General features: G+C 72.4%; 58 protein-coding genes and 1 riboswitch (2 of these 59 cut by a window edge). Of the genes, 27 read left to right on the forward strand and 31 right to left on the reverse strand.

The genetic code is table 11. The features are described from left to right. On the forward strand, positions 1–378 hold the 3' portion of the coding sequence (locus AAH991_RS11230) for an Nramp family divalent metal transporter (protein WP_346225702.1). 906 nt of this gene lie to the left of the window's left edge; the window shows 378 of its 1,284 coding nt (coding positions 907–1,284); its start codon lies beyond the left edge, outside the window; it ends in the stop codon at positions 376–378. Between the two features lie 9 nt (positions 379–387). Here the strand turns inward: AAH991_RS11230 and AAH991_RS11235 are convergent, their stop codons facing one another. From AAH991_RS11235 to AAH991_RS11255, 5 genes are all read right to left on the reverse strand, one after another. Beyond that, positions 388–1,497, reverse strand: coding sequence for a glycosyltransferase family 4 protein (locus AAH991_RS11235; protein ID WP_346225703.1), 1,110 nt, complete (start codon positions 1,495–1,497; stop codon positions 388–390). An 88-nt stretch (positions 1,498–1,585) separates the two neighbouring features. After that, positions 1,586–2,500 carry a gluzincin family metallopeptidase gene (locus AAH991_RS11240; protein WP_346225704.1) on the reverse strand — a complete coding sequence of 305 codons (915 nt, stop codon included), beginning with the start codon at positions 2,498–2,500 and terminating at the stop codon, positions 1,586–1,588. A gap of 103 nt (positions 2,501–2,603) precedes the next feature. Beyond that, positions 2,604–3,179 carry a C40 family peptidase gene (locus AAH991_RS11245; protein ID WP_346225705.1) on the reverse strand — a complete coding sequence of 192 codons (576 nt, stop codon included), beginning with the start codon at positions 3,177–3,179 and terminating at the stop codon, positions 2,604–2,606. A 70-nt stretch (positions 3,180–3,249) separates the two neighbouring features. Continuing rightward, a riboswitch (cyclic di-AMP (ydaO/yuaA leader) is annotated at positions 3,250–3,408 on the reverse strand. A gap of 303 nt (positions 3,409–3,711) precedes the next feature. Beyond that, positions 3,712–4,674 (reverse strand): C40 family peptidase, encoded by a 963-nt coding sequence (locus AAH991_RS11250; RefSeq protein WP_346225706.1) that lies wholly within the window; start codon positions 4,672–4,674, stop codon positions 3,712–3,714. Between the two features lie 137 nt (positions 4,675–4,811). Beyond that, the gene (locus tag AAH991_RS11255) at positions 4,812–6,128 is read right to left on the reverse strand and encodes an NYN domain-containing protein (protein ID WP_346225707.1); all 1,317 of its coding nucleotides are present in this window, start codon (positions 6,126–6,128) and stop codon (positions 4,812–4,814) included. Between the two features lie 348 nt (positions 6,129–6,476). Between AAH991_RS11255 and AAH991_RS11260 the strand changes: the two genes are divergently transcribed. From AAH991_RS11260 to AAH991_RS11270, 3 genes are all read left to right on the forward strand, one after another. After that, positions 6,477–7,046 (forward strand): GNAT family N-acetyltransferase, encoded by a 570-nt coding sequence (locus tag AAH991_RS11260; RefSeq protein WP_346225708.1) that lies wholly within the window; start codon positions 6,477–6,479, stop codon positions 7,044–7,046. Positions 7,047–7,124: 78 nt separating this feature from the next. Further along, complete coding sequence (locus tag AAH991_RS11265; RefSeq protein ID WP_346225709.1) at positions 7,125–8,846, forward strand: DEDD exonuclease domain-containing protein; 1,722 nt, start codon at positions 7,125–7,127, stop codon at positions 8,844–8,846. Positions 8,847–8,898: 52 nt separating this feature from the next. After that, complete coding sequence (locus AAH991_RS11270; protein WP_346225710.1) at positions 8,899–9,186, forward strand: Lrp/AsnC family transcriptional regulator; 288 nt, start codon at positions 8,899–8,901, stop codon at positions 9,184–9,186. A 102-nt stretch (positions 9,187–9,288) separates the two neighbouring features. Here AAH991_RS11270 and AAH991_RS11275 read toward each other — a convergent pair whose 3' ends face one another. The 3 genes from AAH991_RS11275 to AAH991_RS11285 form a co-directional block, all read right to left on the reverse strand. Further along, positions 9,289–10,089: a sensor histidine kinase gene (locus AAH991_RS11275; protein ID WP_346225711.1), complete on the reverse strand. Its 801-nt coding sequence runs from the start codon at positions 10,087–10,089 to the stop codon at positions 9,289–9,291. Between the two features lie 98 nt (positions 10,090–10,187). Continuing rightward, positions 10,188–11,237 carry an anthranilate phosphoribosyltransferase gene (gene trpD / locus AAH991_RS11280; RefSeq protein ID WP_346225712.1) on the reverse strand — a complete coding sequence of 350 codons (1,050 nt, stop codon included), beginning with the start codon at positions 11,235–11,237 and terminating at the stop codon, positions 10,188–10,190. Positions 11,238–11,623: 386 nt separating this feature from the next. Further along, positions 11,624–12,019 (reverse strand): hypothetical protein, encoded by a 396-nt coding sequence (locus tag AAH991_RS11285; protein ID WP_346225713.1) that lies wholly within the window; start codon positions 12,017–12,019, stop codon positions 11,624–11,626. A 162-nt stretch (positions 12,020–12,181) separates the two neighbouring features. Between AAH991_RS11285 and ctaE the strand changes: the two genes are divergently transcribed. Genes ctaE through qcrB form a run of 4 tightly spaced genes read left to right on the forward strand, consistent with a single transcriptional unit; the run spans position 12,182 to position 16,330 of the window. Further along, positions 12,182–12,799 (forward strand): aa3-type cytochrome oxidase subunit III, encoded by a 618-nt coding sequence (gene ctaE / locus AAH991_RS11290; RefSeq protein ID WP_169978711.1) that lies wholly within the window; start codon positions 12,182–12,184, stop codon positions 12,797–12,799. Positions 12,800–12,816: 17 nt separating this feature from the next. After that, positions 12,817–13,626 carry a cytochrome bc1 complex diheme cytochrome c subunit gene (gene qcrC / locus AAH991_RS11295; protein WP_346225714.1) on the forward strand — a complete coding sequence of 270 codons (810 nt, stop codon included), beginning with the start codon at positions 12,817–12,819 and terminating at the stop codon, positions 13,624–13,626. Next, positions 13,623–14,702, forward strand: coding sequence for a cytochrome bc1 complex Rieske iron-sulfur subunit (qcrA, locus tag AAH991_RS11300; protein ID WP_346225715.1), 1,080 nt, complete (start codon positions 13,623–13,625; stop codon positions 14,700–14,702). The genes qcrC and qcrA overlap by 4 nt, the downstream gene beginning before the upstream one ends. Further along, complete coding sequence (gene qcrB, locus AAH991_RS11305) at positions 14,699–16,330, forward strand: cytochrome bc1 complex cytochrome b subunit (protein ID WP_346225716.1); 1,632 nt, start codon at positions 14,699–14,701, stop codon at positions 16,328–16,330. The genes qcrA and qcrB overlap by 4 nt, the downstream gene beginning before the upstream one ends. 72 nt (positions 16,331–16,402) lie before the next feature. Here qcrB and AAH991_RS11310 read toward each other — a convergent pair whose 3' ends face one another. Continuing rightward, positions 16,403–17,053, reverse strand: a complete 651-nt coding sequence (locus AAH991_RS11310) for a response regulator (protein WP_346225717.1) — start codon at positions 17,051–17,053, stop codon at positions 16,403–16,405. Further along, positions 17,050–18,291 carry a sensor histidine kinase gene (locus AAH991_RS11315; RefSeq protein WP_346225718.1) on the reverse strand — a complete coding sequence of 414 codons (1,242 nt, stop codon included), beginning with the start codon at positions 18,289–18,291 and terminating at the stop codon, positions 17,050–17,052. Before AAH991_RS11315 ends, AAH991_RS11310 begins: the two co-directional genes overlap by 4 nt. Positions 18,292–18,424: 133 nt before the next feature. Here AAH991_RS11315 and AAH991_RS11320 point away from each other — a divergent pair, with 133 nt between their 5' ends. Next, entirely contained in the window at positions 18,425–19,486 is a 1,062-nt protein-coding gene (locus tag AAH991_RS11320; protein WP_346225719.1) for an alpha/beta hydrolase, read from the forward strand. Next, positions 19,479–20,675, forward strand: a complete 1,197-nt coding sequence (locus AAH991_RS11325) for an acyltransferase family protein (RefSeq protein ID WP_346225720.1) — start codon at positions 19,479–19,481, stop codon at positions 20,673–20,675. Before AAH991_RS11320 ends, AAH991_RS11325 begins: the two co-directional genes overlap by 8 nt. A gap of 15 nt (positions 20,676–20,690) precedes the next feature. Here the strand turns inward: AAH991_RS11325 and AAH991_RS11330 are convergent, their stop codons facing one another. From AAH991_RS11330 to ctaC, 4 genes are all read right to left on the reverse strand, one after another. Next, entirely contained in the window at positions 20,691–21,860 is a 1,170-nt protein-coding gene (locus AAH991_RS11330) for a L,D-transpeptidase (protein WP_346225721.1), read from the reverse strand. 141 nt (positions 21,861–22,001) lie between these two features. Then, positions 22,002–22,397, reverse strand: coding sequence for a cytochrome c oxidase subunit 4 (locus AAH991_RS11335; protein ID WP_346225722.1), 396 nt, complete (start codon positions 22,395–22,397; stop codon positions 22,002–22,004). Next, a complete protein-coding gene (ctaD, locus tag AAH991_RS11340) occupies positions 22,394–24,058 on the reverse strand; it encodes an aa3-type cytochrome oxidase subunit I (protein ID WP_346225724.1) in 1,665 nt (554 codons plus the stop codon). The genes AAH991_RS11335 and ctaD overlap by 4 nt, the downstream gene beginning before the upstream one ends. Beyond that, the gene (ctaC, locus tag AAH991_RS11345; protein ID WP_428833973.1) at positions 24,055–24,885 is read right to left on the reverse strand and encodes an aa3-type cytochrome oxidase subunit II; all 831 of its coding nucleotides are present in this window, start codon (positions 24,883–24,885) and stop codon (positions 24,055–24,057) included. The genes ctaD and ctaC overlap by 4 nt, the downstream gene beginning before the upstream one ends. A 187-nt stretch (positions 24,886–25,072) precedes the next feature. Here ctaC and AAH991_RS11350 point away from each other — a divergent pair, with 187 nt between their 5' ends. Both AAH991_RS11350 and AAH991_RS11355 read left to right on the forward strand, forming a co-directional pair. Continuing rightward, a complete protein-coding gene (locus AAH991_RS11350; protein WP_346225726.1) occupies positions 25,073–26,206 on the forward strand; it encodes a cysteine desulfurase family protein in 1,134 nt (377 codons plus the stop codon). Between the two features lie 107 nt (positions 26,207–26,313). Further along, the gene (locus tag AAH991_RS11355) at positions 26,314–26,535 is read left to right on the forward strand and encodes a sulfurtransferase TusA family protein (protein ID WP_225898452.1); all 222 of its coding nucleotides are present in this window, start codon (positions 26,314–26,316) and stop codon (positions 26,533–26,535) included. A gap of 25 nt (positions 26,536–26,560) precedes the next feature. Here the strand turns inward: AAH991_RS11355 and AAH991_RS11360 are convergent, their stop codons facing one another. After that, a complete protein-coding gene (locus AAH991_RS11360; protein ID WP_346225727.1) occupies positions 26,561–27,547 on the reverse strand; it encodes a carbohydrate kinase family protein in 987 nt (328 codons plus the stop codon). Positions 27,548–27,713: 166 nt separating this feature from the next. Next, positions 27,714–28,067: an iron-sulfur cluster insertion protein ErpA gene (erpA, locus tag AAH991_RS11365; protein WP_079313357.1), complete on the reverse strand. Its 354-nt coding sequence runs from the start codon at positions 28,065–28,067 to the stop codon at positions 27,714–27,716. A gap of 194 nt (positions 28,068–28,261) precedes the next feature. On the opposite strand from erpA, the gene nadA reads away from it, so the two are divergent. Beyond that, positions 28,262–29,416 (forward strand): quinolinate synthase NadA, encoded by a 1,155-nt coding sequence (gene nadA / locus AAH991_RS11370; RefSeq protein ID WP_346225728.1) that lies wholly within the window; start codon positions 28,262–28,264, stop codon positions 29,414–29,416. Positions 29,417–29,569: 153 nt separating this feature from the next. Here nadA and AAH991_RS11375 read toward each other — a convergent pair whose 3' ends face one another. From AAH991_RS11375 to AAH991_RS11395, 5 genes are read right to left on the reverse strand one after another with little or no spacing between them, the layout of a single operon-like run. Next, entirely contained in the window at positions 29,570–30,322 is a 753-nt protein-coding gene (locus AAH991_RS11375) for a maleylpyruvate isomerase family mycothiol-dependent enzyme (protein WP_346225729.1), read from the reverse strand. Between the two features lie 17 nt (positions 30,323–30,339). Beyond that, positions 30,340–30,888 carry a PspA-associated protein PspAB gene (pspAB, locus tag AAH991_RS11380; RefSeq protein WP_346225730.1) on the reverse strand — a complete coding sequence of 183 codons (549 nt, stop codon included), beginning with the start codon at positions 30,886–30,888 and terminating at the stop codon, positions 30,340–30,342. 10 nt (positions 30,889–30,898) lie between these two features. After that, positions 30,899–31,792, reverse strand: coding sequence for a zinc metalloprotease HtpX (htpX, locus tag AAH991_RS11385; RefSeq protein ID WP_346225731.1), 894 nt, complete (start codon positions 31,790–31,792; stop codon positions 30,899–30,901). Next, positions 31,792–32,070: a PspA-associated protein PspAA gene (gene pspAA, locus AAH991_RS11390; protein ID WP_346225732.1), complete on the reverse strand. Its 279-nt coding sequence runs from the start codon at positions 32,068–32,070 to the stop codon at positions 31,792–31,794. Before pspAA ends, htpX begins: the two co-directional genes overlap by 1 nt. After that, positions 32,067–32,843, reverse strand: a complete 777-nt coding sequence (locus tag AAH991_RS11395; RefSeq protein ID WP_428833974.1) for a PspA/IM30 family protein — start codon at positions 32,841–32,843, stop codon at positions 32,067–32,069. Before AAH991_RS11395 ends, pspAA begins: the two co-directional genes overlap by 4 nt. A 171-nt stretch (positions 32,844–33,014) precedes the next feature. Between AAH991_RS11395 and AAH991_RS11400 the strand changes: the two genes are divergently transcribed. Next, positions 33,015–33,650 (forward strand): DUF3043 domain-containing protein, encoded by a 636-nt coding sequence (locus AAH991_RS11400; RefSeq protein WP_346225734.1) that lies wholly within the window; start codon positions 33,015–33,017, stop codon positions 33,648–33,650. Positions 33,651–33,677: 27 nt separating this feature from the next. Here AAH991_RS11400 and AAH991_RS11405 read toward each other — a convergent pair whose 3' ends face one another. After that, the gene (locus AAH991_RS11405; RefSeq protein ID WP_346225735.1) at positions 33,678–34,829 is read right to left on the reverse strand and encodes an SMI1/KNR4 family protein; all 1,152 of its coding nucleotides are present in this window, start codon (positions 34,827–34,829) and stop codon (positions 33,678–33,680) included. Between the two features lie 65 nt (positions 34,830–34,894). Here AAH991_RS11405 and AAH991_RS11410 point away from each other — a divergent pair, with 65 nt between their 5' ends. Continuing rightward, positions 34,895–35,893, forward strand: a complete 999-nt coding sequence (locus AAH991_RS11410) for an aldo/keto reductase family protein (RefSeq protein WP_346225736.1) — start codon at positions 34,895–34,897, stop codon at positions 35,891–35,893. Between the two features lie 81 nt (positions 35,894–35,974). Here the strand turns inward: AAH991_RS11410 and AAH991_RS11415 are convergent, their stop codons facing one another. After that, positions 35,975–36,184, reverse strand: a complete 210-nt coding sequence (locus AAH991_RS11415) for a hypothetical protein (RefSeq protein WP_346225737.1) — start codon at positions 36,182–36,184, stop codon at positions 35,975–35,977. A 163-nt stretch (positions 36,185–36,347) separates the two neighbouring features. Here AAH991_RS11415 and AAH991_RS11420 point away from each other — a divergent pair, with 163 nt between their 5' ends. Continuing rightward, positions 36,348–37,430 (forward strand): bifunctional adenosylcobinamide kinase/adenosylcobinamide-phosphate guanylyltransferase, encoded by a 1,083-nt coding sequence (locus AAH991_RS11420; protein ID WP_346225738.1) that lies wholly within the window; start codon positions 36,348–36,350, stop codon positions 37,428–37,430. A 155-nt stretch (positions 37,431–37,585) separates the two neighbouring features. Next, complete coding sequence (locus AAH991_RS11425; RefSeq protein WP_346225739.1) at positions 37,586–38,545, forward strand: adenosylcobinamide-GDP ribazoletransferase; 960 nt, start codon at positions 37,586–37,588, stop codon at positions 38,543–38,545. Between the two features lie 43 nt (positions 38,546–38,588). Here the strand turns inward: AAH991_RS11425 and AAH991_RS11430 are convergent, their stop codons facing one another. From AAH991_RS11430 to AAH991_RS11440, 3 genes are read right to left on the reverse strand one after another with little or no spacing between them, the layout of a single operon-like run. Next, complete coding sequence (locus AAH991_RS11430) at positions 38,589–39,626, reverse strand: CPBP family intramembrane glutamic endopeptidase (RefSeq protein WP_346225871.1); 1,038 nt, start codon at positions 39,624–39,626, stop codon at positions 38,589–38,591. A gap of 8 nt (positions 39,627–39,634) precedes the next feature. Beyond that, positions 39,635–40,648, reverse strand: a complete 1,014-nt coding sequence (locus AAH991_RS11435) for a DUF1648 domain-containing protein (protein ID WP_346225740.1) — start codon at positions 40,646–40,648, stop codon at positions 39,635–39,637. After that, positions 40,645–41,064 carry a GntR family transcriptional regulator gene (locus AAH991_RS11440; RefSeq protein WP_346225741.1) on the reverse strand — a complete coding sequence of 140 codons (420 nt, stop codon included), beginning with the start codon at positions 41,062–41,064 and terminating at the stop codon, positions 40,645–40,647. Before AAH991_RS11440 ends, AAH991_RS11435 begins: the two co-directional genes overlap by 4 nt. Positions 41,065–41,188: 124 nt before the next feature. On the opposite strand from AAH991_RS11440, the gene AAH991_RS11445 reads away from it, so the two are divergent. The 6 genes from AAH991_RS11445 to lipB all read left to right on the forward strand — a co-directional run bounded on the left by AAH991_RS11445 (position 41,189) and on the right by lipB (position 48,255). After that, complete coding sequence (locus AAH991_RS11445; protein WP_346225742.1) at positions 41,189–42,697, forward strand: leucyl aminopeptidase; 1,509 nt, start codon at positions 41,189–41,191, stop codon at positions 42,695–42,697. Positions 42,698–42,836: 139 nt separating this feature from the next. Then, entirely contained in the window at positions 42,837–44,216 is a 1,380-nt protein-coding gene (gene lpdA, locus AAH991_RS11450; protein WP_193202740.1) for a dihydrolipoyl dehydrogenase, read from the forward strand. 33 nt (positions 44,217–44,249) lie between these two features. Then, positions 44,250–45,761 carry a 2-oxoglutarate dehydrogenase, E2 component, dihydrolipoamide succinyltransferase gene (gene sucB, locus AAH991_RS11455; protein ID WP_346225743.1) on the forward strand — a complete coding sequence of 504 codons (1,512 nt, stop codon included), beginning with the start codon at positions 44,250–44,252 and terminating at the stop codon, positions 45,759–45,761. A 154-nt stretch (positions 45,762–45,915) separates the two neighbouring features. Further along, complete coding sequence (locus AAH991_RS11460; protein WP_346225744.1) at positions 45,916–46,806, forward strand: TIGR01777 family oxidoreductase; 891 nt, start codon at positions 45,916–45,918, stop codon at positions 46,804–46,806. Positions 46,807–46,840: 34 nt separating this feature from the next. After that, positions 46,841–47,581, forward strand: a complete 741-nt coding sequence (locus AAH991_RS11465; RefSeq protein WP_346225745.1) for a Type 1 glutamine amidotransferase-like domain-containing protein — start codon at positions 46,841–46,843, stop codon at positions 47,579–47,581. A 2-nt stretch (positions 47,582–47,583) separates the two neighbouring features. After that, positions 47,584–48,255, forward strand: a complete 672-nt coding sequence (lipB, locus tag AAH991_RS11470) for a lipoyl(octanoyl) transferase LipB (protein ID WP_346225746.1) — start codon at positions 47,584–47,586, stop codon at positions 48,253–48,255. A gap of 3 nt (positions 48,256–48,258) precedes the next feature. Here the strand turns inward: lipB and AAH991_RS11475 are convergent, their stop codons facing one another. Next, positions 48,259–48,417: a hypothetical protein gene (locus tag AAH991_RS11475; protein WP_346225747.1), complete on the reverse strand. Its 159-nt coding sequence runs from the start codon at positions 48,415–48,417 to the stop codon at positions 48,259–48,261. 238 nt (positions 48,418–48,655) lie between these two features. Here AAH991_RS11475 and AAH991_RS11480 point away from each other — a divergent pair, with 238 nt between their 5' ends. The 4 genes from AAH991_RS11480 to AAH991_RS11495 all read left to right on the forward strand — a co-directional run bounded on the left by AAH991_RS11480 (position 48,656) and on the right by AAH991_RS11495 (position 52,409). After that, positions 48,656–49,828 (forward strand): hypothetical protein, encoded by a 1,173-nt coding sequence (locus AAH991_RS11480; RefSeq protein ID WP_346225748.1) that lies wholly within the window; start codon positions 48,656–48,658, stop codon positions 49,826–49,828. Positions 49,829–49,963: 135 nt separating this feature from the next. Next, positions 49,964–50,905, forward strand: coding sequence for a lipoyl synthase (gene lipA, locus AAH991_RS11485; RefSeq protein ID WP_346225749.1), 942 nt, complete (start codon positions 49,964–49,966; stop codon positions 50,903–50,905). A 29-nt stretch (positions 50,906–50,934) separates the two neighbouring features. After that, positions 50,935–51,606: a DUF4191 domain-containing protein gene (locus tag AAH991_RS11490; RefSeq protein ID WP_346225750.1), complete on the forward strand. Its 672-nt coding sequence runs from the start codon at positions 50,935–50,937 to the stop codon at positions 51,604–51,606. Positions 51,607–51,611: 5 nt separating this feature from the next. Continuing rightward, positions 51,612–52,409 (forward strand): class I SAM-dependent methyltransferase, encoded by a 798-nt coding sequence (locus AAH991_RS11495; RefSeq protein ID WP_346225751.1) that lies wholly within the window; start codon positions 51,612–51,614, stop codon positions 52,407–52,409. A 46-nt stretch (positions 52,410–52,455) separates the two neighbouring features. Here AAH991_RS11495 and AAH991_RS11500 read toward each other — a convergent pair whose 3' ends face one another. The 4 genes from AAH991_RS11500 to AAH991_RS11515 all read right to left on the reverse strand — a co-directional run. Then, positions 52,456–53,742: an ArsB/NhaD family transporter gene (locus tag AAH991_RS11500; protein ID WP_346225752.1), complete on the reverse strand. Its 1,287-nt coding sequence runs from the start codon at positions 53,740–53,742 to the stop codon at positions 52,456–52,458. Positions 53,743–54,005: 263 nt separating this feature from the next. Then, positions 54,006–54,464 carry a CBS domain-containing protein gene (locus AAH991_RS11505; protein ID WP_346225753.1) on the reverse strand — a complete coding sequence of 153 codons (459 nt, stop codon included), beginning with the start codon at positions 54,462–54,464 and terminating at the stop codon, positions 54,006–54,008. A gap of 44 nt (positions 54,465–54,508) precedes the next feature. Beyond that, the gene (locus tag AAH991_RS11510) at positions 54,509–54,784 is read right to left on the reverse strand and encodes a cation:proton antiporter regulatory subunit (RefSeq protein WP_346225754.1); all 276 of its coding nucleotides are present in this window, start codon (positions 54,782–54,784) and stop codon (positions 54,509–54,511) included. Positions 54,785–54,817: 33 nt separating this feature from the next. Next, on the reverse strand, positions 54,818–54,949 hold the 3' portion of the coding sequence (locus AAH991_RS11515; protein ID WP_346225755.1) for an SPFH domain-containing protein. Its footprint extends 555 nt past the window's final position; only the last 132 of its 687 coding nucleotides appear in the window; its start codon lies beyond the right edge, outside the window; the stop codon is at positions 54,818–54,820.

A 54,949-nucleotide genomic window follows, 5' to 3' on the forward strand; every position in this document is an offset into this window, starting at 1 on the left:
GCGGCCGTCGCGTTCGCGCTCGCCCTGCTCGCCTCCGGGCTGGCCTCCTCCAGTGTGGGCACCTACGCCGGGCAGATCATCATGGCGGGGTTCCTGCGCCGCCGCGTGCCAATCCTGGCGCGGCGCCTGGTCACGATCCTGCCGGCCATGGCCGTCCTGGCCGCCGGGGTGGACCCCACGCGGGCGCTCGTCCTGAGCCAGGTGGCGCTGTCCTTCGGCATCCCCTTCGCCCTGGTCCCGCTCGTGGCGTTCACCAGCAGCAGGAAGCTGATGGGCGACCTCGTCAACCGCCGCGTCACCACCGTCGCCGGCGTCGCCGTCGCCGCCGTGATCAGCGCGCTGAACGGCTTCCTGCTCGTGGAGGTGTTCACCGGCTGAGGCGGGCCGTCACAGCAGCGCGGCGAACCGGGCCGCGACGAGGTCCCAGCGCCACTCCTCCTCGATCCAGGCCCGGCCCCGCTCGCCCATCGCGCGGGCGCGGGCCGGGTCGGCCAGCAGGTCGCACAGCGCGCCGGCCACCGCCGTGTGCGACGTGCCGTCGACCACCAGGCCCGTCTCGCCGTGGCGTACGGCGTCGGGGGCGCCTCCGGAGGACCCGGCGACCACCGGCAGCCCGGTGGCCGACGCCTCCAGGTAGACGATGCCGAGGCCCTCCACGTCCAGGCCCCCGAACCTGCTGCGGCAGGGCATCGCGAAGACGTCGCCCGCGTCGTAGTAGGCCGGCAGGGACGCCCAGGGGACGGACCCGGTGACGACCACCGAGCCGCGCAGGCCGGCCCGGGCGGCGCCGCGCTCCAGCGACCGCCGTAAGGGGCCGCCGCCGACCAGCAGCAGGACCGCGCCGGGGACCCGCCGCAGGACGAGCGGCCAGGCCCGCAGCAGCACGTCCTGGCCCTTGCGCGGCACCAGCCGCGAGACGCACACGACCACCGGCCGGTCGCCGAGGCCGAGCGAGGCCCGGACCCGGTCGCCGCCCGCTCCGGGACGGAAGGCGTCGGTGTCCACGCCCGGCGCGAGCCGTACGAGCCGGGAGGCGGGGACGGCCCTCGCGATCCGGCGGCGGGTGTAGCCGCCGAGGTAGGTCACGACGTCGGCCCCCGCACCGATGCGGCGCAGCAGGGCGCGCGCGCCGGGCAGGCGGGCCCAGGACGCCTCGTGCCCGTGGGTGAGCATGACGATCCGCCCCGCGCCCGCGGCGCGCAGAGCGGGGGCGAGCAACCCCAGCGGCGCCGCCGCGCCGAATACGACGGTGGCGCCGTCCTCGACCAGGGCCGCCGCCCTCCTCGCCACCGAGCGCGTCGGCAGCATCAGCGAGGAGGGGTGACGGACCACCTCGTACGGCTGGCGGGCGTCGAAGTCCTCGCACCCCTTCCAGCGCGGGGCGTACACGACCACCGAACCGGGCGGCCTGCGTGAGGCGAGGCCGTGCACGAACGCCTGGATGCCGCCCGGTCTGGGCGGGAAGTCGTTCGTGACGATCAGCGTCCGCTTCGTCATCCTCACCCCCGGCGTGCCGCGCGCGGTCCGCCCGCGCCGCCCGAGAAGGCATTGTCGCAGCCGCGGCCGTCCCGCCGCCGTACGCCGATCAGGACCGGGCGAGCTGCCCGCGCGCGTACGCCCGCCATTCGAGGGTCAGGCGGCCGGGGGTCAGCCCGAGCACCTCCCGCAGGGCGGCGCCGATCTCCTCGCGCCGCGCGGCGCGGTAGAGGGCCACCAGCCTCCGCTCGCCGAACCGGTCGGCGATGTAGCGGCAGGCCAGCCACGCCTCCTCGTACGCCTGGGCGGGCCTGGCCGCGAAGTCGCCGGGCCCCGGCAGCTCCCGCAGCGCCGGCCTGCCGGCGGCCACGTCCGCGGCCAGCTCGGCGGCCACCGTCCGGACCGGCAGCCCGCTGTCCAGGTAGCCCACGTAGTCGGCGAAGCCCTCCAGGAGCCACATCGGGACGGCGCGGGGACCGGCGGTCGCGACGTGCGTCAGCTCATGGGTCACGACGACCAGGCGGCCGGTCGCGGACAGGCGGGCGAACGCGGCCGGCTGCACGATCACCCGGCCGCCGGTGGCGACGGCCGCCAGGCCGTCCACCTTCGCCGGCGCGGCCAGCACGGCGGCCTGCTCCTCGCCGCGGGGCACGAGGACCACCGCGCCGCCGTACCCGCCCCAGATCCTCGTCACCGTACGGTCCGCGCGATCGGCCAGCGCGGCGATCTCGGCGACCAGCGGCCGGGGCGACCCGACGACGACCGCCCGCGCGCCGCGGGCGACGGAGGCGCCGGTCCACATGCCCGGATGCTCCCGCACGGCGGCGCGGGCGTCGAGCCGCAGGGCGAGCAGCGGATCGGGCGGGGCCGCGGCCGCCGGCCCGGCGAGCAGCGCGGCCAGCGCGACGGCCACGGCCGCGACACGGCGGGGACGGGCCCCGCGGGACGGATCCGCGGGCCGGCGCCGGCCGGCCGCGGCGCGCACGCCCGGCACACCCGCGGGCACGCCGCTCGTGACAGTCACGCCGTGCATGGTAGCCAGCACATGCCACGGCCCCGTCCACCTCGGCGAGGTGGACGGGGCCGCATGGACGGCGCCGGTCGAGGGGGCTTGGTGACCGGCGTCCTCAGACGCCCGGACGGACGGCACCCACGAAGGTGCTCCTCCGGTAGGCGTCCAGCTTGTCGATCCGCACCCGCGTGCCGCTGTGCGGAGCGTGGACCATCTTGCCGTGCCCGACGTACATGCCGACGTGGCCGCCGCCGCTGGTGAAGATCAGGTCACCGGGCTCGAAGTGCCCCCAGGACACCTTCTTCCTGACCGCGCCGCGGATGGACCACGTCGTGCGCGGCAGCCGTACGCCGGCCTTGCGCCAGGCGTACTGGACCAGGCCCGAGCAGTCGAACGCGCCCGGCCCGGTGGCCCCGTAGCGGTAGGGGTCACCGATCTGCTTCCTGGCGGTCTGCACCGCGCGCCGGGCCTTGGCCCGCTGGAGCGCGCTTCTGCTGACCTTCCGCTTGGTGGCGGACTTCTTCTTGGTCGCCTGCTTCTTCGCCGCGGCCTTGCGGGCGGCGGTGTTCGCACCGGTCGCCGTGGCCGTCTTCGTGGCCGTCTTCGTCTCGGGGGCTGTCTTGACGACCGTGACCGTCACCGTGTCGGCCGCCGCCGGATGCGCACCGGCGACCCCTACGGATGCCGTCAAAGCGGCACCTCCAAGGGCAATTCGGGCAAGACGGGACAGGCTAGCGGGGGTGGTAGACAGGATCTCTCCTCGGCTCTTCCGCAAACGCCTACCGGGTTAGCTGACGGGTTCGGGCTGGGAAGTCGCCCTACGGCGCGCGATGCGCCGATTCACCCCGGACCTTCGCGTGAAGGTCGATGGTTCCCCGGCTCCGTGCCTCCTGACTGCACGGACTCGGCAGGCCACCGGCGCCGGGGATCCCGCGAGGGGGAGGGTGTCGGGGGCGCCGATGACGGTGGAATTGTCTGCGCTACCGGCCGGCCGGACCGGTTCGCGGCGGCGAGGCGTGCTCGCCGCGGCCCAGAAGCTACCGAGGACCCGGCGCGTTCGGCAAAGCCCCGCCGCCGGATAAAGATCGGATAACGAAGGTCGCGAAGAAGAAACCGCAGCGTACCCATGGCACGGATGGACTAAATGTGACTCTGCTCACAGTCCTGTCACAGACCCCGAATTCGGCCACATTAGCCACAACCATCACAGACACGGCGGGACGTCAGGGACGGACGGCACCGATGGCGTGATACTCGGCGAGTGTGACAATCTTCACAACATCTCCGGTCTGCGGCGCGTGGACGACCTTGCCGTCGCCGGCGTAGATGCCGACGTGCCCGTAACCGGCGTGCCAGAGCAGGTCGCCCGGCTGGAGCTCGTCCAGGGAGACCCTGCGGCTCGCACCCCAGGCCCACTGCTCGTAGCTCGTCCTGGGCAGGGTCACCCCCGCCGCCGACCAGGCGGCCTGCACGAGGCCCGAGCAGTCCCAGGAGTCCGGCCCGGTCCCTCCGTAGCGGTACGGTTTGCCGACCTGCTTGTAGGCGAACTGGAGGGCCGCCAGCGCGTTGCCCGACGCCGGTCCGGTGTAGACGACGCCGGCGCTGTTCGGGTTGCCCGGGTTGTACGTCCCGAGCGAGCGCAGCAGCTTCATCTGCTCCCTGACGAGCTTGTCGACCTTCTCCTTCTCGTCGGCGAGCTCGCTCCTGACGTCGGCGGCCTCCTTGTAGGACGCCTTGCTCTGGTCGCGGCGGTCCTTGAGGCCCTGGATCGCGCCCTCGTACTCCCGCAACCGCCCCGCACGCTCGGCCGAGATGTGGTTGAGCGTGGCCAGGCCGCTGAGCATGGAGTCGGGGTTCGAGCTGTAGAAGACGCCGCCCCACGACCCCATGTCGCCGACCTGGTAGCTGTTGACGGCCATCGTGACCAGCCCGGCGCGGAGCTCCTCCACCCGGACGTTGTGCTTCTTGTAGTCCTCGTTGACGGCGAGGTACTTCTGCCTCGCCTTCTTCCACTTCTCGTTGGCCGCGTTGTAGCGGTCGACGAGCTTGTCGGCCTGCTCGTTGAGCTTGTTCAGCTTCGCCTTGGCCTGCGCGACTGTGGGCTTCGGATCCGCCTGCGCGCCCGTCACCGGCATCAGCAGGACCACGGCGGCCAAACCGGCGGCCACCGGCACACGCCCTCGCACTGAGGCCCCCTTTTTAGATCTACGAAACCTGCGCGCGACTCTATCCAGGCGATCTTGAAGCTTCAACCTAGTCGCAGGTATTCGCGGTGGTCATGACCCAGGGCGACGACGCGGGTCCGGAGCGTGCGTACGGGCGCTCAGCCGCGGCCGAGCCGGCGCAGCAGCAGGAGCGAGGGCACCGGGCGCGCGCCCATGCGGCGCACCGACTCGGCCACCTCCCGGTCGGAGGAGACGACCGCGATCGACCGCCCCGGGGGCTCCGCCCGCACCAGCGTGCGGATGAGGTCGTCGGCGATCTCCCCGGGCGCGCTGAACATCACCCGGACCCCGCGGGGCGCGGACACCTGGACGGGCCCGTTCAGCTCGGCGCCGTCGAAGACGCACGTCACCTCCGCCCGCGTCTGGACGGCGAGCCCGCCGAGCCCGGTGAGCAGCCGGGCCCGCTGGTCGGCGAGGGTCAGCGATGGGTAGCCGGTCTTGGTCACGTTGTAGCCGTCGACGATCAGGTGCAGGTGCGGGAGGGCCAGGAGCTGGTCGAGCAGCTGGGGGTCGTCGTTGGCCAGCGCCCGCGCGGGCACGGCCGTCACGCCCGGCTCGCCCGGCACGACGGCGGTCACGTAGTCGGCGGGCCTGCTGATCGTCGTGGGCAGGCCGAGCTCCTTGCGCAGCCCCGCGGCGGTGTCCTGGAGCGCGTCCAGCAGCACCCGCACCCGGGCGTCCTCGATGCTGCGGCCCTCGCGGGCGGCCCTGCGGCTGGCCTCCAGCTGGCGCTCGGCGTCCGCCAGGCGCTCCCTGAGCCGGCGCAGCTCGGACTCGGCCGCGCCGTTGGCGCTCGCGACCCTGGCCCGCGCCTCGGACGTCTCCGCCTCCAGCTCGGCCGTCCTGGCCTCGGCGGCCCTGACCCGCTCGCGGGCCTCGTGCAGCTTGCGCCGCAGGTCGGAGTTCTCCGCGCGGGCCGCCTTGAGCTGCTCGCGCACCCGCTCGATCTCCTCCTTGGCGGAGGCTCGCTGTGCCGCGAGCTGCTCGCGCAGCCGCGTCTCCGCCTGCTCCCGCTGGCTGCCCGCCGCGGCGGCCCGCTCCAGGTCGGCCCGCGCCTGCTCGACCAGGTCCGGCCAGCCGGGCGGACGGGTCAGGTAGGCCGCCGCCGCGACCAGCACCGGCTCGGCCGCGGGGGGCACCGTGCCCTCGGCCAGGCTCGCCACCAGCTCGGGCCAGGCCGCCTCCAGCGTCTCGGCCACCCGCTCGCGGAACTCCTTGTCGTTCTCCAGCTGGGCCGCGATCGGCGCGCTGCCGAGGCGGGCGCGCTTGCGGGGATCGAACTTGGCGATGTTGCGCAACGGCGGCGGCACGGCTGCGGCGGGCATCGAGCCCAGCACCTGCGCCGCGACCTCCACCACGTGTAAGCGGACCTGCTCGGGCAACGGACGAGACAGGCCTTCTCCGGCTGAACTCATCTCGTCGCTCCTCGGTCGTGTCCTACAGATCTTCTGCCCACTGCGGTCGCCCCGGCGGCGCCTCGCGGTGCTGTCGCCCCCGAGTGCGAGAACGTCCCCCGATGCCCGCCCCCGCGAGACGTGAGCCTCGCGGCGCGCCCACCGGACCGCCCTCACACGGCAAGATCTGCGAGACACTCCCTTGTTCTTGTCACTTCCAAGGGTACGGCCGTCGCACCGTGTCCATGCCGCGTTCATGATCTGTCACCGGGCCTCCGGCGGTGCGGCCCGGCTGTGCGGCCCGGCTGTGCGGCCCGGCGCGGACAATCCGTTGGCGGGCGCCCGGCACCCGTCCGTACGCTTGGCGCTGTGTTCACCCCGCCATACCCGATCATGACCCCCCGGCTGGTCCTGCGCCCCTTCACCGAGGCCGACCTCGACGACCTGCACGCCTTCCACTCCCTGCCCGAGGTGACCAGATATCTGTACTGGGACGCCCGTACGCGGGAGGAGACGAAGGCCGCGCTCGACCGGAAGATCGCCTGCGCCTCGCTCGGGGAGGACGGCGACGTGCTCAGCGTGGCCGCCGCGCTGGCCGGCGGAGGGCCGGTGATCGGTGATCTCACGCTGTTCCTGCGCAGCCGGGAGCACCGCCAGGGCGAGATCGGCTTCGTCTTCAACCCGGCCTACCAGGGCCGCGGGCTGGCCACCGAGGCGGCCCGCGAGATCCTGCGCATCGGGTTCGAGGGGCTCGGGCTGCACCGCGTCCACGGCAACTGCGACGCGCGCAACACCGCCTCCGCCCGCCTGATGGAGCGGCTCGGCATGCGCAAGGAGGCCCACCTGGTCGAGAACGAGTTCTTCGCCGGCGCGTGGAGCGACGAGCTGGTCTACGCGATGCTGGCCCGCGAATGGCACGCCGGGGCGGCCTCCGCGTAGCTCCCCACCTGGCCCTTTCTTTACCGTCGCATGGGGCCGGTACGGCAATTGTCGGTCGGCGTCTCTATGGTCTTGGGCGTGGATGCGGTACAGGGCACGCTGGACGAGCTCGGCACTCCCCTGCGGGAGGTGACGTTCGTCGTCTTCGACCTGGAGACCACCGGCGGCTCGTCCGCGGAACACGCCATCACCGAGATCGGCGCGGTGAAGGTGCGCGGCGGCGAGGTGATCGGGGAGTTCGCCACGCTGGTCGACCCGGGCGGCCCGATCCCCCCGTTCATCTCCGTGCTGACCGGCATCACCGACGCGATGGTCGTGGCCGCGCCGAAGTTCTCCGAGGTGCTGCCGAGCTTCCTGGAGTTCGTCGCCGGGACGGCGCTGGTGGCGCACAACGCGCCGTTCGACATGTCGTTCCTGAAGGCGGCGTGCCAGGCAGGCGGCTACCCGCCCCCGGCCAATCCGGTGGTGGACACGGCCGACCTCGCGCGCCGGGTGCTGACCCGCGACGAGACCCCCAACTGCAAGCTCGCCACCCTCGCCCGGATCTTCCGCAGCTCCACCGAGCCCTGTCACCGGGCCCTGGCCGACGCGAGGGCCACGGTCGACGTGCTGCACGGGCTCATCGCGCGGGTCGGCTCGCTCGGCGTGCACACGCTGGAGGACCTGCGCGGTTTCGTGCGCGCCCCCACCCCGGAGCAGCAGCGCAAGCGCCACCTCGCCGACGGGGTGCCCGGCGCGCCGGGCGTCTACGTGTTCGAGGACGCCAGGGGCGAGGCGCTCTACATCGGCAAGAGCTCCAACCTGCGCAACCGCGTGCGCAGCTACTTCACCGCGAGCGAGACCCGCTCGCGCATCCGCGAGATGGTCGGCATCGCCGAGCGGGTCAGGACGATCGTCTGCGCCACCGCGCTGGAGGCGGAGATCCGCGAGCTGCGGATGATCGGGGCGACCAAACCCCGCTACAACAGGCGGTCCCGCTTCCCGGAGCGGGCGGTCTGGCTCAAGCTGACCGACGAGCCGTTCCCGCGGCTCAGCGTCGTGCGGGAGGTCCGCGACGACGGGGCGGCCTACCTCGGCCCGTTCGGCAGCAGCCGCACGGCCGACGACGCGCGGACGGCCATGCACGAGGCGCTGCCGCTGCGGCAGTGCACCGAGCGGATCTCGGCCCGCGTGCGGCGGCCCGCCTGCGCGCTCGCCGAGATCGGCCGCTGCGGCGCGCCCTGCGAGGGCCGCGAGAGCGAGGAGAGCTACGCCCGGCACGTGCGCCGCGCCCGGCACGCCATGGAGCAGGACGCCGAGGCGGTCTTCTCCGCCATGGAGGCGCGCATGCGGCGCCTCGCGGCCGAGCAGCGATACGAGGAGGCGGCGGTCGACCGCGACCGGCTCGCGGCCTACGTCAGGACCGCCGCGCGCATGCAGCGCCTGCGCTCCCTCACGGGCATTCCGCAGATGGTCGCGGCCAGCCCCGCCTTCGACGGCGGCTGGGACATCCACGTCATCCGGTACGGCAGGCTCACCGCGGCCGGGGTGATGCCCCGGGGCGCTCACCCGACGCCCTACGTGGACGCGCTGGTCGCCACCGCGGAGACGGTCGTCCCCGGTCCCGGCCCGACGCCGGCCGCGAGCGCCGAGGAGACCGAGTGCGTGCTGCGCTGGCTCGACTCCCCCGGCGTGCGCCTCGTCCAGGTCGACGGCGCCTGGAGCCTTCCCGCGTACGGCGCGGGGCGGCTGGTCGAGCGCATCGAGCGCGCCTACCGGCACCAGCGGAGCGACCGCCGTGAGGGACGGCCGCTGCGGTGACGCTAGTCTCTGGGGCGACAAGCCGAAGCCGGGAACAGCAGGAGAGACGCGCATGGTCACCGCGATCGTCCACATCAAGGCGGATGTCGACCGGATCCCCGAGGTCGCCGAGGCCATCGCCGAGATCGCCGGCGTCAGCGAGGTGTACTCGATCACCGGAGAGTTCGACCTGCTGGCCATGGTCAGGGTCGGCCGGTACGAGGAGGTGGCCGAGGTCGTGCCCGGCCGCGTGAACAAGGTGCCCGGCGTGCGCCACACCGAGACGCACATCGCCTTCCGCACCTACTCCCGCCACGACCTGGAGGCGGCCTTCTCCATCGGCCTCGCCGACGCGGACTGAACCGGCCCGGCCTCGTCGTGCTCGTGGCCGAGACCGGCCGCTCGGCTGGCGCGCGCGGGCGGAAGACCGCGCGAGGCAGCGGCGGCCGGGCGGGCGCCGCGATCAGGCAGGCCGCAGCAGCCGGACGCGGACCTCGAACCCGCCGGGGAACGGGTGCGCGGCGACCGAGCCGCCGAACAACGCCGCCCGCTCCCAGGTGCTGATGAGCCGGTCGCGGGGCAGCCCGTCGTCGTGGACGACGACCTCCAGGACGGCGGGCAGCCACCGCAGCGTGACGGTCGCCGTGCGGGCCATGCCGTACCACAGGGCGTTGCCCAGCGCCTCCTCCACGATGCGGTAGGCCGACAACTCCAGAGCGGGGCCGTTCCCCCGGACGCCGGCCTCCTTGAGGGAGACGGCGAGCCCGCTCGCGCGGAAGTCGTCCAGCAGGCCGGGCAGGTCCCCCAGGCCCGGCTGGGGGCCGCGCCGCTGCCCGTCCATGCGCAGCAGGCCCATCATCCGGCGCAGATCGGACAGGACCCGCCGGCCCGACTCCTCGGCCTCGCGGAAGGTCTGCCGCGCACGTTCCGGGTCCTTGTCCATGATCACGCGGCCCGCCCCCACGCCGAGCGTCATCACGCTCAGGTCGTGCGCCACCAGATCGTGCAACTCCGAGGCGATCCGCAGGCGCTCCCGGACGAGGACCTCGTCCTCGCCGTCGCCGTCACGCCCCGGGCGCACGCCCGCCCCGCCCGCCGCCGGAAGCGGCCGGCCGCCCCTGCCACGGCCCGGTCCCGGGGAGACCGCCCCGGGGCGGTAACCGGCGTGGGGCGCACCGCGGGAACCGGCGGTGAACAGGGCCATCCCGGCACGGGCGAACGCGGCCCAGCGATGGATGACGCGAAGGGCGGACAGGCGCATCATGGCGGGAACGGTACGGCTCGGGCCGAACCCGGCACGTCCCCATCAAGGTGGACGCCTGATCCCTCCAGCGGCGGAGGCGAACCGGCTCGGGAAGCCGATCAGGCCTTGCCGCCGAGCGCGCGGCTGATCTCGACCCAGCGCTCCAGGGTCTGCGCCGCCCTGCCCGAGTCGACCGCCTCGGCCGCGCGGGCGTACGCCGCGCGCAGGTCGCCGATCAGGTCGTCGCCCGGGCCGTCGTAGGCGACCAGCCCGGCCGCCGCGTTCAGCAGCACCGCGTCGCGCACCGGCCCGGTCTTGCCGCCCAGCAGGTCGCGGACCGCCGCCGCGTTGAACTCGACGTCGCCGCCGCGCAGGTCGCCCGGCTGGGAACGGGGGATGCCGAGGTCGGCCGGATCGATCGTCGTCTCGGTGGCGACGCCGTCCCGGACGACGAAGACCGCCGACGGAGCCGCGGTGGACAGCTCGTCCAGGCCGTCGTCCCCCCGGAAGACGAGCGCCGACACGCCGCGCTCGGCGAAGACGCCGGCCATGACCGGCAGCATGCGCGCGTCGAACACACCGATGGCCTGTGCGGCGGGGCGCGCCGGGTTGGCCAGCGGCCCGACGAAGTTGAACACCGTCGGCACGCCGATCTCCTTGCGCGGCGGGCCGGTGAACCGCAGCGCGGGGTGGTAGACGGGCGCGAAGCAGAAGGCGATGCCCGCCTCCACCGCGACCCTGGCCGTGGCCTCCGGCGCGAGGTCGAGGGCGACGCCGAGGTGCTCCAGCACGTCGGCCGCGCCGCACAGCGAGGAGGCGGCCCGGTTGCCGTGCTTGACCACCCGGGCCCCGGCCGACGCCGCGACGATCGCGGCCATCGTCGAGACGTTGACGGTGTGCGCCCGGTCGCCGCCGGTGCCGACGATGTCCAGCACCGGTCCCTCGACGGTGAGCGGGGTAGCGCGCTCGAACATGGTGCGGACGAGGCCCGTCACCTCGGCGACGGTCTCGCCCTTGGCCCGCAGGGCGACGGCGAAGGCGGCGATCTGCGCCGGGGTCGCCGCCCCCGACATGATCTCCCCCATTACCCAGGCCGTCTCGTCGGCCGTCAGGTTCTCCCCCGCGAGCAGGGCGTTCAGCGTCGAGGGCCAGGTGGTGCGCGTGTCCATGGTGGGCTCCGCGGGGTCGATGTCCGGTCGGGTCGGCGGGTGGTGTGGGTGCGCCCGGGCGGTTCGGGCGCCTCATTCGGTGGTCAGCCCCGTGACGTGCGGGCCGGCGCGCGATCAAGCGGGGTCCGGTGGGCCTGGGTCTCGTGATCCTGAGTCCGGTGAACCCGAGTCCGGCAAACCCTGGCCGGGACGGGCCCCGGCACCGCTGCGGGCCCCCGGCCGGGCACGGCGGCACCCGGCGCGGACGCCCGCGGCGCCGGATCCCGGTGCACCCGGTACCCAAGGTGCCATGCGCCCGGCGAGTGCCGGTGCCGGTGCGCCCGGTGCCGGTGCGCCCGGTGCCGGTGCGCCCGGTGCCGGTGCGCCCGGTCTCAGTGCGCCCGGTCTCAGTGCGCCTGGGTGAGGCTGAGGCGGCGCCGCATGAGGTCGGCCACGGCCTCGGCGAGGACGACGGGGTCGATGGGCTGGGCGACGACGGCGTCGGCGCGGGACCAGTTGGCCAGCCAGCGGTCGTCCCTGCGGGCGATGAGCAGCAGGATCGGGGGGCAGTTGTGCACCTCGTCCTTGGCCTGCCTGCCGACCCCCATTCCGCCGGCCGGCTGCGCCTCGCCGTCGAGGACGGCGACGTCGATGTCACCGGAGTCGAGATGCTTGATCACGGCCGGCTGGGTCGCACACTCGACGATCTCGACGAGGGGCACGTCCGCGGCGGGGCGCCGCCCGATGGCCAGCCGCACCTTCTCCCGGGTGCCTGCATCGTCGCTGTAGACGAGAACCCTCATTTCACGCTCACTGTCGAATCGCGGGGTATGGTCATCGTGATGCTACCGGCGTGGCTGCAGGGCTCGCAGCCCCGGGGCGATTGCCGTGACATGCCCGTTTCGTGAGCGCGTGTGGACCCTAGCGGGGGGTCGTGGGCCGACCCGACCTGGGGAGCCGCAATAATGCTGGGCGTGGCGACAGCATCCGCAATTACTACGACGACGAGACCGCACGGGTCCAGCCGGCCGAACCTGGTTCAGGTCGGCACCATCGTGTGGTTGTCCTCTGAGCTCATGTTCTTCGCGGCGCTGTTCGCGATGTACTTCACCATCCGGTCGGTCAGCCTCGGGCAGGGCACGCACTGGCCCGAGGCGCACCTCGAAGTCCCGTTCGCGACCTTCAACACGACCGTTCTGGTCCTGTCGAGTGTCACGTGCCAGCTGGGCGTGTGGGCCGTGGAGCGAGGCCAGGTCAAGAAGCTGCGATTCTGGTATGTCGTAAGCTTCCTGATGGGCGCCTTCTTCGTGGGCGGACAGCTTTACGAGTACGGGAACCTGGCGCGCGAGGGCCACGTCCTCTCGCACTCCCCGTACGACTCGGTGTTCTACCTGACCACGGGCTTCCATGGCTTGCACGTGACGGGTGGTCTGATCGCGTTCCTGTTCATCCTGGGACGCACGTACGCCGCGAAGCGCTTGACGTATGAGCAGCAGACCAGCGCGATCGTCGTGTCCTACTACTGGCACTTCGTCGACGTGGTCTGGATCGGCCTTTTCGCGACCATCTACATCATCAAATGATCGGAACGGGGATTTCGGTGAACTCCATCACCGCCCGACGGCGCCATCCCCTCGCGCGAGTCGCCGTCGTGGCGCTCGCGCTGGGCCTGCTCGGCGGCGGCTACGCGCTCGCGGCGCCGAACGGCAGCACCGCGGACGCCGCGATCGCGTCCGGCAAGGCCGACGACGTGGCGCAGGGCAAGAGCCTGTTCGTGGCGCACTGCGCGAGCTGCCACGGCATGAACGCCGAGGGCACCAAGAAGGCTCCGACGCTCATCGGCGTCGGGGCCGCCGCCGTGGACTTCCAGGTGAGCAGCGGCCGCATGCCGGCCGCCGACGCGGGTCCCCAGGCTCCGCGCAAGCCGCGCCCCGAGTGGGCCACCGACGAGGCCGTCAACCAGCTCTCGGCGTACGTCCAGTCGCTGGGCGGCGGCCCGACGGTGCCCAGCGCCGAGCAGGTCGACCCGGCCAAGGGCGACCCGGCCAAGGGCGGCGAGCTCTTCCGCGCCAACTGCATCCAGTGCCACAACTTCACTGGTTCCGGCGGCGCGCTGACCTACGGCAAGTACGCGCCCCCGCTGAACCCGGCGACGCCGACGCAGATCTACGAGGCGATGGCCACCGGCCCGCAGGCGATGCCGGTGTTCAACGACTCCACGATCACGCCGGAACAGAAGCGTGACATGATCGCCTACATCACCCACGTGCGGTCGCAGGTCGACCCCGGCGGCTCGGGCCTGGGTCGTATCGGACCCGTCACCGAGGGCCTTGTAGCGTGGGTCGTGGGTCTCAGCCTCCTGATCCTGGCCTCCATCTGGATCACAGCGAAGAAGCGACGGGCGGCATGACAGAGCAGAACGAGTACCCCGAGAGCGGCCGGGTGCTGACGCGCGTCATCGGCACGCCACCCGCCGACGCGCCCATCGCCGACAGCGACCCGATCCGCGCGCCCGAGGGCGTTCCCGGCGTGATCCCGCCGGACCCCGTCAAGGCTCGCAAGGCCGAGCGCCTCGTCGCGCTGCTGTTCCTGGTCACCTTCCTGGCCGGCGCCGCGTTCATCGCGTCGTACGTCATCTTCCAGGTCGGCACGATCGGCAAGACGGCCACGTCGAACTACGCGCTCGGCGGCACCCTGGCCCTGGCCCTGCTCGCGCTGGGCGCGGGCCTCACGGTCTGGGTGCGGCAGATCATGCCGAAGTACAACCTCATCCAGGAGCGCCACGAGATGCGCTCCGACGACGAGGCGCGCGGGTACGTCAAGGAGACCTTCCTCCAGGGCGCCGAGGAGAGCGGGTTCGTCAAGCACCGGCTGCTGCGCCGCACGCTGCTGCTGGCCGCCGCTCCGCTGGGCCTGGCCCCGCTGGTGCTGCTGAAGGACCTCGGCCCGCTTCCCGGGACCGCGCTCAGGCACACCGTCTGGGGCGAGCCCACCAAGGACGGCAAGCCGCGCCGCCTCGTGGTCGAGGGCACCGGCCAGCCGATCCGCGCGGCCGACTTCAACTCGCCCGGCGGCATCCTCTCCGTGGTCCCCGAGGGCTACGAGGAGGACCTGAACGCGCTGGCCAAGGCGACGCTGATCCTGCTCAAGTTCCGTCCGGAGGAGCTCAAGTCCGGCACGAACCTGAACTGGACCCACGACGGCATCGTCGCCTACTCCAAGATCTGCACCCACGTGGGCTGCCCCGCGGCGCTGTACGAGCAGACGACGCACCACATCCTCTGCCCGTGCCACCAGTCGACCTTCGACGCCGCGGACGGAGCGAAGGTCATTTTCGGCCCCGCCGCCCGTCCGCTGCCGCAGCTCCCCATCGGTATCGACGAGGAGGGCTACCTCGTCGCGAAGTCCGACTTCAAGGTCCCCGTCGGTCCCAGCTTCTGGGAGCGTGGCGACGCGGAAGCCGAAGCTAGGGAGAACGCATCATGAACGCTCCCCCGAAGGCCATCGCAGGCGTCTCGACCTTCGTCGACGACCGCATCGGTGCGGGGAACTTCCTCAAGCGCAACATGAGGAAGATCTTCCCCGACCACTGGTCGTTCCTCCTGGGGGAGATCGCGCTCTACTCGTTCGTCATCCTGCTGCTGACCGGTACGTTCCTGACGTTCTGGTTCAAGCCGAGCATGGGCGAGGTCACGTACACGGGCAACTACGCCCCGCTGTACGGCGTGAAGATGTCGGAGGCCTACGCCTCGGCGCTGCACATCAGCTTCGACATCCGGGGTGGCCTGCTCATGCGGCAGATCCACCACTGGGCGGCGCTGCTGTTCGTGGCCGGCATGACGGTGCACATGCTCCGGATCTTCTTCACCGGCGCGTACCGCAAGCCGCGTGAGCTCAACTGGATCATCGGCATCCTGCTGCTCTCGCTGGCGCTCTTCGAGGGCCTCACCGGCTACTCCCTCCCCGACGACCTGCTCTCCGGCGCGGGTCTGCGGATCACCCAGGGGGTCGCCCAGTCCATCCCGATCGTGGGCACGTACGTCTCGTTCTTCCTGTTCGGCGGGGAGTATCCGGGCCACGACGTCATCTCGCGGTTCTACACGATCCACATCCTGCTGATCCCGGGCATCCTGCTCGCGCTCATCTCGGCCCACATGATCCTGATGTGGGTGCAGAAGCACACGCAGATGCCGGGCAAGAACCGGACCGAGAAGAACGTGGTGGGCGCGCCGTTCTACCCGGCGTTTATGATCAAGTCGGGTGCGTTCTTCCTGTTCACGTTCGGGGTCATCGCGCTGCTCGGCGCGTTCGCCCAGATCAACCCGATCTGGCTGTTCGGGCCGTACACGCCGGCGGACATCTCGGCCGGATCGCAGCCCGACTGGTACATGGGCTTCCTGGAAGGCTCGCTCCGTCTCATGCCGGCGTGGGAGATCAACTTCCTCGGCCACACGGTGACATTGAGCGTGCTGATCCCGGCGCTCGTGCCGCTGGGCATCATCATGACGGGCCTGGCGCTGTATCCGTTCCTGGAGCAGTGGGTCACGGGCGACCGCCGCGAGCACCACGTCGCCGACCGGCCGCGCAACAACCCGCACCGCACCTCGATCGGCATGGCGGGCATCACGTTCTACGGCATCCTGTGGCTGCTGGGCGCCAACGACGAGCTCTCGGCGAACTTCCACGTCGACCTGTACACGACGACCTGGTTCGGGCGGATCGCCATCTTCGTCGGCCCGGCCATCGCGTACTGGATCACCTACCGGATCTGCATCGGCCTCCAGCGCAAGGACGCCGAGGTGCTGTCCCACGGGGTGGAGTCCGGCGTCATCAAGCGGCTGCCGAACGGCCAGTACATCGAGGTCCACACGCCGGCCGCGGAGGACATCGCCGAGCACATCCGCGGCAAGAAGGAGATCCCGGTCCTCACGAGCGCCGAGGACGGCGAGGGCATCCCGCCCAAGGGCGCCCGCAGCCCGCTCGGCCGGCTCCGCACCAAGATGAGCGAGGCGTACGGCACCGACCACGTCCCGCTCACCGACGGCCACCACGAGGAGGCTCACGAGGAGGAGCACGCGGGCGTCGGCGGCGGCGACCGCAAGGAGCTCCACTGACGGACGCCTGATCGACCGGCACGACACGGCCCGGCGAGGGGAACGCTCCCCCGCCGGGCCGTTGCCTTTCCTTCAGGTGGGCGGCACGAGGCCCGTCTCGTAGGCCGTGATGACCAGCCGCACGCGGTCGCGGGCGTCGAGCTTCGCGAGCAGCCTGGTCACGTACGTCTTGACGGTCGCGGCGCTGATGAACAGCTCGGCGGCGATCTCCGCGTTGGACAGGCCGCGCCCGACGAGGGTGAGCACCTCGATCTCCCGCTCGGTGAGCCCGGCGACCCGCCGGGGTCGCGGACCGGGCGCGGGGCGGGCGGCGAACTCCCCGATCAGCCTGCGGGTGACGCGCGGATCGATCAGGGCGTCACCGGCGGCCACCACCCGGATCGCCGCGAGGATGTCGTCCAGGGCCATGTCCTTGACGAGGAACCCGGACGCCCCCGCGCGCAGCGCGGCGTAGACGTACTCGTCGTCGTCGAAGGTCGTCAGAACGAGGACCCGGGCGCCGTGGCCCGCGGTGATCAGCCGGGTGGCCTCGATGCCGTCCATGCCGGGCATGCGGATGTCCATGACCACGACGTCGGGCCGCAGGTCCTCGGTCATCCGCACCGCCTCCGCACCGGTGCCCGCCTCCCCCGCGAGGTCGAGGCCGGGCGCGTCGGCGATGACCATCTGCAGAGCGGCGCGGACCAGGGGCTGATCGTCGGCGAGCAGCACGCGGACGGTCATCGGACTCCCGCGGGCACGGGCAGCCGGGCCGCGACCCGGAAGCCTCCCCCGGGACGCGGCCCGGCCGCGAAGGTCCCGCGCAGGACGCCGACCCGCTCACGCATCCCGAGCAGGCCGTAGCCGTCCCCGGCGTCGCCGCCGCGCCCGTCGTCGAGCACCTCGATGCGCACCTCGTCGTCCCGGTAGTCGATCGACACCCGGCAGGACGCCGTTCCGGCGTGACGCAGCACGTTGGTGACGGCCTCCTGCACGACGCGGTAGGCCGCCACGTCGATCTCGGGCGGCAGCGGACGCGGCTGCCCCAGCCGGCGTACGTCGACCCGTACGCCCGCCTGAGTGGTCGTGGCGGCCAGCCGGTCGACGTCGGCGAGGCCGAGCGCCTGTCCCGGACGCCCCGCCTCCGGATGCGCCGGTTCGGGCGGCCCCGGTCGCGGGGGCGCGGCGGACGCGGGCCGCTCCGGATCGTGGCTCCGCAACGCGCCGAGCATCCGGCGCAGCCCGGACAGCGTCTGGCGGCCGGCCGTCTCGATCTCCCCGAGGGCGTCCCGCGCCCGATCCGGTTGCGTCTCGATGACCCGCCGCGCGGCGCCGGCCTGCAGCGCGATGACGCCGATGCTGTGCGCGACCATGTCGTGCAGCTCACGGGCGATCCTGAGCCGCTCGTCGGTGACGGCCTGGGCCGCCGCGCGGGCGCGCAGTTCCTCGGCGTGCGCGCGGGACTCGCGCACCGAGTTGCCGAGCAGCCAGGCGATGACGGTCGTCAGGGCCACGGCCGTCTCCGACGACGCCGCGATCGGCCACCCGTACAGCACCCGGACCGCCAGGTAGCCGCCCAGCACGGCGAGGGCCGTGAGGACGGCGACGACGCCGGCCGCGCGCGACCGTCCGGTGGCGATGAGGAACACCGCGACCTCGGCCGCGAGGAACTGCGGCAACGGGATCTCCGCCACCCCCAGGGGCATCGTCCCGAGAACGGACGCGGTGAGCAGCAGGGCCAGGGCCGGCAGGGGACGGCGGCCCAGCAGCGCGCCGCCCACGAGCGCCAGCGCCGTGGCCGCCACGAAGTACGCCAGGCCGTCCCAGCGGAAGAACTGCGCCGCCGGACGCGCGGCGGGGTACCACTCGCCGGGCAGCCGCATCCGCATCAGGAACGTGAACGCCGTGCCCCCGCACCAGGCGAGGACCACCCACGCCACGGGCGGCAGCCGTCTCAGCAGCGGAGGGGATGCGACCTGCATGATCAGAGCGTAACCACGCGTCCTTGTCGCGGGCATCCGACCGGGGGTCTACATCCGCGGTCGGCCCGTGCCCCGGCGAATGTCCGCCCCGGCCCGATGCGGCGGACCGGCGGCGGACGGCACCGTGATCCGGGTGATCGACACCGCACAGCCGCATGCGGCCCGCGACCGGCCGCCCGCGCCGCTCCCCCTCCCCCACGGCGGCACGGGCGCACGCCGCGTCCCGCGCGCCTGCCTCCGCCCCGGTCCGACCCGCAGCCGCCGGCGGTTGCTCATCGCGCTCGCCGCCGCCGTGCTCGCCGTCCCGGTGACCGCCGCGGCCCGGCCCGAGGCGGTCCCCGCCCCCGTCCCGCCGCCTCTGTCCCCGCTGCGGACCGCGACCACCGCGAGCCTGGCCGAGCGGTACGCCGCCACCCGTGATGCCGTCGAGACGGCGATGCGGACCGCCGCCGCGACGGGCCACCGGTGGCGGGCCGCGATGCTGCGGGCGATGGCCGGCCCCGCCCGGCACTTCCTGTCCTTCGACGGCCGCGACGGCGGCCGGGCGGTGGAGGTGTTCGGCGACCTGGCCGCCGCCGACCGGATCGCGGTGATCGTCCCCGGCTCGGGCACCGGCCTCGACACGTACGGGCTCCTGCGCGGGGGCGCGATGCGGCTGCAGCGGGCGATCGGCGGACGGGGAGCCGTGGTCGCCTGGCTCGGATACCGGACCCCGAGCACCGTCAGCCTCCAGGCGATGACCCCCGGCCGCGCGGACGAGGCCGTCCCCGCCCTGCGTGCCTTCGTACGCGACCTGGCCCGGCTCAGGCCCGCCGCCCGCGTCAGCCTGCTGTGTCACTCGTACGGCGGCGTGGTGTGCGGCCGGGCCGCCTCCGGTCTCGACGTCGCGGACATCGTGCTGTACGGCAGTCCCGGCGCCGGGGTGGACGACGCGGCGGCGATGCGCACCCGGGCGGAGGTGTGGGCCACCCGCGGCGCCGGGGACTGGGTGGCCCACCTGCCGCACGCGGCGGTGCGCCTGCCCTCCGGCACGATCGGGCTCGGGGCCGATCCCCTGTCCCCCCGGTTCGGCGCGCGGATCTTCGACGCGGGCGACGCCGGTCACAGCGACTATCTGAAGGACGGATCGCCCGCGCTGGCCGGCATCGCCCTGATCGTCTCCGGGCGCACTCCCGCCGGGATGCGCCGTGGTTGACGACTTCGCCGGGCGCGCCGGTGCGGCGGCACCGGCCCGGCACGAGCGCGACTCGGACACACCACCCGCCCTCGCCTCGGAGACAGCCCGCGACCGCGCCGTCGACGCTCTTCGCGCCTTCGCCGTCCTCGGCGTGGTGCTCGGTCACTGGCTGGTGACCGCCGTGGTCGCCGACAGCGGAACGTTCCGTGTCACCAGCCCGCTGAAGTACCTGCCGCACCTCGCACCCGTCTCCTGGCTGCTCCAGACCATGGCGGTGTTCTTCTTCGTCGGCGGCAGGGTGGCCGTGGAGAGCCGCGGCCGTGCCCGGGACCGGGGCGCCGGCCACGGGCGGTGGGCCGCCGCCCGGATGACCCGCCTGTTCCGCCCGATCGCGCCCCTGCTCGGGGTGTGGAGCGCGGCCGCCGTGGCGATGCTCGCGTGGGGTGCCGACCCGGGGAGCGTCTACGCGCTGGTCAAGCTGGTGTGGTCGCCGATGTGGTTCCTGCTGGTCTTCGCGGCGCTGACGGCGGCGACCCCGCTCGCCGCCCGGCTGCACCCCGCGTGGCCGCTCGCCGCCGTCGCGGTCTGCGACCTCGTGAGGTTCGGCCTGGACGGGCCGCCCTGGATCGGCTGGATCAACCTGGGGACCGGCTGGCTGGTGCCGTACTGTCTGGGCGTCCTCTGGGCCGGCGGACGCCTGGACGGCCCGGTGACCAGGTGGGCGCTGCTTTTCGGCGGGGCCGCGGCCACCGCCGGCCTCGTCCTGTGGGCCGGCTACCCGGCGTCCATGGTCGGCGTGCCCGGCGCCCCGGTTTCCAACCAGGCCCCGCCCACTCTGGCGGCCGTGACGTTCGGGCTGGCGCAGTGCGGAGCGGCCCTGGTGCTGTCCGGCCCCCTGCGGAGGCTCCTGCGGCGCCCCGCCCTGTGGGCGCTCGTGGCGGCGGCCAACCTCTCCGCGATGACGATCTTCCTGTGGCATCAGACCGCCATGATCGCGGTCACGGTGGCGGTCCTGCCGCTCGCGGGCCGCGCGCTGCCCGGCCTGCACGCCGTGCCCGGCGATCCCGCATGGGTGGCCGCCCGCCTGGCGTGGCTGCCGGTGTTCGCGATGGCCCTGGCGGGGTGCCTGGCGGCCTTCCACGGCCGCGGAAGGCCAGGCCGTACCCGGCTGAAGGCCGAACGCCGAAAGGGCGCCCGCGCGCGCTGAGAGTCGAGGGCCCGCTCAGAGGACGTCGGTGGGGGCGGCGCGCAGGCGGCTGTGCTTGAGCCAGAGGGGCCAGGAGTCCTGCCAGTAGCTCCAGCCGTTGGTCGCCTCCAGCCTGCGCGGCGTGCCGGTCACGATGATCGGGTCGCCGATCAGGGTGTTGTTCTTGAACCACTTGGCGTTCTCGGGGCTGACGTTCACGCAGCCGTGGCTGACGTTGGAGTTGCCCTGGTCGCCGACGGACCACGGCGCACCATGGACGTATTCGCCCGTGTTGGAGATGCGGACGCTGTTGTACACGGTCGTCTGGTAGTAGCCGGCCTGTCCGGGTCCCGCGTCCGGGGACGTCATGACCGTGACGTCCTCCCTGGACATCGCCACATGGATGCCGCTGGTGGTGTGGTGGCGGAGGACGTCGCCCATGCCCGCGCTGATCGGCATGTTCTTGATCTGCTTGCCGTCGCGCTCGATCTTCATGTGGTGGGTCTGAGTGTTGGCCACGCTGATCTGCGAACGGCCGATCTCGAAGTCCCGGACGTAGTCCTGCTTGCCGTACATGCCCTCGCCGCCCCTGATGCCGGCCAGCCGAGCGGTGACGCGGACTTTGGTGTACGTCGGCCAGTACCTCTCCGGGCGGAAGACCACGTTCTTGTCGTCGAGCCAGTGCCAGGCGCCTTCGATGGGCTTGGACGCCCGCACGATCAGATTGCGCTCGACGGACACACGGTCGCTGATCGGCTTGTCGAAGGTGATGATGATCGGCATGCCGACGCCGACCGTGAGGCCGGTGTCCTGCTTGTTGGGCAGCAGGGTGGAGATGCCGAAGGTCTTGGCGGCCTGTTTCGTGGCGAAGCGGACGCTCCTGGTCGCCGACCCGCCCGGGCCCGCGGCCGTCGCCTCGACGCTGTAGGCCGTGCCGGGGGCCATGGGACGCTCGCTGCGCCACTGGGTGCGGTCGGGGCTGAACACGCCCGCTACGGGCCGCCCAGCGGCCTGTACGGCCACATGGGTGAGCTTGCCGCCCGCCGCGCCGATCAGGATCGGCAGCTCGGGCGGCAGGTCGGCGGCGCCGTCGAGCGGGCTGATGCTGATCGCCGTCCTGGCGTCTCGATCCTCGTCCTGCCCACCCGACGTGGAACACCCCGCAATCACCACGAGAAGGGCCAGCACCCCCGCACCAGCACGCACGTCCGTCCCCCTAGCGTCGCTTTCCGGGGGTTATTCCCCGGTGGCGTACCGTTCGGGCTGTCTGGGCACCGCGTACGGGCAAAGAACGCGGACGGCCGGTCGGCGAGATCGCCGACCGGCCGCACAGCGGGGTTCACGGAATCAGTGCGAGAAGTTGCCCCGGTAGTACTGGAACACGAACCCGATCATGGCCATGACCGTGCAGAACAGGCCGATGAAGAACAGCCACCAGCCGACCGCGAAGCCGAAGAACGTCAGCGCGGCCGACAGGCAGACGAACAGCGGCCACCAGCTGTGCGGGCTGTAGAAGCCGATCTCGCCCGCGCCGTCGCTGATCTCGGCTTCCTTGTTGTCCTCCGGCTGGTCGCCGATGCGCCGCGCGGTGAACAGCAGGTAGTAGCCGATCATGAGGGCCAGGCCGACGGAGATCGCCATGGCGGTGGTGCCGGTCGGCTCCTTCGACCAGAACCAGTAGACCACGTCCGCGGCGGCGAAGAAGACGCCGCAGAGCAGGAACATCCATCCCTGGATCTTCATCGGGACTCCTCCACCAGCTCAGGCTTGGCGGTGATGTGCGGGTACTTGAGGTCGAACGCCGGGCGCTCGGACCGGATCCGCGGCAGCGACAGGAAGTTGTGCCGCGGCGGCGGGCAGGAGGTCGCCCACTCGAGCGAGCCGCCGAAGCCCCACGGGTCGTCCACGGTGACCTTGGGCGCCTTCCGCCACGTCACCCAGACGTTGTAGAAGAACGGCAGGGTGGACAGGCCCAGCAGGAGCGCGCCGGCGGAGGAGACCATGTTCAGGTCCGTGAAGCCGTCGCTCGCCGAGTAGTCGGCGTACCGCCGGGGGAAGCCGATGACGCCCAGCCAGTGCTGCACCAGGAAGGTCAGGTGGAAGCCGAAGAACAGCAACCAGAAGTGGAGCTTGCCGATCTTGTCGTTGAGCATCTTGCCGGTGAACTTCGGCCACCAGAAGTAGAAGCCCGCGAACATCGCGAACACCACGGTGCCGAAGACCACGTAGTGGAAGTGGGCGACGACGAAGTAGGTGTCGCTGACGTGGAAGTCCAGCGGCGGCGACGCCAGGATGACGCCGGTCAGGCCGCCGAACAGGAAGGTCACCAGGAAGCCGACCGCGAACAGCATCGGCGACTCGAACGACAGGTGCCCTCGCCACATCGTGCCGATCCAGTTGAAGAACTTCACACCGGTCGGCACCGCGATGAGGAACGTCATGAACGAGAAGAACGGCAACAGCACCTGGCCGGTCACGAACATGTGGTGGGCCCACACGGTGACGGACAGACCCGCGATGGCGATGGTCGCGCCTACCAGGCCGATGTAGCCGAAGATCGGCTTACGGCTGAAGACCGGCAGGACCTCGGTGATGATGCCGAAGAACGGCAGCGCGATGATGTAGACCTCGGGGTGGCCGAAGAACCAGAACAGGTGCTGCCACAGCATCGGCCCGCCGGTCGGCGAGTCGAAGATGTGCGCGCCCAGCTTGCGGTCGGCCTCCAGGGCGAGCAGCGCGGCGGCCAGCACCGGGAAGGCCAGCAGCACCAGGATGCTCGTCAGCAGGATGTTCCAGGTGAAGATCGGCATCCGGAACATCGTCATGCCGGGGGCGCGCATGGTGAGAATCGTGGTGATGAAGTTCACCGCGCCGAGGATGGTGCCGAGACCGGACAGCGCCAGACCCATGACCCACAGGTCGCTGCCGAGGCCGGGCGACGTCACCGCGTTCGACAGCGGCGCGTACGCGGTCCAGCCGAACGACGCGGAGCCACCCGGGGTGAAGAAGCCCAGGACGGCGATCGTGCTGCCGAACAGGTAGAGCCAGTAGCTCACCATGTTCAGCCGGGGGAACGCCACGTCGGGGGCGCCGATCTGCAGCGGCATCAGCTCGTTGGCGAAGCCGGCGAACAGCGGCGTCGCGAACATGAGCAGCATGATCGTGCCGTGCATCGTGAACAGCTGGTTGAACTGCTCGTTGCTGACGACCTGCAGCCCCGGCTGCGCGAGCTCGGCCCGCATCACCAGCGCCATGAGGCCGCCGATGAGGAAGAAGACGAACGACGTGATCAGGTAGAGGTGCCCGATCACCTTGTGGTCGGTCGAGGACAGCCACTTGGCGATGACCGTGCCCTTGGTGTACGGCCGCGCGGCGACGCCGACCGGTTCCTGGATGGCGGTCACTGCGCACTCCCCGCCTGGCTCTTGATGTACTGGTCGAACTCGGCCTGCGGGACGAGCTTCACGGAGAACAGCATCTTGCTGTGGTCGCTGCCGCAGAGCTCGGCGCAACGGCCGACGAAGACGCCCGTCTTGTCGAGCGTCGTGATCTGGAAGTGGTTGTGCACGTTGCCCGGGAAGACGTCCTGCTTGAACAGGAACGCCGGCACCCAGAACGAGTGGATGACGTCGGGCGAGTGCAGGTCGAACTGCACCTGGGTGTTGACCGGCAGCACGAGCTGCGGACCCTGCGGGGTCTGCTCGCTCTGCTTGCTGAGGTCCACCGGCACACCCGCGACCACGGCCTTCTGGCCCTGGTACTCGGTGGTGAAGCGCCAGCTCCACTGGTAGCCCTCGACGGCCACCTTGACCGGGGCGGCCTTGGTGATCCGCGTGACCTCGGTCTCGTCACGGGCCGTGAAGTAGAAGAAGACCGCGACCATGATGACCGGGACCACCGTGTAAAGGATCTCGATCGGCAGGTTGTAGCGCACCTGCGGAGGCAACTGGTCGGGACTGTTCTTCTTCTTCCGGTGGAAGATGCACGCCCACAGGATCAGTCCCCAGACGACCACGCCGGTGGCGAGAGCCGCGATCCAGCTCCCGTTCCAGAGCGTCTGGATGATGCCGGCCTGCTTGGTGACACCTTCCGGCATGCCCCCACGGGACCATTGATCGATCGCCTGGTTGCTACACGCCGTGCCGGACGCCACCAGCAGCGCCACGGCGGCGGCTCCGGGCAACCGGCGGCGTGCCCACGGTCGCCGTGTCGTACGGCGGGTCGGACTCACGGATCGCCTACCCCACAGATGAAGCCCAAGAGTTCCTCTCCTGGGCGGTTTTTCCAATTGACCCTTAGGTGAGACCGGCACCAACCTTCCGGCCGGTCTGCCCTTTACTTGGTTGAGTTCACGCTGGGGGACACATTAGCGCGGACCGGCGCCGCCCCCCTGACCAGCCCCCGTTAATGTCTCAACTGTGGCCTACCTGGACGCGGCTTCGACCGAACCTCTCCATCCCGCGGCCCGTGACGCCCTGCTGGCGGCGATCGACGCCGGTTGGGCCGATCCCGCCCGCCTGTACGGCACGGCGCGCCGCGCCCAGATGTTACTGGAGCGCGCGAGGGCGGAGGTAGCCGAACTGATCGGCGCCCGGCCCGACGAGGTGTCGTTCACCTCGTCGGGGACGCAGGCCGTCCACCTCGGGGTGCTCGGCACGCTGGCCGGCCGCCGCCGGGCCGGGACGCGCCTGGTGGCGGGCGCCGTCGAGCACTCCAGCGTCCTGCACGCGGGCGAGCTCCACGAGCGCGCGGGCGGCGAGGTGGAGCTCGTGGGCGTGAGCCGTACGGGCCGGGTGGACGCGGGCGCGTTCGCCGAGGCCGTCGCGCGGCCCGGCACGGCCCTGGCGTGCCTGCAGACGGCCAACCACGAGGTGGGGACGCTCCAGCCGGTGGAGGAGGCGGCGCGGGCCTGCCGGGAGGCGGGCGTGCCGCTGCTGGTCGACGCCGCCCAGTCGGCGGGCCGCATGCCCCTCCCCGAGGGCTGGTCGGTCCTCACCGCGAGCGCGCACAAGTGGGGCGGCCCGGCGGGGGTGGGCGTGCTGGCGGTGCGCAAGGGCGTGCGCTGGCGCTCGCCGCTGCCGGAGGACGAGCGGGAGCGGCGGCGCGTGCCGGGGTTCGAGAACGTGCCGGCGATCGTGGCCGCCGCCGCGGCGCTGCGTGCCCGGACCGAGGAGGCGGAGGCCGAGGGCAGGCGGCTGTCGGCCCTGGTCGACCGGATCCGCGCCCAGGTGCCCCTCCTGGTGCCCGACGTGGAGGTCGTCGGCGCCCCGGTCCTGCGGCTGCCGCACATCGTGACGTTCTCCTGCCTGTACGTCGAGGGCGAGGCGCTGCTGACCGAGCTCGACAAGGCCGGTTTCGCCGTCTCGTCCGGAAGCTCCTGCACGGCGAGTACGCTTCGTCCATCGCACGTCCTGGAGGCCATGGGCGTGCTTACGCATGGGAATGTGCGGGTATCGCTGCCCCGTGGCGTGTCCGAGGACGACATCGATCGCTTCCTCGCGGTGCTCCCGGACATCGTGCGGCGGATCCGGTCGAGCTTGGGGGTGCACTGATGTGGCGCAGACGGACGGGCGGCGGCGCCCGGCGGTCTCCCGACGCGGACCGGGCGGCGGAGCGGGCCGAGCCCGCCGCGCCGGCCCGGCCGGCGGAGCCGCCCGCGCTGACGATCGACGCGCTGGGCCGCAAGTGCCCGATCCCGATCATCATGCTGGCCGAACGGATCAACCAGGTGGCGACGGGCGGCGTGGTCGCCGTACTGGCCGACGACCCCGCCGCGTTCACCGACGTCCCGGCCTGGTGCCGGTTGAAGTCACACGAGCACGTGGGGAGCTACGAGCTGCCCCAGGGCGGCTGGTCCATCCACGTGCGCCGCAACTACTGAAGCCGCGCCTGCCGGTTCAGCGGTCTCAGGCGTGGTGGAATCGGGCGTGCCCGGCCACCTCGGCGGCCGCGTCCGACCCGTAGGCGGCGGCGAACCGCTCCATGAAGACCCGCCGGCCCAGCTCGTACTCCTGGCAGCCGACCCGCTCCAGCACGTGCGTGGCGGTGAGGTTGCCGAGCTGTCCGCAGCGCTCCAGGGACAGGCCCCAGGCGAGCCCGGAGAGGAACCCGGCGCGGAAGGCGTCCCCCACGCCGGTCGGGTCGGCCTTGCCCAGCTCGGGCGCCGGCGGGATGTGCAGCGACGGCTCGCCCTTGCGGTCGATCCTGGCGCCCTTGGGGCCGAGCGTCGTCACCCGTACGCCGACCCGGTCCAGGATCTCCTCGTCCGACCAGCCGGTCTTCTGCGCGATCAGGCCCAGCTCGTAGTCGTTGCTGAACAGGTACGCCGCGCCCTCGACGAGCTGGCGGATCTCCTCGCCGGGCATGCGGGCGAGCTGCTGCGACGGGTCGGCGGCGAACGGGATGCCCCGCTGGCGCGCCTCGTCGGTGTGCCGCACCATAGCCGCCGGGTCGTTGGGGCTGATGAGAACCAGGTCGAGCCCGCCGAGACGCTCGGCGATCGGGCCCAGCTCGATCTCCCTCGCCTCCGCCATCGCGCCGGTGTAGAACGAGGCGATCTGGTTGTGGTCCTCGTCGGTGGTGCACAGGAATCGCGCGGTGTGGTGCAGCTCGGACACGTGGACCGACGCGCAGTCGACACCGTGGCGCTCGAGCCAGGAGCGGTAGTCGGCGAAGTCGGTGCCCACGGCGCCGACCAGGATCGGGGTGAGCCCGAGGCAGCCCATGCCGAAGGCGATGTTGGCCGCGCATCCGCCACGGCGGACCTGCAGATCGTCGACGAGGAACGACAACGACACCCGGTCGAGCTGCTCGGCGATGAGCTGGTCGCCGAAGCGGCCGGGGAACGTCATCAGGTGGTCGGTGGCGATGGAGCCGGTGACGGCGATGCGCACGGGGTCATTCTCCTCGTTGTCAGCATCAGGGAGACGGGGGCCGGGATGAATCCCGCCGAACCTACTGAGCGTACCGTCTCGGGACATGACGACGCCCCGCACGGAGGAATCCGTGCGGGGCGCCCGACGCATCATCCGCCGCCCGCGGCCGGGCGCGCGCTCGCCGTCAGTTGAACGAGTCGCCGCAGGCGCACGACCCCGTCGCGTTGGGGTTGTCGATCGTGAAGCCCTGCTTCTCGATGGTGTCCACGAAGTCGACCGTGGCCCCGATGAGGTACGGCGCGCTCATCCGGTCGGTGACGACGTTCACGCCGCCGAAGGTGGAGACCACGTCGCCGTCCATCGACCGGTCGTCGAAGAAGAGCTGGTAACGCAGGCCGGAACAGCCACCCGGCTGGACGGCCACCCGAAGCTGCAGCCCTTCCTCGCCCTGCTGCTCGAGCAGGCTCTTGACCTTGGCGGCGGCCGCGTCAGTCAGGATCAGGCCCTGCTGAGTGGTCTCGCTGCTCTCAACCGTCATGTGCTGACTCCCGCGTCTGCGCCAACCGCCCATCGGGGCGGTCGATTGGTTCTGACGTCCTACCTAGACGCTACCAACACCCGTGAAGCCGTACACATTCCAGTGCCCCACCGGCGACCTCGCGACGAAGCAGCCGATGCGATATGTAATGATTAGTCGTCAGTTAGACGATAAGTCCCCGAGGGGGTGTGGTCGTGACGATCACCGAGACCGGCCTTCCGCTCTTCATCCTCGGCCAGGGCACCGACCCGCACAGCGAACGCGGCGTCGACTGCCCGGGCGAGCTGCCTCCCGCGTCCGACCCGACGCTCGTGGAGCGCGCACGCGTGGCCAAGGAGCGGCTGGGCGACCGGCTGTTCGTGCTCGGTCACCACTACCAGCGTGACGAGGTCATCCAGTTCGCCGACGTGACCGGTGACTCGTTCAAGCTGGCCCGCGAGGCCGCCGCCCGGCCCGAGGCGGAGTACATCGTGTTCTGCGGCGTCCACTTCATGGCCGAGTCGGCCGACATCCTGACCAGCGACGCGCAGAAGGTCGTGCTCCCCGATCTGGCCGCCGGCTGCTCGATGGCCGACATGGCGACCTTCACCCAGGTCGAGGACTGCTGGGACGCCCTGGAGGACGCCGGCATCGCCGACCGGGTGGTGCCGATCACCTACATGAACTCCAGCGCGGACATCAAGGCGTTCTGCGGGCGCCACGGCGGCGCCGTGTGCACCTCCTCCAACGCCCGGCGCGCCCTGACCTGGGCCTTCGAGCAGGGCGAGAAGGTGCTGTTCCTGCCCGACCAGCACCTGGGCCGCAACACCGCGGTGCTGGAGATGGGGCTGTCCCTGGACGACTGCGTGGTCTACAACCCGCACCGCCCGAACGGCGGCCTCACCCGGGAGCAGCTGGAGAACGCGAAGATGATCCTGTGGAAGGGCCACTGCTCGGTCCACGGGCGCTTCTCCGCCGCGTGCGTCGACGAGGTGCGCGCCCGCATCCCCGGGGTGAACGTGCTCGTCCACCCCGAGTGCCGCCACGAGGTCGTGACCAAGGCGGACTTCGTCGGGTCGACCGAGTACATCATCCGGAAGCTGGAGGAGGCCCCGGCAGGGTCCTCCTGGGCCGTCGGCACCGAGCTGAACCTGGTGCGCCGCCTGGCCGGCCGGTTCCCGGACAAGACGATCACGTTCCTCGACAAGACCGTCTGCTACTGCTCCACGATGAACCGGATCGACCTGCCGCACCTGGTCTGGGCGCTGGAGTCGCTGGCCGACGGCGAGGTCGTCAACCGGATCACGGTCGACGCGGACACCACCCACTGGGCCAAGGTCGCCCTCGACCGCATGCTCGCCCTGCCGTAAGCAGCGGCCCTGCGACGCGGGCGCCCCCGGAGCACGGCTCCGGGGGCGCCCGCGTCTTCGCTCCCCGCTTCGAATCCCCGCTGCTTCGAATCCCCGCTGCTTCGATCCCCGCTGCTTCGATCCCCGCTGCGAAGTCTCGCTGGGGATTCGGCCTCAGATCCGCGCGCGCTCGCGCCAGAACCGCAGCAGCTCGTCGTCGCCGTGGACCGCGCCGGGCTCGCGCCGTCCCCACAGCGTCAGCATCAGGTCCCCGGCCGTCGGCACGCGTACGGTGACGTCGCCGGGGGCGTCGGACCGCTCGGCGGCGAACCCGTCCGGGGTGAGCCGCACGAGCCAGGCCGGGCCCGTCTCCGCCCGCCAGGAGATCGTCTCGCCGTCCCCCCTGAGCTCGGCGAGCAGGGGGCGCCACCGGGCGTACGGCAGCAGGTCGAAGAACTCGGCCATGCCGTCGAGCGCGACGTCCTCGTCCACCACCGGGGCGATCCCGAGGGCGATCTCGGCGTCCGCCCGGTGCACGACGGTCTCGTGGAGCTGGCGGCGGGACCAGAAGCGGGCACGCCGGGACCCGTCTCCCGCCCAGCCCCACACCTCGGTGTCCGGGTCGCGGCTCTTCAACGCCTCCGTGAGCACGGCGCCTCCCGCCTCCAGCCAGCCGGCGGCCTCGGCGAAGTCCTCGGGGAAGCCGTGGTCCATGGCATCGCGGTCGTACCGGCGCGGCGCGGCGTCGCGCACCATGGCGGCCGCCCATCGGTGGACGGCCCCCGTGTGCGCGACCAGGGCGCCCAGATCCCAGCCGGGACAGGTCGGGACGGGGATGGTGCCGTCCCGGCCGCGTACGGTCCCGGCCATGCGGCCGATCTCCGCGGCCGCCGCCTCGGTGTAGCGCAGGTGGGTCCACTCGGTCATGCGGGCTCCCGTGAGGGTCAGAGGCCGGGGGCGCCCCAGACGGGGAACCAGCTCGCCAGCTCGGGTTCGATCTTCAGCTCGCGCTCCAGGACACCGCGCACCTGCAGTTCCAGCGCGTTGTCGCGGCGTGGTTCGCCCGCGGGGGCGAAGGGGTAGAACGTGCCGCGCTTGTAGAGGTAGACGATCGCGAGCCGCCGTCCTGAGGAATCGGCGAACGCGACGAGCGAGCACAGCAGCGAGGGGCCGAACCCGGCCGATTCCAGGGACGAGTTGGCGGCGTGCAGGTCGGTCACGAGCCCGGCCACGTCGGGGTTGCGCACCTGCAGCCAGGTGTAGCCGTAGGAGTCCCGCGAGACCTCCACCCTGCCCATCAGGGCCTGGACGTCCTGTTCGAGCCGGGCGAAGGCGCCGCCCTCGGCGGCGCGGAAGCACACCGACCCGGCGCCCGCCGGGGCGAAGCCGGTGGCGGCCTGCAGCGTGACGGCGGCGGACGGCAGCGCGAACAGCGCGTCCAGGTCGGGCCCGGCGGGCTTGGAACGGCCGAGCAGCGCGTCGAACCAGCCCATCAGCGCCCCCTCACCCGCGGCCCAGCGCCGCGGAGATCCTGGACAGCTGCTCCAGCCGGCGCTCCAGCGGCGGATGAGTCGACAGCAGCGAGGCGACGCTCTGGCCCGAGATGGCCGGCGCGAAGAAGAAGGCGTTGAACGGCTGCGCCTCGCGCAGGTCCCTGGTCGGGATCCTGCCGATCTCGCCGCTGATCTTGACCAGGGCGCTGGCCAGGGCGCTCGGCTGCTGCGTCAGCAGCGCGCCCGCGCGGTCCGCGGCCAGTTCGCGGTAGCGCGACAGCGCCCGCGTCAGCAGGAAGCTGACGGCGTAGACCAGGCCGGAGACCGCGAAGATGATCAACCCGATCGGGGGGCCGTTGTCGTTGCGCCGGCCGCCGAGGCCGGTGTAGAGCGCGAAGCGCGTCATGAGGCCGGCCACGACCCCCAGGAACGAGGCGATCGTCATCACCGCCACGTCCCGATGGGCCACGTGGGACATCTCGTGGGCCAGCACCCCTTCGAGCTCCCGGGCGTCGAGCCTGCGCAGGATGCCGGTGGTCACGCAGACCACCGCGTTCTTCCGGTCGCGCCCCGTGGCGAACGCGTTCGGGATGTCCGAGTCGGCGATCGCCACGCGCGGCTTCGGCATTCCCGCCATCGCGCTCAGCCGATCGATGATCCCGTGCAGCTCGGGGGCCTCCTGCGGCGAGACCTCCCGCCCGTGCATCGCGAACAGCGCGATCTTGTCGGACAGGAAGTACTGCGCCAGCAGGAGAGCCCCGGCGATCACGAGCACGGTGACCGCGCGTACGCCCATCGCGACCAGGACGGCCACGAACGCGACGTAGAGCAGCCCGAGCAGGAACATCGTCACGGTCATCCGGACGGTGAGGCCGCGATCAGGGGCGAACCGCGTGGAGGACATCAGCCGGGAATGAGCCCGGTGTCCCCGAGCATCTCCCGCACTTCCTCGATAGAGGCGTCGGCCGGCGGCAGGATCAGCTCGGACGGCTCCAGCGAGTCGTCCGGCAGGGCCTTGCCCACGTGACGCACCTTGTCGAGCAGGGCGTGGAGCTTCGTGCGGAAGTCGTTCTCGTCGCCCGACTCGATCGCGGCTTCCAGCTCGCTGTCGAGTTCGTTCAGGACGTCGATGTCGGCGGCGCCGATCTCGACCTGTCCCTCACCCATGATTCTGACGATCACAGTCCCTCCCCCGGCTGACGCAGCTGCTGCGTGTGCTGCTGGCTGGACGGGGCCGCCTGACCCTGCTGGCCGGGCTCGATGGCGCTCCTGGGCGCCGGGCCCTGGCCGAGCTCGGCCTTCATCTTGGCGAGCTCCAGCTCCACGTCCGAGCCGGCGCCCATGCGGTCGAGCTCGGCCTGGATGTCGTCACGCTGCCCGGTGAAGTCGTCCAGCGCGCCACTGGCCAGCAGCTCGTCAATCGCCCCCGCGCGCGCCTGCATCTGCGCCGTCTTGTCCTCCGCGCGCTGGATCGCCAGGCCGACGTCGCCCATCTCCTCGGAGATTCCGGAGAACGCCTCGTTGATCCGCGTCTGGGCCTCGGCCGCCGTGTAGGTGGCCTTGATCGTCTCCTTCTTCGTGCGGAAGGAGTCCACCTTGGCCTGGAGCCGCTGGCTGGCGAGGGTGAGCTTCTCCTCCTCGCCCTGAAGGTTGCTGTATTGGATACGCAGGTCGGCGATCTGGGCGTTGAGGCCGTTGCGGCGGGTCAGCGCCTCGCGGGCCAGGTCCTCGCGCCCGGCCGACAGGGCCTGCCTGCTCTGGTTCTCCAGCTTGGCGGCCTGCCCTTCGAGCTGGTTGATCTGCAGCTCCACCCGCTTGCGGCTGGTGGCCACGTCTGCCACGCCCCGGCGGACCTTCTGCAGCAACTCGAGCTGGCGCTGATAGGAATAGTCCAGCGTCTCCCGCGGATCCTCCATTTTGTCCAGGGCCTTGTTGGCCTTGGACTTGAAGATCATGGAAAGTCTCTTCATCACGCTCATGCGCGTCGGCCGTCCCCTTCTCCAAGGTTGTGCGTGGGTGATCCCAGCCGTCTCAAGCCCCTTGTCAGGCGGCGTAGCCGCCTGGGTTCACCCTACGCATAACGCGCGAGGGCGTCACTAAGTTGCACTCCCGGTAGGCTGGGCGACGTGTTCCGACGTCGCACTCAGACCTCAGCGGAGGACTCCCCCGTCCCTGTAGAGGATCCTAAGCCCCACGGCACCCCGGGGAAGGGCCGTCCCACCCCGAAGCGGAGCGAGGCGCAGGGCCGCCGCCGCTCCCCGGTGACCGCTCCGGCCAACCGCAAGGAGGCCTACCGCCTCGCGCGCGAGCGCGACAAGGCCCTGCGTGTCAAGCAGCGCGAGGCCATGCTGCGCGGCGACGAGCGGGCGCTCCCCGCGCGCGACCGCGGCCCCGTGCGCAAGTTCGCCCGCGACTGGGTGGACTCGCGCCGGCTGCCCGGGCAGTACTTCCTGCCCGTCGTGTTCGTCATCATGCTGCTGTCGATGGTGCCGTTCCCGATCCCGGTCCGCTCGGCCGTCCTCACGGTCTACACGCTGTCCCTGCCGATCGTGATGGTGCTCGTGCTCGCGAGCTCGTTCTACGTGGCGAGCAAGGTGAAGAAGCAGGCGGCGGCGAAGTTCCCGGGCGAGGACCTCAAGGGCGTGGGCTTCTACGCGGCGATGCGCTCGTCCCAGATGCGCCGCCTGCGCTTCCCCAAGCCCACGGTCCTGCCCGGCGGCATCCCGGTCGCCCTCAAGGACACGGCCGGCGCGAAGAAGTGACCCCGGCGGGCGCCTGACGCGGGAGTCTCACTCCCACTCCAGGACGCCCTCGCGCACCACCGGGACCGGCCCGTCCACGCGGCGGCCGCCTGCGAGGGCGTCCGCCGTGGTCTTGAGCAGCGCGTAGTACGACGTCCACTCGTCCTCGAAGTACGGCAGGTCCCAGTCGGCGAAGCCCACGCCGCCGGTGGCGGAGTTCGTCACGAGGTAGTCACCGGAGTCGGGGTCGTAGGCGAGGGGGATGCCTCCGCCCATCTCGCACGCCTCCGGCCAGGACGCGACGAGTCCGCGTGCGCCCATGATCTCGTGGTTGGACGGAAGCCGGAACGCCGCCGGCCCGCGTGCGCCGTCGTGGCGCAGCAGCGAGGCCCGCAGCGAGTCGGGGATGGGCCTGCCGAGCCGCGCCTCGGCCTTCGCCACCAGCCGGGGGGCGGCCGGCTTGTTCAGCGAGGCGTACGTCTTCGGCGCGTGCGCCTTCAGCCACCTCTCTATCCGCCGCCACTGGCGGTTCACCGCGGCCGTCACCCGGCGGGAGATCGGCCGTACGGCCGGGGGCGCGGAGCCCGCCCGCCGGAGCGCGCACGCGGGGTCGCGGGACGGCGGCGGCCCCACTGCGGGCACCTCGGCGACGGGATCGGCGGACTGCGCGGGATCCCGCACTACCCCGCAGCCGGACGCGGGACAGGGGCGGTAGCCCGGTTCCAGGTGGTTCCCCGCCGCCGTGCAACCGTCCGCGAGACACGGCTCGGCGTCGTCGCCCGCGTACGCCGTCCGGCCGGACGACGACCCCGGCCCCGCGCCGAACACCACGGTGTCCAGCACCTGCGCGCCGAGGGCGAGCAGGCCGAGCGCGGCGAGCGCGGCCGTCCACCGGCGCGCCTTCGTCCCGCGCGGCCACCCGATCCGGGGAGACCCGGCGAGGAGGCGGGCGATCGGCGCGCCGCCCTCCGGCCGGGCGTACCTCGCGAGGTCGTCCGCCGTGGGCCACCCGAGCACCGGCTCGAGGCCGCGCCCGGCGGGGTCCCCGGCATCCCGCCGCGGGGCCGGACGCGGACCGGACCGCGCCGGCGCGCCGGCACGGCGGCGGCGTGCGGCGACGACCAGCCCGGCGGCGACACCGGCGACCAGCGCGACGGCCAGAGCCAGTCGTACGGGGCGGGAGACGATCAACCGGCGCACGCCGGGCACCCTACCGTGAACCACCCCAGAGGGCTGTCCCGGCGGGATGACCTAGGGTCAGAACCATGGAATACCGTCATCTTGGCCGCAGTGGCCTCATGGTCAGCGAGATCAGCTACGGCAACTGGATCACCCATGGGTCGCAGGTGGAGGAGGACGCCGCCGTCGAGTGCGTCCGCGCGGCCCTCGACGAGGGTGTCACCACCTTCGACACCGCCGACGTCTACGCCGGGACCAGGGCGGAGGAGGTCCTCGGCCGCGCGCTCAAGGGCGTGCGCCGCGAGTCGCTGGAGATCTTCACGAAGGTCTACTGGCCCACGGGCGAGGGCAAGAACGACCGGGGACTGTCCCGCAAGCACATCGTGGAGTCGGTCAACGGGTCGCTCCGCAGGCTCCAGACCGACTACGTCGACCTCTACCAGGCGCACCGCTTCGACGTCGAGACGCCGCTGGAGGAGACCCTGCGGGCCTTCGACGACCTCGTGCGTCAGGGCAAGGTCCTGTACGTCGGCGTCAGCGAGTGGACGGCCGACCAGATCGCCCGGGCGTTGAAGATCGCCGACGAGATGGGGTTCGACCGGCTGGTGTCCAACCAGCCGCAGTACTCGATGCTCTGGCGGGTCATCGAGGCCGAGGTCGTGCCGCTGTGCGAGAAGGAGGGCCTGGGCCAGATCGTCTTCTCCCCGATCGCGCAGGGCGTGCTGACCGGCAAGTACCTGCCCGGCCAGCCGCCGCCGGCCGGATCCCGCGCCACCGACCCCAGCGGTTCGGGCTTCATCAGCCGCCTGATGGACGACGAGGTGCTGCGCCGGGTGCAGGACCTCAAGCCGATCGCGGCCGACCTCGGGCTGACGATGGCCCAGCTCGCCGTGGCGTGGGTGCTGCAGAACCCGAACGTGTCGTCGGCCATCGTCGGGGCCACCAGGCCCGAGCAGGTGCGCGACAACGTCAAGGCGGCCGGTGTGAAGCTCGACGCCGAGGTGCTCGAGAAGATCGACGACGTGCTCGGGACGGTCGTCGAGCGCGACCCGGCCAAGACCGTCAGCCCGTCCGCGCGTCCCTGACATCCGGCTCCCGTCCCACCGGGGCGGTGTCGTAGCGGGGGCCGGAACCGCGCCCGTCGCGGTCCCCGGCCCCCGCCCGGCTCACTCGGCGGCGCGCAGGGACATCCCCGAGTATTCGACCCGCTCGTCCTCCATGAGCGTGACCTGCTCGACACCGGCCTCCAGCAGCTCGCGCCAGCTCTCCCCCAGCCACGACTCCGCGTCGGACTGGCTGGAGAAGATCTCCCTCGGCAGCGGCCGGTCCGTGACCTCGCCGCCGTTCGCGTCCTCGTAACGCCACCGCCAAATCATCCGCACCCGCTCCTTCGACTCCTGGCCGTCCCCGCGCCGGGACCGCTACGGCACAAAGGCCGTGCAGCCGGACCCTATCCTCTCCGCCCCGGCCTCCACCTCCCCCCGGGGCGCGGCTAGGGTCGGGGCCGCCCGATGACCCGAGACGCTGGAGAGGAGCGGCATGGAGGTCCGCCTGGAGGGAACCGGCGGCCCGGACGGCTGGCCCGCCCCCGGCTGTCCCTGCGCGTCCTGCGGCCGGCTCGCCCCCGGCCACCGCCGCCCCTTTTCCGTCGTGGTCGACGGCCGCGTACGGCTCACGGACGGCCGCCCGCCCCACGGCTACCGGATCCGCCGCACCGCCGACGGCTGCGAGCTCACCGGACCGGACGGCGGCCGCCTGCTCTGCGCCGTGGGACCGTCCGCCGGAGCGAGAGACGAGGACGGGCCCTTCGACGTGGTGCTGATGGACCTGCCCGACCGGCCGGAGCGGCTGGGCGACCTGCGCCGTCGCCGACGGGTCACGCCCGCGACGCGGATCATCGCGGTGCGTCTCGACCACCGGGTCACGACCGAGGACGAACTGGCCCGCCGCCTCGGCTTCTGGGGCGCGACGGCCGTCCCCGACGGGACCGTCGTCGACACGGCCGGCACGGCGAACGCGGCCGGCACGGCGAGCGCGGAGGCGGCGCTCGGCGTGCGGCGAGGTGGCGCGCTGCCACGCCGGACGCTGCTGCTGGGCGGGTCGCGGTCCGGCAAGTCCGAGGAGGCCGAGCTCCGCCTGGCCGCCGAACCCGAGGTGACCTACGTCGCCACCGGGCCCTCCGGCGGCGACGACCCGGCCTGGCTCGCCCGCGTACGGGCCCACCGGGAGCGGCGCCCCGCGCACTGGCGCACCGTGGAGACCACCGATCTCGTGGCCGTCCTGTCCGCCGTATCGGGGACGTTCCTCGTCGACGGGATCGGCACCTGGCTGGCGGCCGTGTTCGACGAGTGCGCCGCCTGGCCGGACGGCACGCCCGCGGACGACCGCCGTTCGGCGCTCGACCGGGTGGCGCGGCGGTGCGACGCGCTGGTGGCCGCCTGGCGCGGCACCCGCGCCCGCGTGGTGGCGGTGAGCGACGAGGTGGGTCTCGGGGTGATCCCGGCCACCCCCGCCGGACGGCTGTTCCGCGACGCGCTCGGCCGCCTCAACCAGGGCCTCGCCCGGGAGTCCGAGGACGTCGCCCTGGTGATCGCCGGACGGGTCGTCCCGTTGCCCCCGTGAGAACTACGCTTTGCGCTCGTGTCCGACGAACCTCATATGCGCGAGCGGAGCGAGCGAATCAGTAAGCAGCGAATCAGTAAGCACAGTGCGCTTCGGCTGGTTCACCCGCGCGCCTGCGGCACGACGCGACCCGAGCCGCCAGGCGAGGGGGTGGCATGAGCGGCTTCGGCGCGGCCTGGCGGTTCGCGGTCGGAACGCTCACGATCCTCCCCGTACGGCCGGTGGAGGCCGGCCGCGTCGTGGTGGGACGCGCCATGGCGCTGGCGCCCTTCGTCGGCGTGCTCCTCGGCCTGGCCGGGGCGGTGGTGCTCGTCTTCGCCGGTTCGCTGTCGGGCTCACCGCTGCTCGGCGCCGTCCTCGCGGTGGGCGCGCTCGCGTGGCTGACGCGGGCCCTGCATCTCGACGGACTCGCGGACCTGGCCGACGGTCTCGGCAGCGGCAAGCCGTCCGACGGCGCGCTGGAGGTGATGAAGCGCTCCGACATCGGCCCGTTCGGGGTCGTCACCGCCGTGATCGCCCTGCTCGTCCAGGTGGCCGCGCTGTCGCGGGGCGACGCCGTCGCCTGGGTGGCGCTGGTGGCGGCCGTGGTGACCGGCAGGCTGGCCGTCACGTGGGCCTGCCGCGAGGGCGTGCCCCCGGCCCGGCCCACCGGCCTCGGCGCGCTCGTCGCCGGCACCGTACGGCGGGGCGCCGCGATCGGGGCCGCTCTCGGGTCGGCCGTCGTCGTGGCGGTGCTCGCCCTGGTGGCGGCGATCGGCGCACCGGCCTTCTGCGTGCCGGCCGCCGACGGGACCCGGTTCGTCCTGGACCTCGGCGCGCTGTTCCCCGACGGGTTCGACCGCCGTTATGCCGACTATTCCGGCCTGAGCTCCTACGCCGGATCGATCAGCGACGCCGGCCCGCGGCCCACCGGACTGCTGTCCCACCTGACCGTCGACCCGTACCTGCTCGCGCCCGCCGGACTGCTGCTGGCGATGGCCGCCGGGCTGGGGGCCGCCGCGCTGCTGCGCCGCCGGGCCGTACGGCGGCTGGGCGGGATCACGGGCGACGTGCTCGGCGCCCTCGTGGAGACGGCCACCACGGTGACGCTGCTGGCCGCCGTCCTGCTGCTGTGACGCCCGCTGCCGCCACGTCAGGGGACGCCCGGGGAGGCGCGCGTCAGCGCGGCACGGCGACGGGACGCAGCCGGTAGACGACGAGGACGACGGCCGCGAGCAGCACCCAGCCGACGATCCCGCTGATCCCGGCGAGCGCCGGGTTCGGCGGGGCCGCCGCGTCGCCGAGGAGCAGCGCCAGGCCCGTCGTGGCGTTCACCGAGGCGTGCGCGGCGACCGCGGGCCACACGCTGCGCGAGCGCAGTCGCACCCAGCCGAGCAGCGCCCCGAATACGACGCAGAAGCCGACGAACAGCACCGCCGCCCAGGCGCCGAGCGCCGGGTAGTTGTACCCCTTGAGCGTGAGCGGGGCGTGCCACAGTCCCCAGATCACGCCGGACAGCACCAGAGCGGGCCACACCCGGGCGGGCCGCCACTCCCCCGTGCCCGGCTCTACGGTGCCGGGTTCTCCGGCGCCGGCTTCTACAGTGCCGGGCTTCCCCGCCCCCGGTGCGGGCGAGACCGCCGCAGGTGCGGGCGAGACCGCCGCAGGTGCGGGCGAGACCGCCGGGTCGCCGAGCAGGCGCGGCAGCAGCCAGCCCCGCCAGCCCCACTCCTCACCGAGCGCGGGAATCGCGTTGAGGATCGGGGCGATCAGCACGGCCTGCGCGAACTGGACGGCGTACAGGACCCGCGGGTCCAGCGGCACCTCGTCGAGGACCGCGGCCAGCTGCGCGCGGTAGAGGCTCAGCCCGGCGACGTCGAGGCGCACCACGCCCACTGCGGCGCTCACCAGCAGGGCGACGGCCACGAGAAGCGGCACGCCGAGCAGGGCCGCCACCAGGAGCGCCGCGGTCCTCCCCGGCCGCGGGCCGAACGTGAGCCCCGTCGCCCGCGCCCACTGCCGCGCCGTCGTGCCGCGCCGCCGGGTGAGCCACACGGCCAGTACGCCGAGGGAGGGCGTGAACATGATCAGGATGCCGAGGATCCGGAAGGCGGCCGCGCCGAGCGGGGCGGCCCCCAGCCAGACGGGCAGCGCGATCAGCCACGAGGCCGCGAACGCGACGAGGAGGAACAGCCGGACATCGGCGTGACGCCGCATCACCGTCCTCACCTACCGGCGGAGGAGTGCCGGCGGGCGACGAGGGCGTTGACGAGAGCGGCGCCCGTGGCGGCGTCGTCCACCGTGATCGCCAGTTCGCCGCCGGAGACGTACCGGACGACCAGGCACTCGCCGCCGCGGATCATGATCGTGGCGCGTCCGGGGAGTCCCCGCAAGCCCCATCCGCCCACCTGGGTGGGGTACCGCTCCTCCGCCCACGCCCGCTCGACGCGCTCGAGCCGTACCCTGCGCGAGGGCCACCTCAGCGGACCGACCGACACGGTCAGCGCCTCGGGGACGACCCGCACCGAGACCGACGACAGCACCGTGCCGATGACGCCCGCCAGAGCGAGCGGCAGAACCGCGCCCCAGCCGCCGGGAAACAGGCCGTACAGGGCCACGCCCGCGACGACCACCGCGGCGGCGAGCGACGCGAGCGCGAGCCAGCCCGCCCAGCGCGCGGTGGTGGTGGAGACCCACACCGGCCGCCTCCCCGGGTCGAGATCGATCAGCCGTCCGGTCTCCGGCGACGGGGCGGGCACGTCCGGGCCGGGCCGGCCGGCGAGCCAGCCCAGCGCCCCGAGCGCGATCGGCGCGACGAGGACCACCGCGACCTGCCAGCTCACGTCCTGCGCGCGGGTCCAGTGGCCGCGGTCGAGGTTGGCGGCGATCGTGACGGCCTGCGTGGTCACCATGAATCCGCCCGCCCAGGCCAGCCCGGCGCAGAACCAGGCGCGCGTCACGCGGCGGGCCAGGTGACGGCCCCGCGCCGCGGCGACGGCGCCGATCCCCGCGACGACGGCCCACATCCCGATCAGGAGGAGCATGAAGGCGGTGGGCGACATGGAGCCGTCGGGCCCCTCCGAGGACCCCCAGTGGGTGGCCAGCGGGTCGGGGAGGCGGTCCGCGAACGCCAGTGGCACCGCCACCAGCACGGCGGCGACCAGCACGGTCCAGGCCGCGATGGCGACCAGCAGTCGCGCGCGGACGCCGTTCGGAGAGCTGTCGTACGGATCGGTCATGCCGTCTCCTTGCCGGGGTCCTTACCGGGGTCCTTACCGGGGTCCTTGCCGAAGTCTTTGCCGATGTCCTTGACGAGGGCGACGACGTCGTCCGCGGTGAGGCCGTATCCGGCGGCCTCGCCGAGCAGGTCTCGCACCCTCGCCCTGAGCGCCTCGCGGCCGTCCGGTCTGCGCAGCACGGACACGCCGCGCCCGCGGCGGAACTCCAGCAGGCCCTCGTCGCGCAGATCGCGGAGTGAGCGCAGCACCGTGTTCGCGTTGACGCCCAGCGCGTGGGCCAGGTCGCGGGCCGGCGGCAGCCGGTCGCCCGGGGCGATGTCCCCGGCCCCGATCGCGCGCCTGACGGCGGCGGCCACCTGTTCGTGCAGGGGCCGCGGATCGTTGAGATCAAGCGTGAGCAACATGGTGCTAGTCACATTAGCACCATCTACCGTATCTGCCGGGATGGTGCTAGTTCCATTGGCACCATTCGACGTACTGATAGGTAGGATGAACCCTCGTTTATGCGTAGCCGAGTAAGCCCAGCTAGCATCGGCTCACGTGACCACAGTGCGCATAAACGCATCTGACGCGGCCTCCATCGAGACCGGAGCTCTCATAATCGGCGTCCACACGACCCCGGAAGGTCCACGCCCGGCCCCGGGCGGCGAAGGCCTCGACCAGGCCCTGGACGGACGACTGGCCGAGATCCTCACCACGATGGGGTTCACCGGCAAGGCCGAGGAAGTCGTCAAGATCCCGACCCTCGGGGCGCTGCCGGCGCCCGTCGCCGTCGCCGTGGGCCTCGGCGACGCGCCCGAGGACGGCTACGACCTGGAATTCCTGCGCCGCGCGGCCGGAGCGGCCGTCCGCTCCCTCGCCGGGACGGCGTCCGCGGCGCTCGCCCTGCCCGCCCGCACGGCCGATGAGGCGGAGGCCGTCGCGCTGGGCGGTCTGCTGGGAGCCTACGACTTCACGCGGTACCGCACCGGCGGCGACCGCAAGGCTCCGGTCGGCGAGCTGACCGTCCTGTCCGGTGCCGCCGGGGCCGAGGAGGCCGCCGCGCACGCGACGGCGCTCGCCGACTCCGTCGCCCTCGTCCGCGACCTGGTGAACACGCCTCCGTCCGACCTGTGGCCCGCGCGCTTCGCCGAGATCGCCCAGGAGACCGGCGGCAAGGCCGGCCTCTCGGTGGAGGTCCTCGACGAGGTCAGGCTCAAGGAGGACGGCTACGGCGGGATCGTCGGCGTCGGCCAGGGCTCGGTCAATCCGCCGCGCCTGGTCCGCGTCGCCTACAGCCACCCCGAGGCCACCCGCAAGGTCGCCTTCGTCGGCAAGGGCATCACGTTCGACTCCGGCGGCCTGTCGCTCAAGCCCTCCGCCTCCATGGACTGGATGAAGTCCGACATGGGCGGCGCGGGAGCCGTGTTCGGCGCGCTCGTCGCGATCGCCCGGCTGGGCCTGCGCGTCAACGCGGTCGGCTATCTCTGCCTGGCCGAGAACATGCCCTCGGGAAGCGCCCAGCGCCCCTCCGACGTCCTGCACACCTACAGCGGCAGGACGGTCGAGGTGCTCGACACCGACGCCGAGGGCCGCCTGGTGCTGATCGACGGCATCGCCCGCGCCGCCCAGGACGAACCCGACGTGATCATCGACGTCGCCACCCTGACCGGCGCCCAGATCGTCGCGCTCGGCTGGCGTACGGCCGGCGTCATGGCCAACGACGACGCCCTCCGCGAGGAGGTCGTCCGCATCGCCGGCGAGCAGGGCGAGGGCGCCTGGGGCATGCCGCTGCCCGCCGAGCTGCGCAGGGGACTCGACTCCGCGGTCGCCGACATCGCCAACCTCCAGCCCGAGCGGTGGGGCAGCATGCTCGCCGCGGGCATCTTCCTGCGCGAGTTCGTGCCCGAGGGCGTCCGGTGGGCGCACATCGACATGGCCGGCCCGGCGTTCAACAAGGGCGAGCCGCACGGCTACACCCCCAAGGGCGGCACCGGCGCGATGACCCGCACGCTCGTCGCGGTCGCCGAGCGCTACGCGGGGAACGGCACGTCCGCGCAGGCTGTTTAAACAGGAAGACGGCCCCTGGGACGGCCTCGTCGCGGCGCGCCCGCGACGGGCCCCGGGCCGGGGCCACGATCTTCCGGGACAAGTGAAAAGATGCTGCCGGGTCCTTCCGGCGGTGTGAATACGACCAAGGAGCATTCCAGTGGCTGATGGCAGCGGCCCCTACGACATCGTCGTCCTAGGTGGCGGTAGCGGTGGATACGCCTGTGCCCTGCGGGCGGCCGAGCTCGGCATGAACGTCGTCCTCATCGAGAAGGACAAGGTCGGAGGCACCTGCCTGCACCGCGGCTGCATCCCCACCAAGGCGCTGCTGCACGCGGCCGAGCTGGCGGACCAGGCCCGCGAGGGCGAGTCGTTCGGCGTCCGCACCCGCCTGGAGGGCATCGACGTCCCCGGCGTCCACGCGTACAAGGACAAGGTGATCGGCGGCCTCTACAAGGGCCTGGCCGGGCTCATCAAGAGCAAGAAGATCACCGTGGTGGAGGGCGAGGGCCGCCTGGCCGGCCCCAACCGCGTCGTGGTCGGCGACCAGGTGTACGAGGGCCGCAACGTCGTGCTGGCGACCGGCTCGGTGCCGAAGTCGCTGCCCGGCCTGGACATCGACGGCGAGAAGGTGATCAGCAGCGACCACGCGCTGGTCCTCGACCGGGTCCCGTCCTCGGTCGTCATCCTGGGCGGCGGCGTCATCGGCGTCGAGTTCGCCAGCGTGTGGCGCTCGTTCGGCGCCGAGGTCACGATCGTCGAGGCGCTGCCGCACCTGCTGCCGCTGGAGGACGAGTCCAGCTCCAAGCTCCTGGAGCGCGCCTTCCGCCGCCGCGGGATCAAGTACGAGCTGGGCGCCAGGTTCGAGAGCGTCAAGACCACCGACACCGGGGTCGTCGTCTCCCTGGAGAACGGCAAGACCCTCGATGCCGAGATCATGCTCGTCGCCGTCGGCCGCGGCCCGGTCTCGGCCGGTCTCGGCTACGAGGAGAACGGCGTCGCGATGGAGCGCGGCTACGTGCTCGTCAACGAGTTCTGCCAGACCAGCGTGCCGGGCGTCTACGCCGTGGGCGATCTCATCCCCACCCTGCAGCTCGCCCACGTCGGCTTCGCCGAGGGCATCCTGGTCGCCGAGCACATCGCCGGGCTCAACCCGGTGCCGATCGACTACGACGGCGTGCCGCGCATCACCTACTCCGAGCCCGAGGTCGCGTCGGTGGGCATCGCCACGTCGGTCGCCCGCGAGCGCGGTCACGACGTCGTCGAGCTGAACTACAACCTCGCGGGCAACGGCAGGAGCAAGATCCTGCAGACTCAGGGCGAGGTCAAGGTCGTCGCCGAGCGCGACGGCCGGGTGCTCGGCGTCCACATGGTGGGCAGCCGGGTGGGCGAGCTGATCGCCGAGGCCCAGCTGATCTTCAACTGGGAGGCCACGGCCACCGACGTCGCCCAACTGATCCACCCGCACCCGACCCAGTCCGAGGCCCTCGGCGAGGCGATGCTGGCCCTGGCCGGCAAGCCGCTGCACGTCCACAACTGAAGCCCTCCTAGCGAACGCGAGAGAAGACACACCATGCCGGTCTCCGTAACCATGCCCCAGCTCGGCGAGAGCGTTACCGAGGGCACCGTCACCCGCTGGCTGAAGAAGGAAGGCGACCGCGTCGAGGCCGACGAGCCGCTCCTCGAGGTGTCGACCGACAAGGTCGACACCGAGATCCCTTCGCCGTCCGCGGGCTACCTGACCAAGATCATCGTGGCCGAGGACGAGACGGTCGAGGTCGGCGCCGAGCTGGCCCTGATCGACTCCGAGGCGGGCGCCGCTCCGGCCGCCGCCGAGCCCGCGGCTCCGGCCCCCGCTCCGCAGCCCGAGCCGGAGCCGGAGCCCGCTCCGGCCCCCTCGCAGGCGGCGGCGCCCGAGCCCGCTCCCGCCCAGCCCGCTGCGCCGATCTCGTCGATCCCGCAGCCCGCGCCCGCCGTGGTGACGCCGCAGCCGGCGCCCGCGCCCGCCCCGGCCCCGCAGGCTCCGGCTCAGCAGGCTCCGGCCCCGCAGCCGCAGGCGCCCGCCCAGGCCGCGCAGCCGAGCGAGCCGACCCCGCTGCCGTCGTCCGGTGAGAGCCCGTACGTCACGCCGCTGGTCCGCAAGCTCGCCGCCGAGCACGGCGTCGACCTCGACTCGTTGACCGGCACCGGCGTCGGCGGCCGGATCCGCAAGCAGGACGTGATCGAGGCCGCCCGCGTCCAGCGCGAGCAGGCCGCCGCCGCTGCCGCCGCTCCGGCGGCTCCGCAGGCGGCGCCCGCCCAGGCGCCCGCCGCCCCGGCCGCCGCCTCCGCCCCGGCGCCCGAGGTGAAGGCCGACACCACGCTGCGCGGCCGCACGGAGAAGATGTCGCGCCTGCGGCAGACCATCGCCAAGCGCATGGTCGAGTCGCTGCAGGTCTCGGCCCAGCTCACCACCGTGGTCGAGGTCGACGTCACCCGCATCGCCCGCCTGCGCGACCGGGCCAAGGGCGAGTTCCTGCGCCGTGAGGGCGTGAAGCTGTCGTTCATGCCGTTCTTCGCCCAGGCGGCGGTCGAGGCGCTCAAGCAGCACCCGAAGCTGAACGCCACGATCAACAGCGAGACCAACGAGGTCACCTACTTCGACGTCGAGCACCTGGGCTTCGCGACCGACACCGAGCGCGGCCTGCTCGTCCCGGTGATCAAGAACGCGGGCGACCTCAACATCGCCGGGCTCGCCCGTAAGATCGCCGACCTGGCCGAGCGCACCCGCACCAACAAGGTGAGCCCGGACGAGATCACCGGCGGCACGTTCACGCTGACCAACACCGGCAGCCGGGGCGCGCTGTTCGACACGCCGATCCTCAACCAGCCGCAGGTCGGCATGCTGGGCACCGGCGCGGTCGTCAAGCGCCCGGTCGTCGTGGACACCCCGGAGGGCGAGGTCATCGCGGTCCGCTCGATGGTGTACCTCGCGCTCAGCTACGACCACCGCCTGGTCGACGGCGCCGACGCGGCCCGCTTCCTCACGACGGTCAAGCACCGTCTCGAGGAGGGCCGCTTCGAGGCCCAGCTCGGCCTGGCGTAGCCGTACGCCCGGGATGCGGCGAAAGCCGTACGCCCGGACGCATCGGGGCCGTCCCGCGTTTCGCGGGGCGGCCCTCGCCGTCTCCGGCCGTCCCGGGTCTCCCCCCGCGGCGCGAACGATCCCGCGCTGGGGTAGTGATCTGTACGTGGACACGATGACGACAGTGGTGACGGGCTCCTCGGGACTGCTCGGAACGGCCCTGGTCGACGCGCTGCGCGCCGACGGGCACGAGGTGCGCCGCCTGGTGCGCCGCACTCCCGCCAGGCCGGACGAGCGCTTCTGGGACCCGGCGAACGGCGTGCTCGATCCGGGGGCGCTGGAGGGCGCGGACGCCGTCGTCCACCTGGCCGGCGCCGGGCTCGGCGACCGCCGGTGGTCCGAGGCGTACAAGCGGGAGCTGGTGGACAGCCGCGTCAGCGGCACGCGCACCCTCGCCGAGGCGCTGGCCCGCGCCGAGGGCGGGCCCCGGGTGCTGCTGTCGTCCTCCGCGATCGGCTTCTACGGCGACACCGGTGATCGCGAGGTGGACGAGTCCGCGCCGCCGGGCAGGGGCTTCCTGGCCGAGCTGGTGCGCGACTGGGAGGCCGCAACCGCGCCCGCCGGGGAGGCGGGCGTACGGGTGACGCCGCTGCGCTCGGGTGTCGTGCTCAGCGGCCGGGGCGGTGCGCTCGCCCGGATGCTCCCGATCTTCAAGATGGGCGCGGGGGCGGTGCTCGGCAGCGGCAGGCAGTACGTCTCGTGGATCTCGCTGCCCGACTGGGTGGACGCGGTCCGCTTCCTGCTCGCGCACGACCTGGCCGGTCCGGTGAACCTCACGGCCCCCGGACCGGTGACCAACGCCGAGTACACGGCCGCCCTGGCGAAGGCGCTGCGGCGCCCGACGATGCCGGTCCCCGCCCCGCGGTTCGCGCTGCGCCTGGCGCTCGGGGAGTTCGCGGAGGAGGCCCTGCTCGCCGGGCAGCGGGTGCTCCCCCGGCGGCTGCTCGACGCGGGCCACCGGTTCGCCCATCCCACCGTCGGCGAGGCGCTGGCCGCCGTACTCTGAAGAGTCATTGGATCCGGGAACGGGAGTGGTGGGCATGAGCCGCATCGGGCAGTCGCACATCGTCGCCATCGGGGGCGGGTCGTTCCGGCAGACCGAACGGTACGGCTTCATCGAGCCGACCGCGCTGCTGCGCTACGCCCTCGATCTGACCGGGCAGGACCGGCCCAAGCTCGGCCTGCTGGCCACCGCCACCGGCGACGACGCCGACTGGCTGCTCAAGATGTACGGCGCGTTCGCCCGCTGGGACGTCGAGGTGAGCCATCTGACGGTCTTCCCGATGCCCAACGTCGAGGACCCCCGCGAGTGGATCCTGGAGCAGGACGCCATCTACGTGAGCGGCGGCAGCGTCGCCAACCTCGCCGCGCTGTGGCGGCTGCACGGCCTGGACGAGGCGTTCGCCGAGGCGTGGCGGGCGGGGATCGTGCTGTCCGGCCAGAGCGCCGGGGCGCTGTGCTGGCACATCGGTGGCAACACCGACTCGTTCGGGCCGGCGCTGCGGCCCTGGGCCGAGGGTCTCGGCCTGCTCCCCTACTCCTGCGGCGTCCACTACAACTCCGACCCCCAGCGGCGGGCGCTGCTGCACGAGTCGGTCGCGTCGGGCGAGCTGCCCGAGGGATACGCCGCCGACGAGGGCGTGGCGCTGCACTACGTGGGCACGGAGTTCATCCAGGCCGTGACCATCGACCCCGAGGGGTACGCCTACCGGATCGAGCGGGACGGGCCCGGTGTCAAGGAGCTGCGTATCGAGCCCCGGCTGCTCACCTCTACGCTGTGAACGTGAAGGGCGATGGGAACGTGAAGGGCGTGGCCATCGTCCGCCTGGGTGTCGACGTTCCGTACGAGCAGGCCTGGACCCTGCAGCGGCGGCTGCACGCCCGGCGGGCGGCCGACGAGATCTCCGACCTGTGCCTCATGCTGGAGCACGCCCCCGTCTACACGGCGGGCAAGCGGACGCTGCCGCACGAGCGGCCGGTCGACGGCACGCCGGTGATCGACGTCGACCGGGGCGGAAAGATCACCTGGCATGGCCCGGGTCAGCTCGTCTGCTACCCCATCATCCGCATCGGCGACGTGGTCACCTACGTCCGGGCGCTGGAGGAGGTCCTGATCCAGGTCTGCGCCGACTTCGGGCTGACCGCGCGCCGGGTCGAGGGCGCCGGCGGGGTGTGGGTGCCCGGCGACCCCGCGCACGGGCTGCCCGACCGCAGGCTCGGCACGATCGGCATCCGGGTCTCCGGCGGGGTCACCATGCACGGCTTCGCGCTCAACTGCGTCAACGACCTGAGCTGGTACACCCGCATCACCGGCGACGACGCCGGAGTCACGTCGCTGTCGGCCGAGACCGGCCGGCGGATCACGGTCGACGAGGTCATCCCGTTCGCCGGCAAGCGCCTCGCCGAGGCCCTCGGCCAGGAGCCGTACGACCTGTACGAGGAGGACATCGCCTGACGGCTACGCGCCGCGGCCCTTCCGGCGGATCTCGATCTGGCGCATGTCGGTCACCGCGATCTGCAGGATCTCGTCCGGGTGGCCGTGCGCGTCCAGCGCGTCCAGTGCGGCCATCGCTCCCAGCGCGGCCTCGTCCTCGCCGTCGTCCGGCCCCGCGGGCACTGGCAGCGGAAGGTGAGGAGACAGCCGTCGTGCCAGGCGACCACGCGCGGCAGCGGATCGCCGGCGTCCGCGCCGGTCTCCTCGGCCGGCTCGGCCGCCCGCTCGTCGGTCATCCGGCGGCCGAGGTCCTCCGGCCCGGTGGTCAGCGTGGGGGCGGCCCGCATCATCTCCGGCACACGCCCGAATCCCGCGCTTTCAGGGTCTCGCCGAGGACGGCGGCCTCGGCGATACTCGCGGAATGGACGCCTCCGCACCCCCCGGCGAGCTGCGCACCGACCCGCTTCCCCGTGACGCCAGGAGACGGTTCCTCCGGCTCCGGGGCCGGCGGCTGGACCGGCCCGGCCCGGCCGCCCGGCTGCTCACCAGCGCCGTGTCGGCCGTCGTCCACGCGGTGACTGCCGCCATCCTGGCCGGCGGCGTCCTCATCATCGTCGGCTGGAAAGGCAACGTGATCGGCTGGCTGTGCGGCAGCGTGCCCATCGCCATCGCGATCTGGACCAGACCCCGGACGGTCCGGCTCCCGGACGGCGCCGAGGAGGTCACCAGGGCCGAGGCGCCGGCCCTGTTCGAGGCGGCCGACCGGATCGCCGGCGCGGCCGGGGCGGCGCCGCCCGCCGCGATCTACGTCCACGACCGCCTCTTCCAGTGCGCCTGCCTGCGGCCCGGGCTGCGACGGCGGCCCGTGTTGCTCGTCGGCCTCCCGCTGCTGCTCACCCTGACGCCGCGCGAGCGGGCCGGCATGCTCGGCGCGGAGCTCGCGCGCGACGTCAGCGGCGACCCCGGCCGGGGCCTGCTCGCCCCGTCGGCGCTCGCCACCACGGGGGAATGGCGGCACGCGCTGACGGGCGTGCGGGTGGACCGGTACCGCGACTTCGGCGATCCCCTGCTCGATGCGAGGAGCACCGTCCCGGGGGGCAGGATGGCGTCACAGGCGATCGGCAAGATCACCGGCTGGGTGCTGGTGTGGCCCCTGTTCCTCGCCGAACTCGTGCTGCGCCGGCTCGTCTCCGCCCAGTCGCAGCACGCCGTCTACTACGCCGACCAGGTCGCGGCCCGCGCCGTCTCGTCGCGGGCCGTCGCCGAGTACGTCGACGCCCTCACCACGGCGGAAAGCCGCCTCACCCCCGTCATGGCGGCCGCCAGGCGCGGGGAGACGGCCGAGGAGATCCGCCGCGCCGTGCTCTCCAGGGACGCCTCCCCCGGCCTCGTGGCCGCGCGCAGGCAGGACTCCCTCGCCGAGCAGACGAGCCGGCAGCCGGAGCCGCCGACGGCACTGCGGGCCGTCCTGCTCGAATCGGCCGGCGTCGAGGACGGCACGGTGGGCCTCGGCCCGGGCGAGTCGGACCGGATCGACGCCGAGCTGTCGCGTCACCTCGCCCGCACGGTCCGGGAGCTGTCCCGGATCACCTGAAGGCAGGTAATAAGCTGGGTTCGTGAACGAGCGTTCCGACAGGCACGCAGGCCCGCGTACGGCGCCGGGCCCCGTGCCCCCGCTCGGACCCCGGGCCCGCGGACCGCTGCCGCGGAGTGCTGCGAAGGATGTCGCATGACCGTCGCTCCTGAAGGCCGAAAGCTCCTCCGCCTGGAGGTGCGCAACAGCCAGACCCCCATCGAGAAGAAGCCGCCGTGGATCAAGACGCGGCTGCGCAACGGCCCCAACTTCAACGAGATCAAGTCGTTGGTCAAGGGCGCCGGGCTGCACACGGTGTGCCAGGAGGCGGGCTGTCCCAACATCTCCGAGTGCTGGGAGGACCGCGAGGCGACCTTCCTCATCGGCGGCGACCAGTGCACGCGGCGCTGCGACTTCTGCCAGATCGACACGGGCAAGCCCGCCGAGTACGACAGGGACGAGCCGCGCCGCGTCGCCGAGTCGGTGCGCCAGATGGGCCTGCGCTACGCCACGGTGACCGGCGTCGCCCGTGACGACCTGCCCGACGGCGGCTCCTGGCTGTACGCGGAGACCGCCCGGCAGATCCACGAGGCGGTCCCCGGCTGCGGCGTCGAGCTGCTGGTGCCGGACTTCAACGGCGACCGCGGCCAGCTCGAGGAGGTCTTCTCCAGCAGGCCCGAGGTCTTCGCGCACAACATCGAGACCGTGCCCCGGATCTTCAAGCGGATCCGGCCGGCGTTCCGCTACGAGCGCTCCCTTGGGGTCATCACCATGGCCCGCGAGGCGGGCCTCGTCACCAAGTCGAACCTCATCCTCGGCATGGGCGAGGAGCGCGAGGAGATCACCCAGGCGCTGCGCGACCTCCACGAGGCCGGCTGCGACCTGGTGACGATCACGCAGTACCTGCGTCCGACCCCGCGTCACCACCCGGTGGACCGCTGGGTCAAGCCCGAGGAGTTCGTGGAACTCCAGCAGGAGGCCGAGGAGATCGGCTTCGCCGGCGTCATGTCCGGCCCGCTCGTGCGCTCGTCCTACCGGGCCGGCCGCCTCTACCAGCAGGCCGTCGCCGCCCGCGTTGGCGAGTCTCGTTTTCATTAAGTCAGCTCGACGTTTGTATCCTTCACACCATGGCGAAAGACGCAGCGTCTCCGGGGCGCCTCAAGCAGCTCCGGATGGTCGCACAGATCATTCAGCAGGCGAACCCCAAGGGTATGCCGATCGTCTACGCGTCGGCTCTGGGCACGCTCGTCCTGTTCATCGTCCTTGGCGTGATCTTCGGCTGGACGTGGATCGTGTTCGGCGTCTTCGCCGCCGTCCTGGTCGGGATGATCGTCTTCAGCCGCTTCGCGCAGCGGTCGCAGTACTCGTTGCTCCACGGCCAGCCGGGGGCGACGTACGCGATCCTGCAGAGCCTGCGCGGCACCTGGTACGTCGAGGAGAAGCCGGTCGCGGTCAACCGCGACCAGGACCTCGTCTTCCGGGTCGTCGGATATCCGGGGGTCATCCTCGTCTCCGAGGGCCCGCCCAGCCGGGTGCAGCGCATGCTCGTCGCGGAGAAGAAGCGCGTGCAGCGGGTCGCGGTCGACGTGCCCGTCTACGACATCCAGTGCGGTGACGCGGAGGGCCAGGTCCCCCTGGCCAAGCTGCAGCGGCACGTGATGAAGCTGCCCCGCAACCTGAAGAAGGGCGCGGTGTCCGAGGTCAACAACCGGATGCGCGCGCTCACCCCGGCCATGCCGCTGCCGAAGGGCCCCATTCCCAAGGGCGCCCGGATGCCGCGCGGCCCGAAGATGCGCTGACGGCGTTGGATCTCGTGGGCAGGCGGCCGGTCTCCCGGTCGCAGACCTCCCGGGCCAACCGGGGCTGGTGGGACGGCGCGGCCGACGAGTACCAGGCCGAGCACGGCGGCTTCCTGCGCGACGACGGCTTCGTGTGGTGCCCCGAGGGGCTGGACGAGGCCGACGCCCGGCTGCTGGGCGACGTGACGGGGCGCCGGGTCCTGGAGATCGGCTGCGGCGCCGGCCAGTGCGGCCGGTGGCTGCTGGGGCGCGGCGCGGCGGTCGCCGCCGTCGACCTGTCCTACCGGCAGTTGCAGCACTCCCGGCGGATCGACATGTCCGCCGGGGTGACCCTGCCCGTCGTCCAGGCCGACGCCGAGACACTGCCGTTCGCCGACCGGTCGTTCGACCTCGCGTGCTCGGCCTACGGCGCGCTGCCGTTCGTGGCCGACGCCGGGGCGGTGCTGGCCGAGGTGCGGCGCGTGCTGCGGCCGGGCGGCCGGTTCGTGTTCTCCGTCAGCCACCCCGTCCGGTGGGCCTTCCCCGACGATCCGGGCCCGCGCGGCCTGACCGCCGACCGCCCCTACTTCGACCGCTCGCCGTACGTGGAGTTCGGCGACGACGGCGAGCCGTCGTACGTGGAGCACCACCGGACGATGGGCGACTGGGTGGGCCTGATCGCCGCCTCCGGCCTCGTGCTGACCGGGCTGACCGAGCCGGAGTGGCCGCCGGGTCACGACCGCACGTGGGGCGGCTGGAGTCCGCTGCGCGGGCGCCTGCTGCCCGGCACAGCGATCTTCCAGTGCGTGCGGGCCGCGTCGTAGGACCCGGCGAAGGGCGGCTTCGTGTTCCCCGGCCCGCTCGCATGCGTCAGGCGAAGTAACGCAGCCAGACGTACACCCAGGCCATCGTGATGCTCAGCGCGGTGACGAGGATGCCGTACCTGGTGAACTGCCAGAAGCCGATGCGGTGGCCGGTGCGGGCGGCGATGCCGATGGCGACGACGTTGGCGCTGGCCGCCACCGCGGTGCCGTTGCCGCTGAAGTCGGCCCCCAGGGCGAAGGACCACCACAGCGCCTGCCCTGTCTGCGCGTCGGGGGCCTGGGCGACCATCTCCTCGACGACGGGCACCATCGTGGCGACGTAGGGGATGTTGTCGAAGAACGCGCCGAGCACGCCGGAGCCGAACAGCAGCGCCGTGGCCGCGAGGAAGTAGTCGTCACCGAGCGCGCCGACGGCCCAGCCGCCGATCGTCGCGATGACACCGGTGTTCACCAGCCCGGCGACCATAACGAACAGGCCCATGAAGAAGACCAGCGTGCTCCACTCGACCTCACGCAGGACGTCGGACACGTCGGTGCGGGACACCAGCAGCATCACCCCGGCGCCCACCAGGGCGACGATCGACGGCTCCACGTGCACCACGGCGTGCAGGCAGAATCCGGCGACCACCCCGCCGAGCACGATCATGCACCGCACGAGCAGGCGCGGGTCGGTGATCGCCCGCCGTTCCTGCAGCGCCATCACCGCCTCGACCCGCTCGGGGTCGTAGCGGAACGACGTGCGGAAGAGCACCCGGGTCAGCAGCACGAACACCACGAAGATGACGACCACGATCGGCGCCATGTGGATCAGGAAGTCGTTGAACGTCAGCCCGGCGCGGCTGCCGATGATGATGTTGGGCGGGTCGCCGATGAGTGTCGCCGCCCCGCCGATGTTGGACGCGAGGACCTCGGCGATGAGGTACGGCTGGGCCGGGACGCGGAGCCGGTCGCAGACCACCACGGTGACCGGTGCGACGAGCATGATCGTCGTGACGTTGTCCAGGAACGGCGAGGCGACCGCGGTGATGACCATCAGCATGACCATGAGCCGGTACGGCCGGCCCTTGGATTTCTTCGCCGCCCAGATGGCGAGGTAGTCGAAGACCCCCGTCTGCTTGACGATCCCGACAATGATCATCATGCCGAGCAGCAGGAAGACGACGTTCCAGTCGATGCCCGCGGTCTCGGAGAAGAACACCTCGTCGCCGGGGATCAGCCCCAGGACGGCCATCGCGCCGGCGGCGACGAGGACCACCTTGACCTTGTGCACCTTCTCCGACGCGATGAAGACGAAGGCCGCCAGGAAGATCGAGAAGGAGACGACCGCGCTCACGTGCGGCGCCCCGGGGGTCCGGCGACGAGCGTACGGCGGGCGGAGTTCCGGCACGGCGTGCGGATGGGACGGCGCCGCGACGACGGCATGGTGAAGCGGTGAATGATCAGACCTCCGGATCAGGGAAATGCCGCAGAACGCGACGCGAACGGACGCGACGCGATCCGCGGCCGAAGAGAACGGGCGGCCCGCGACTCACCTGTGGCGGTCACTCGGAGCGCCGGACTGAGGGTGCGGGGCGGCCCGCGACGTGTTCGCGGCGGTCACTCACCCGGCGGGACGAGCGCCAGGCTGGTGAGCAGCCGCTCCAAAGTGATCGCCCCGGCCAGGGTGCCGTCGGGGCCGACGACCGCGGCGATGGGACTGCGCAGCCGCGTCATGAGGGCGGCCACTTCGAGCAGGGTCGCGTCGAGGGACACCGTCACCGGCCTGGGCGGCTGGGACGGCAGGCAGTCTCCCACCGTTATGCCGGCCAGTTCCTGCCAGAAACGGTCGGCGTGGGCCTCGTCGATGGCCCGGGCGAGCGCCGGGTCCTCCTGGTAGGCGCCGGGAACCGCGAGACGCAGGACCTGCGTGCCGGGAAGCACCCATCCCGGCCGTCCCCCGTCGTCCACGACGATCAACCCGGGCATCCGGTTCAGCACCATGATCCGTACGGCCCGGGCGACGGAGTCGTGGACGGTCACCGTCGGCAGGTTCACAACGACATCGCGCGCTTGCATCAGGGCATCACATCGATCGGGGAGGCGGACGGTTTCGGTCGTGGTCATCGGGCCGCCTCCACGAACTCGGCGAAGCGGCGTTCCAGATGGGCGAGCCGATCGAGGACGGGCCTGCTGTGCAGGATGTCGGCGAGCTGGTCGGCCTCGCGCTGGTCCAGGGTGATCGCCTGCAGCGGCGTGTCGGGCTCCGCGGAGTCGTAGACGAGAAGCCGGCGACGGCCGGACTTCTCCACGAGCACGCCGAAGCGCTGCCCGTCGCGGGTGACGCACTGGTGCACCACGGTCGCGACGCCGGGCAGGGTGGCGCGGGTCACGTCCATCTCAGCTACCTCCGATCGGTGACAGGGCCGGGATCAGGTCCCGTTCCGCGCCTGTTCCACACGGGCCTGTTCCACACGGGCCTGTTCCACACGGGCCTGTTCCACACGGGCCTGTTCCACACGGGCCTGTTCCACACGGGCCTGTTCCGCACGGGCCGCGTAGCC

The organism is Microbispora sp. ZYX-F-249, from assembly GCF_039649665.1.
GTDB lineage: Bacteria > Actinomycetota > Actinomycetes > Streptosporangiales > Streptosporangiaceae > Microbispora > Microbispora maris.

What these genes read in the sequence shown, in the direction of transcription:
- AAH991_RS11235 (WP_346225703.1), bottom strand. Translation starts at nt 1,497, where the DNA reads ATGACGAAGCGGACGCTGATCGTCACGAACGACTTCCCGCCCAGACCG.
- AAH991_RS11255 (WP_346225707.1), bottom strand. Translation starts at nt 6,128, where the DNA reads ATGAGTTCAGCCGGAGAAGGCCTGTCTCGTCCGTTGCCCGAGCAGGTC.
- AAH991_RS11270 (WP_346225710.1), top strand. Translation starts at nt 8,899, where the DNA reads ATGGTCACCGCGATCGTCCACATCAAGGCGGATGTCGACCGGATCCCC.
- AAH991_RS11275 (WP_346225711.1), bottom strand. Translation starts at nt 10,089, where the DNA reads ATGATGCGCCTGTCCGCCCTTCGCGTCATCCATCGCTGGGCCGCGTTC.
- trpD (WP_346225712.1), bottom strand. Translation starts at nt 11,237, where the DNA reads ATGGACACGCGCACCACCTGGCCCTCGACGCTGAACGCCCTGCTCGCG.
- AAH991_RS11285 (WP_346225713.1), bottom strand. Translation starts at nt 12,019, where the DNA reads ATGAGGGTTCTCGTCTACAGCGACGATGCAGGCACCCGGGAGAAGGTG.
- ctaE (WP_169978711.1), top strand. Translation starts at nt 12,182, where the DNA reads ATGCTGGGCGTGGCGACAGCATCCGCAATTACTACGACGACGAGACCG.
- qcrA (WP_346225715.1), top strand. Translation starts at nt 13,623, where the DNA reads ATGACAGAGCAGAACGAGTACCCCGAGAGCGGCCGGGTGCTGACGCGC.
- qcrB (WP_346225716.1), top strand. Translation starts at nt 14,699, where the DNA reads ATGAACGCTCCCCCGAAGGCCATCGCAGGCGTCTCGACCTTCGTCGAC.
- AAH991_RS11310 (WP_346225717.1), bottom strand. Translation starts at nt 17,053, where the DNA reads ATGACCGTCCGCGTGCTGCTCGCCGACGATCAGCCCCTGGTCCGCGCC.
- AAH991_RS11315 (WP_346225718.1), bottom strand. Translation starts at nt 18,291, where the DNA reads ATGCAGGTCGCATCCCCTCCGCTGCTGAGACGGCTGCCGCCCGTGGCG.
- AAH991_RS11335 (WP_346225722.1), bottom strand. Translation starts at nt 22,397, where the DNA reads ATGAAGATCCAGGGATGGATGTTCCTGCTCTGCGGCGTCTTCTTCGCC.
- erpA (WP_079313357.1), bottom strand. Translation starts at nt 28,067, where the DNA reads ATGACGGTTGAGAGCAGCGAGACCACTCAGCAGGGCCTGATCCTGACT.
- AAH991_RS11375 (WP_346225729.1), bottom strand. Translation starts at nt 30,322, where the DNA reads ATGACCGAGTGGACCCACCTGCGCTACACCGAGGCGGCGGCCGCGGAG.
- pspAB (WP_346225730.1), bottom strand. Translation starts at nt 30,888, where the DNA reads ATGGGCTGGTTCGACGCGCTGCTCGGCCGTTCCAAGCCCGCCGGGCCC.
- htpX (WP_346225731.1), bottom strand. Translation starts at nt 31,792, where the DNA reads ATGTCCTCCACGCGGTTCGCCCCTGATCGCGGCCTCACCGTCCGGATG.
- AAH991_RS11395 (WP_428833974.1), bottom strand. Translation starts at nt 32,843, where the DNA reads ATGATCTTCAAGTCCAAGGCCAACAAGGCCCTGGACAAAATGGAGGAT.
- AAH991_RS11410 (WP_346225736.1), top strand. Translation starts at nt 34,895, where the DNA reads ATGGAATACCGTCATCTTGGCCGCAGTGGCCTCATGGTCAGCGAGATC.
- AAH991_RS11415 (WP_346225737.1), bottom strand. Translation starts at nt 36,184, where the DNA reads ATGATTTGGCGGTGGCGTTACGAGGACGCGAACGGCGGCGAGGTCACG.
- AAH991_RS11420 (WP_346225738.1), top strand. Translation starts at nt 36,348, where the DNA reads ATGGAGGTCCGCCTGGAGGGAACCGGCGGCCCGGACGGCTGGCCCGCC.
- AAH991_RS11425 (WP_346225739.1), top strand. Translation starts at nt 37,586, where the DNA reads ATGAGCGGCTTCGGCGCGGCCTGGCGGTTCGCGGTCGGAACGCTCACG.
- AAH991_RS11430 (WP_346225871.1), bottom strand. Translation starts at nt 39,626, where the DNA reads ATGCGGCGTCACGCCGATGTCCGGCTGTTCCTCCTCGTCGCGTTCGCG.
- AAH991_RS11435 (WP_346225740.1), bottom strand. Translation starts at nt 40,648, where the DNA reads ATGACCGATCCGTACGACAGCTCTCCGAACGGCGTCCGCGCGCGACTG.
- sucB (WP_346225743.1), top strand. Translation starts at nt 44,250, where the DNA reads ATGCCGGTCTCCGTAACCATGCCCCAGCTCGGCGAGAGCGTTACCGAG.
- AAH991_RS11460 (WP_346225744.1), top strand. Translation starts at nt 45,916, where the DNA reads ATGACGACAGTGGTGACGGGCTCCTCGGGACTGCTCGGAACGGCCCTG.
- AAH991_RS11465 (WP_346225745.1), top strand. Translation starts at nt 46,841, where the DNA reads ATGAGCCGCATCGGGCAGTCGCACATCGTCGCCATCGGGGGCGGGTCG.
- AAH991_RS11480 (WP_346225748.1), top strand. Translation starts at nt 48,656, where the DNA reads ATGGACGCCTCCGCACCCCCCGGCGAGCTGCGCACCGACCCGCTTCCC.
- lipA (WP_346225749.1), top strand. Translation starts at nt 49,964, where the DNA reads ATGACCGTCGCTCCTGAAGGCCGAAAGCTCCTCCGCCTGGAGGTGCGC.
- AAH991_RS11490 (WP_346225750.1), top strand. Translation starts at nt 50,935, where the DNA reads ATGGCGAAAGACGCAGCGTCTCCGGGGCGCCTCAAGCAGCTCCGGATG.
- AAH991_RS11505 (WP_346225753.1), bottom strand. Translation starts at nt 54,464, where the DNA reads ATGCAAGCGCGCGATGTCGTTGTGAACCTGCCGACGGTGACCGTCCAC.
- AAH991_RS11510 (WP_346225754.1), bottom strand. Translation starts at nt 54,784, where the DNA reads ATGGACGTGACCCGCGCCACCCTGCCCGGCGTCGCGACCGTGGTGCAC.